Genomic DNA, 57,671 nt, shown 5'->3' with positions numbered 1-57,671 from the left:
TCGGCCACGGTGGTCGCCGACCATCCGGCGCTGCGCTAGGGCCGCGACCCGGCGGCGAACCTCAAATGTTGCTCTGAAGGCGCGGGGCGCGGGGTTCGCGGCGTCGCGCCGGGGCCATACCCCCTGCACGCGCGTCCTGCGCGGATCACGAAGCCGGGCGCCCGACGCCCGGCGGCCGGGGGGGGAAGAGGGTGGCGGGGACGATGCAGCGGCTGGGGACGGGGATCGGCTGGCGGCCGGAGATCGCGGACGCGGTGGAGCGGATGCCGGACGTCGACTGGGTCGAGGTCGTGTCCGAGAACCTGTGCCCCGGCCACCTGCCCGAGTCGCTGCTGCGGCTGCGGGCGCGCGGGGTGACCGTCGTGCCGCACGGGGTCTCGCTCGGCCTCGGCGGGGCCGAGCGGCCCGACGAGGGCCGGCTGACCGCGCTGGCCGAGCGGGCCCGAGTGCTGGGCGCGCCGCTGGTGACGGAGCACATCGCGTTCGTGCGGGCGGGCGGCGCGCTGACCGCGTCGCCGCGGCTGGAGGCCGGGCACCTGCTGCCGGTGCCGCGCACCCGGGACGCGCTGGACGTGCTGTGCGAGAACGTCCGCGTCGCGCAGGACGCGCTGCCCGTGCCGCTGGCCGTGGAGAACATCGCCGCGCTGCTGTCGTGGCCGGGCGAGGATCTGACCGAGGGGCAGTTCCTGTACGAACTGGCCGACCGTACCGGGGTGCGGCTGCTGATCGACGTGGCCAACCTGCACACCAACCACGTCAACCAGGGCGAGGACCCGGCCCGCGCGCTGGCCGAACTCCCGCTCGAAGCCCTCGCGTACGTGCATGTGGCGGGCGGTTTCGAGCGGGACGGCGTCTGGCACGACAGCCATGCCCACCCGGTCCCGGAACCGGTCCTCGACATCCTGACCGACCTCGCCTCCCGCGTGACCCCGCCCGGCGTCCTGCTGGAACGCGACGAGAACTTCCCCGAACTCGGCGAGCTGGAGCGGGAGTTGGCGGCGATCGGCAAGGCGGTGGAGCTGGGCCGTACGGTGGCGGCGGCCCACCCGCGGCGGGCGGCGGCCGACCCCGGGACGCCGCCCGCACCCGCCACTCCGGCGGCGCAGACCCCTGCGGCCGAGCCCGCCGGGTACGGGGCTGTCGGTGCGGAGTCCGCCGAGGACGGAACGGCCGGCGCCGAGCCCGCCGGGGGCGGGACGGTCCGTGCCGGTACGGCCGGTACGGCCGGTACGGAGGCGATCGGTGCCGAGTCCGCCGGTACGGAGGCGATCGGTGCCGAGTCCGTCGGTGCCGAGCTCCCCGGTACCGAGGCGGCGCGGCAGCGGCTCGGGCTCGCGCAGACCGCGCTGCTGTCGGCGCTGGTGGCGGGGACGCCCGCGCCGGAGGGGTTCGACCGGGGGCGCCTGGCGGTACAGGCGCGGGCGCTGGCCTCGAAGCGGGCGGACGTGGTGGCGAGGATCGCGCCGGAGCTGCCGGTGATCCTGGGCGCCGGCTACCGCCCCGCGTTCCTGGCCCATGCGCAGGGGCACCCGATGGGCGGCGGTTACCGGCAGGACGCGATGGAGTTCGCGGCCTCGCTGCTGCTCGCCGGGCGGCCCGAGGACGCCGAGGCCCGGCGGGCGCTGCGCGCCTGGTGGCTGGAGCGGTCCGGGCCCGCGCCCAGGTCCAGCAGACCGGCGGTCCGCGCGGCCAGGGCGGCCCGCCGCGTACTGCTGCGCCGCTGAGGGCCGGTCCGGCGGGTGCCCAGTCCGACGGGCGGCCGGTCCCACTGACGGCCGGTCCGGCGGGCGGCCGGCCCCCCTGATCGGCGGACCCCCTGACCGGCGATCCGGCTGGGGCCGGTCCGGCAAAAGACCGCCGCCTGCGAAGGCCGCCCGCAACAGCCGACGCCGGACCGCCGGACGCGGCACCTGGCGAGCGACCAGCCCGGCGGGCGGCCAATCCCGCTGACCGGCGGTCCCCCTGACCGGCAGTCCGGCTGAGGGCCGGGCCGGCAAAAGACCGCCGCCCGCGACGGCCGCCCGCGACAGCCGGCGCCGGGCGTGGCACCCGGCGGTTCGGGGCGGGCGCCGGGCCGCAGTACTATGCGAACCCTTCACTCACGCCCGTGGCGCGCTGACGTGCGGTGCCGCGACAGGAGGCGCCTCATGCGACCCCGACGCCCCGTGCCGGGCCGAGGCATCCTCAGCGGCACCGGGATCATCGTCTCGGTGCTGGCCGGCACCGTCGTGGCCCTGCTCGTCCCGCTCTGGTCGTACGCCGACCGGCCCGCCGCGCCGGCGGAGCCGCTGAGCGCGCGGACCGTGGCGACGCCGTACGGGCCGCTGTCCGGGCAGGACCGCGACTTCCTCACCCAGGTCCGGCTCGCCGGGCTGTGGGGGGCGCCCGCCGGGGAGCGGGCCGAGGAACGGGGCACCACCGACGCCGTGCGCACGGCGGGCCGCCGCCTCGTGGACGGGTACGTCTTCCTCGACCGGCGGACGCGCGACGTGGCGGCCCGGCTCGGGCTGCCGCTGCCCAACGAGCCCACCGCCCGGCAGAAGCAGTCGCTGACCACCCTGGACGGGGCCGAGGGCGAGGAGTACGACCGCCTGTTCGCCAACCTCCCGCGCCTGGCCTACGGACAACTCCTCGAACGCGTCGCCCAGGTGCGCGCGAGCACCCAGAACTCCCTGGTGCGCGACCTCGCCGACGACGCGGCGACGACGGTCCTGGGCTGCGTCAGGGCGTTGGAGGCCACCGGAGACGTCGACTTCGCCTCGATCGCCCGCGACCTGACCGCCGGCGCCGACCCGGCGGACACCGCCGCCGCCTCGACCGCCGTGCCGAGCATGGCGGCCCCCGGCGACATCGTGCCGCTCACGCCGTCCGGTGGGTCGGCGGCACCGACGTACGTCCTGCCGCCTGCCGCATCGAGGCCGCCCCCGCAGTCACCGACGGCAACTCCCTGACCTCGGGAAACAAACGGAAAGTCACATACCGGCCACAGCTGGTCCGGAATGTGAACAGGGCATGGAGTTTCCCGGGCCGCTGGCATAGAAACTTGTCATGTTCTGGGTACTCCTCCTGCTGCCCGCCTGGGCCGTCGCCGGCGTCGCGTGCACCCGGCTGTGTCTGGCCGCCGTCCGCGCCGCCGCCTGGGACACCGGCGCCGCGCCCGCGGACCGGGACCACGACCTGACCCTGTACGAGGCCGCGTTCCTGTCCGGAGGCCCGGCCCGCGTCGCCGAGGTCACCCTCGTCTCCATGGCCCGCCAACGGCGGCTGCTGCTCGCGCACACCGGCTGGGCGACCGTCGTGGACCCGCGCGGCCGGGACGAGATGGAGCGCTCCGCGATAGGGGCGATCGGCCCGGAGGGGCAGTCCCGGATCGCGCCGGTGCGCGCCGCGCTGGCCGCCGCCGACTCGGTGCGCGGCCTCGCCGACCGCCTGGTCAGCGCCGGGCTCGCCGTGCCGGAGGGGTCGGCGGCCGACGTCTCCTCCGGGGTCCGCCAGGTGCGGGCCGCCGCGCTGGCCGTCCTGGCGCTGGGCGCGGCCGCGCTGCTCCTGCCCGGCCCGACCGGGATGCCGCGCGGGCTGATCGCCCTGTGGTTCGCGCTGCCCCTCGCGCTCACCCTGAGCTGCCTGGCCATAGCCCGCGTCGAGATCCACCCCCACGCGCGCTGGGCCTCCCCGGCCGGGCAGCGGCTGCTCGGGACAGTGGCCCGGCGCGCGGACCGTGCCGGGGGCGGCGCCGGGGACGAGCGGTCGTACCTCGCCTCCGTGGCCGTCCGGGGCATCCGCGCGATCGGCGAACCGGAACTGCGGGCCGCCTTCACCCACCGCGACCAGCCCTGGCGGGAGTGACCGGCCGCCGACCGGTCACGGCCGCCGACGTGGGGGGCGCGCGGGTGCTCAAGACGGAGTGCGCGCCCACGCGGGGCGCGTCGGGCGCATTGGCGCCGACACCGGCCGTGCGGTGCTTGCCTCGCTCCACGGACGCACCAAACATCCCTTCTGTTGCCGCCGGCCCTCGAATCGCTGCCGCCGGGCAGCGAAGCCGCCGCGCGCCGAAGGGGATACGCGATGAGAGCAGCAGCCGTCTGCACGGCCGCCGGTTCCTTGATCCTGACCGCCCTCGCCGTCCCGGCCGGTGGTGTGCCCGCGAGCGCGCGGGCGGTGCCCGGCGGGGCGGCGGAGCTGCGCGGCACGATCGTGGCCGCGGCGCGCGCGGAGAAGGCCGGCATCCGCTTCCGCCCGTGCGCGGAGACCGCGAAGCTGCCGGTCGCGATGGAGTGCGGCACGGTGTCCGTGCCCCTCGATTACGCCCGCCCCGACGGCCAGCAGATCCGGCTCACCGTCAGCCGGGTCCGGGCCACCCGCAAGGACCCGCGCGACGGCAGGCGCGCGGTGCCCCGGCAGGGCGCCCTGGTATTCAACCCGGGCGGTCCCGGCGGCGACGGCATGTCCTTCCCGCTGGTCGGGCTCGCGCCCGAGTGGAAGCGGATCGCCGCCGCCTACGACCTCGTCGGCTACGCCCCGCGCGGGGTCGGCCGCTCGGCGCCGCTGTCCTGCCGGGACCCCAAGACCTTCCTCAAGGCGCCGACCTTCCCGCCGATCAAGCCCACGGCGGCGTACAAGAAGCAGCGCGTCGCCGAGGCCAGGGCGTACGCCCGCGACTGCGCCCGGCGCGCGGGTCCGGCCCTGCGCCACTACACCTCCCTCGCCAACGCCCGTGACCTGGACGTGCTGCGGGCGGCGCTGGGCGAGCGGCGGCTGACGTTCATGGGCGCCTCCTACGGCACCTACTTCGGCGCGCTGTACGCGGCGCTGTTCCCCTCGCACGTGCGCCGGATGGTGTTCGACTCGGTGGTCGACCCCGCCCCCGCGCGGATCTGGTACGGCAACAACCTGGCGCAGTCGGCCGCGTTCGAGGGCCGCTGGACGGACTTCAAGAAGTGGGTGGCGCGGCACGACTCCGCGTACCGGCTCGGGCGTACGGCGGCCGCGGTGCAGGCGTCGTACGACAAGGCGCGCGGGCGGCTGGCCGCGAAGCCGGCGGGCGGCAAGGTGGGCCCCGGGCAGTTGCAGGCCGCGTTCCTGAACGTCGGCTACTACGACGACTTCTGGCCGGGCAGCGCCGAGGCCCTGTCGGCGTATCTGAAGGGCGACGGCAAGCCGCTGGTCACGATGGCCGCGCCGGGCGCGGAGGGGGCGGCGGAGGCGGAGAACGGCGCCGCGGTCTACGCGGCCGTGGAGTGCAACGACGCGGCCTGGCCCGCCGACTTCGCGGTGTGGGACCGGGACAACACCCGGCTGGCGCGGACGGCGCCGTTCGAGACGTGGGGCAATGCGTGGATGAACCTGCCGTGCGCCTACTGGACGGGCCCCCGGCAGCGGCCCCTGGACGTGCGGACGGCGCCCGGTGAGCTGCCGCCGACGCTGCTGCTGGCTGCCGAGCGGGACGCGGCGACGCCGTACGAGGGCGCGGTCGAGCTGCGGCGGCGGCTGGCGGGTTCGGTGCTGGTGACCGAGCGGGGCGCGGGCGCGCACGGCGTCGGCTACGGGCCGAACCGGTGCGTCAACGCGTACCTGGACGCGTATCTGCTCCAGGGCCGGGTTCCGGCCCTGGACGCGGCCTGCGCCGCGCACCCGGAGCCGCAGCCGAACCGGCCCACCTTCCGGGACCTTCGCAAGAAGGAGCTGCGCGCCGCGCTGAAGGCGCGCGCCGCCGCCCGGCCCCGGAACGGGAAGTGATCCGGCCCGGCGTCCCGTGCTCCGGTGAGCGCGGGACGCCGGGCCGTGCTCGGCCGGTCAGACGTGCTCGGCCGGTCAGGCCAGGCCGGCGACCAGCTCGGCCACGTCCTTGCGGCGGCCGGTGAAGAACGGGACCTCCTCGCGGACGTGCCGGCGGGCCTCCGAGGCACGCAGGTGGCGCATGAGGTCGACGATGCGGTGCAGTTCGTCGGCCTCGAAGGCGAGGATCCACTCGTAGTCGCCGAGGGAGAAGGACGCGACGGTGTTGGCGCGCACGTCCGGGTAGCCGCGGGCCATCTTGCCGTGGTCGGCGAGCATCCGGCGGCGGTCCTCGTCGGGCAGCAGGTACCAGTCGTAGGAGCGCACGAAGGGGTAGACGCTGACGTAGTCGCGGGCCGTCTCGTCGGCGAGGAACGCCGGGATGTGCGAGCGGTTGAACTCGGCGGGGCGGTGCAGCGCCATGTTCGACCACACCGGCTCCAGCGCGCGGCCGAGCTTGGTGCGGCGGAAGAGGTTGTACGCCTCCTGGAGCTGGTCGCTGGTCTCGGCGTGCCACCAGATCATGACGTCGGCGTCGGCGCGCAGGCCGGAGACGTCGTAGGTGCCGCGGATGGTCACGTCCTTGGCGGCGAGCTGGTCGAACAGCTCCTGCACCTCGTCGGCGTAGCCCGTGCGGTCCTCGGGCAGTACGTCCTTCAGCTTGAAGACGGACCACAGCGTGTAGCGGATGACCTCGTTGAGGTCCTTTGCCAGCTTGCCCTTGTTCGGGATGCGGCCGGACTCGGTGGTGGAGGCTTCGTCACTCATGGGCTTATTCTCCCGCTCCGCCGTGCCGGCTCCGCACCGGGGCGGCGGTGAGTTCCCGCACGGCCGTCAGGTCGCCGCCGAGCTGGTCGACGGCGGCGTACGCACTGGCCACGCAGGCGGGGATGCCGACGCCGTCGTAGAGCGCGCCGCACACCGCGAGGCCGGGCAGTTCGCCGACGTGCGCGCGGATGCGGGCCACGCGCGCGTGGTGGCCGACCGGGTACTGGGGCAGTCCGTCGGTCCATCGGGTGACGCGGGTCTCCACGGGTGCGGCGGTCAGGCCGACGGCCTCGCGCAGGTCGTGCCGGGAGACGTCGACCAGGTCGGCGTCGGCGCGGCCGAGCACTTCCGTCTCGCCGTACCGTCCGACGGAGGTGCGCAGCACCGTCACGTCCGGGTCCTGGTCGGCGATCCAGCCCCATTTGCGGGAGGCGAAGGTCGACGCCTTGATGGTCCGTCCGTCGACGGGCGGCACGAGGAAGCCGCTGCCGTCGGGCAGGGCGGCGTCGGCGTCGGAGCGGCGGTAGGCGAGGGTGATCAGCGCCATGGAGGCGTACTCGACGGCCCGCAGTTCGGCGGCGGCCCCGGGCGACTCGGCGCTCAGCAGCGCGGCGGCGGCCGGCGCGGGCACGGCGACGACCACCGCGTCGGCGTCGAGCACCCGGTCCCCGGCCGTGATCCGCCAGCCCGCCGGCGTCCGTCGGCGCAGCTCGGTGACGGGGGCGCCGGTGAGGAGCTCGCCGCCGCGCGCCCGCACCGACTCGGCGACCGTGAGGGGCAGCCGCCCGACGCCGCCCTCGATGCCCGTGAAGACCGGTCCGGCCGTCCGCGCGTTCGCCGCCGCCGCGGCCTGGATGGCGCGGACGGCTTCGGTGAGCGAGTCGTGCCGCTGGGCGGCCTGGAAGAGCTGGGGGACGGCGGAGCGCATCGAGATGCGGTAGGCGTCGCCCGCGTAGACCCCGCCGAGCAGGGGCTCGACCAGGCGGTCGACGACCTCGCGGCCCAGGCGCGCCGCGACGTACTCGCCGACCGCCACGTCGTCGCCGGTCTCGGTGCGGGGCAGCCGCGCGTCGCGCTCGATACGGGCGAGGCCGTCCTCGGAGAGCACTCCGGCGAGCGCGGCGGCGGCGCCGGGGACGCCCATGACGTGGCCCTTGGGCATCGGGCGCAGGGCGCCGCGGGTCCAGATCGAGGCGGTGGCGGTGGCCGGCGGCTGGAGCGCGTCGGCGAGGCCCACCTCGCGCGCCAGGCCCACCGCCTCGGGGCGACGGGCCAGCATCGACTCGGCGCCCAGGTCGACGCGCACCCCGGCGATCTCGCCGGGCAGCAGCTTGCCGCCGACCCGGTCGGACGCCTCCAGCACGGTCACCCGCGCCCCGCGTTGCAGCAGGCGGTGCGCGGCGGCCAGGCCCGCGATCCCGGCCCCGATGACGACGACGTGCCCCGTGCTGTCCGTACCCGTTGCGCTCATGGCCCCACTCTCTCAAACACCACTGACAGTGACGGCGGGGCCCGGTGGTCCCGGCGGGGGTGCCGGTGGTCCCGGCGGGGTGCCGGTGGTTCCGTCCGGGGCCGGTGGTCCCGTCGCGCGCGGTGTCCGGCGCGGTGCTCGGGCGCGGTGTCCGGCGCGAGTCGCGACCGTGACCTCTTCGGGACCGTTTCCCGCCAACGTTCCGTGCGGTCCCGGCGTCGAAGGAGCGTCAGTGGTCACGACGACCCCGGGGGTACACCCACATGCACGCACCACGTTCGGTCCGGCCCGCCTCCGCCCTGGTCGGGCTGCTGCTCGCCGCGGCCCTCGCGCTCACCGGGTGCAGCGCGGACGGCGGCTCCTCCGACACGGGCGACAAGGCCGCCGGGGGCGACAGGGCCGCCTCCGGCGGCGCCGCCGGGAGCGGGTACCGCGGCGACGCCGCCTCCGCGCAGGACGCCGGCTCGTCCGGGAGCGGCGGCTCGGCCAAGAGCGGCGGCTCGGCTCCGGGGGCGAAGGCGAGCGCCGCGCCGAAGCTCGGCACCGACCACATCGTCCGCACCGCCTCGCTGACGGTGGAGGTCGGCGACGTCGCCAAGGCCCTGGACGCGGCCCGTACGGCCGTCGAGCACGCGGGCGGTTACGTCGGCGACGAGACCACGACCCGCGACGAGGACGGCCACGAGCGGACCGAGGTGGTGCTGCGGGTGCCCGCCGAACGGTACGACGGCGTGCTCACCGCTCTGCAGGGCGCGGGCAGGCTGGTGGAGCGCACGTCGAAGGCCGAGGACGTCACCGACCAGGTCGTCGACGTGGACAGCAGGATCAGGTCGCAGCGGGCGAGCGTCGACCGGGTCCGCGCCCTGATGGAGCGGGCCGACCGGATCGGCGACGTGGTGGCGCTGGAGGGCGAGCTGAGCCGCCGCGAGTCCGACCTGGAGTCGCTGCTCGGCCGGCAGGCGTCCCTGAAGGACCGTACGAGCCTGGCCACCATCACCCTGTCATTGTCCGGGACGGCCGCGCACCGGACCGCCGCCGCGGACGACGCACCCGGCTTCGGGGACGCGGTGGCGGGCGGCTGGCACGTGTTCGTCACCGTGGTGCGCTGGCTCGCGCTGGCGCTCGGCGCGGTGCTGCCGTTCGCCGTCGTGCTGGCGGCGCTCGTGGTGGCGTGGCGAGTGGTACGACACCGGCGGCCGCGCCGGGCCGCCACCGCGCCCGCCGCACCCGTGCCGCCCGTGATGACCGCGCTGGGACCGCTGCCCGGCGCCCCGCGGGGGTCGTCGGCGCCGCCGCCGGCGGCCACGGAGGAGAGCGGTCGGCCGGACGGCGAGTGAGCCGGGGCGGCACCCCGGGCGGCCGGCCGGGCACGCGCCCGGCGTCGGCCAGGAGGGGGAAGCCCCCCGTGAGAGTCGGAGGTTGTTCCGTGGCCCGGGGCCGGTTGATGCGTTGGCTGGGTACGGGTGAGGTGGTCTCAGCGGAGAGGGCCAGGTGGTGCTGGTGGCGGCGTACGGGCGCACGAACCGAGGTCCGCCGCCGACAGCCGCAGCAGGAAGCGGAGAACGCCGTCAGCGCCAGGCACGAGCCCGCGTGGAACACGCCCTGTCGTGACTGACCAAACCCGCTCGGTGTACCCAGACCACCGGTCATCCCACCGGAAGCAGACCCAGCCGTATCGCGCGGGTGACCGCCGCCGTGCGGTCGGAGACGCCGAGCTTGCCGAAGCTTCTGAGCAGGTGGGTCTTGACCGTGCTCTCACCGATGAACAGGCTGTGGCCGATCTCGGAGTTGGTGCATCCCTGCGAGACCAGCTTCAGCACCTCCAGCTCCCGCTGGGACAGTTGCGGCCGGTCCGGCTCGCCGCCGCGCAGCCGGGAGACGAGCGCCGCTGCCACGGTGGGCGCGAGCACCGTATCGCCGCGTGCCGCGGCCCGGATCGACTCGGCCAGGTCGGCGCTGGAAGCGTCTTTGAGGAGGTAGCCGGCCGCGCCGGCCTCCACCGCGCGCAGGATGTCGCGGTCGGTCTCGTAAGTGGTGAGAACTACGACGCGGGTGGTGCTGGAGTGTGCAGCGATGATCTTCCGGGTAGCTTCGACGCCGTCTCCCCCAGGCATCCTCAGATCCATCAATACGATGTCGGGCCTCAGCCGGGCGCACAGGGCCACGCCTTCAGGGCCGGAGGACGCGCTCCCGACGACCTCCAGGCCGGGGTGGGCGTCGAGCATGCCCCGCAGTCCCTCCCGCACCACGGGGTGGTCGTCAACGAGCAGGATTCGGATCATCGCTGGGTCTCCTGGAGCCGTTCTGGATAAGTGGAAGCGTCGTCCGGGAGGGCGGCTGCGGTAACCGTACGGTCAGCGTGGCGCCCTGCCCTGGGGCGCTGATCACCTCGGTCGTCCCGCCGATCTCGGTGACCCGGGCCCGCATGCCGGGCAGGCCGTAACCGCCGTCTGAAGCGGTGGGTGAGAAGCCGCGCCCGTCGTCGCGGACCGTCAGTTCGAGGTGGGCGGAGGTGTAGGCCAGGCAGACGTCGACGTGTGCGGCGTGCGCGTGTTTGCGGATGTTGGACAGCGCCTCCTGGGAGGCTCGGAGCGCCACCACCTCGACTGTCGGCGGAAGAGTCCGCGGCGTACCGGTGACGTGGACGTCCACGATGATGCCGAGTTCCTCGGCGAGCCGTTCACCGAGCCGCCGTACCGCCTCGTCCAGAGCGCTGTCGTCCAGCTGTGCTGGGCTGAGGGAGGCGACCAGAGAGCGGGATTCGGCAAGGTTCTCGCGGGCGGTGCGGTGCATCAAGTCGACGTACCGGCAAGCCTGTTCGGCCCGTGGGTCCAGTTCGCCCCGCAGTGCCTGGCAAAGCATCACGAGGCTGGTGAAGCCCTGCGCCAGGGTGTCGTGGATCTCGCGGGCAAGCCGTTCGCGCTCCAGCAGTGCGCCGTGGGCGGTGGAGAGCCGGGCCAACTCGTCGCGACTCGACTCCAACTGGCGCAGAAGATCTGCTCGTTCGGAGCTCTGTACAGCGATGTTCTGCACCCAGCCGCCGATGGTCAGGCAGGACCCGGCGACCGACGCGGCGATCAGCAGACTGGGCAGGAGGTGTGCCGGCTCGTCCCACCACAGCACCGTCCAGCAGAGCGGAGGCACGACGTTGCACACCAGGAGGAAGGCGATGGCCTTCGAGCGGGACAGCAACAGGTAGGACAGGGGAGCGAGGACGACCATCGCGATGGACGTCTCCTGCGCGACGACCGCCGCGGGCGTGTAGAGCACTGCCACACCGGTGCAGAAGCTGAGCGCCCTACGGGAGTTCTCCGCGTCTCGGTGGAGTGCGGGCCGGCCGACCGTCGCGTAGAGCGGGACCGACAACAGCAGCCAGGCGTCCACTGCCGTGACCCAGGGCTTCGAGCCGTGCGAGAAGGCGACGAAGAGTTCCGCCGTCACCAGTGCCATGCCGAGTTGGACGTCCCACAACCAGGGGGTGCGCTGCCACGCGTGCGCCACGTGGGTAGCCGACCGGGGAGCCGCCGAGGTGACGGTCATCCGTCGCGCCGGTTCTTCCAGCGGAATGTCGTCAGGCAAAGAACCAATCCTCCGATGCACCAAGCGCCCAGAACCAGGGCGACCCGGCCGAGCTCCCAGTCTCCCGCCTGTTCCAGCACCTTCGCCCGGTCGGGCAGGAAGACCGAACGGAGACCCTGGCACATCCACTTCAGCGGGAAGAGGGAGCCCACCTCCAACATCCAGCCGGACACACTGTCGATGGAGATGTAGACGCCGGAGACGAACTGGAGGATGAGAAAGGGCAGAGTCATGATCGGGGCTGCGCTCTTCGCGTGCCGCGGCACGCTGCTCATCGCGATGCCCAGCAACGAACAGGAGACCATGCCCAGCACCAGCACCCAGACGAGGGTGAACCATTTGCCCGGAGCAGTGGGCAATTCCAAGCCGAAGAAGGCGACTCCCGCAACGAGCAACAAGACGGTCTCGGCGACACCGGTCAGCAGGACGAGGCACAGCTTGCCGATGAAGTAGGCGCTGCGTGGCAAGGGCATGGCCCGCAGCCGGCGCAGGCAGCCCTCGTCGCGTTCCGTGGCGATGCCGATGCCAAGAGACTGGAAGCTGGTCGACATCAGGCCGGCGCCTAGCATGGCAGCGACGTAGAGCTGGGAGACGGTGACTCCCGCGTTCTGAATCCTGTTGTGGAAGATCGAGGCGAACATCGTCATCATGACGATCGGCAGCGCGAAGGTGAAGACCACGGCTTCCTTGGCCCGGAAGAACTGCTTGAGCTCCACACCGCCGCGGAGCAGCCCGAGGCGGAACGAGCCGGGCAGCTTGCCGCTTGCGCCGTTCCGATGCAGTTCGTCGGCCGGGCGGTTTCCCACGAGGGGCTGCGGCGTCATGCCGTCTTCTCCTGCTGCTCGATGAGGCTCAGGTAGACGTCCTCGAGCGTGGGTCGCTTCACCGCCAGGTCAGGGACCTCGCCGTCGAATGCCGTGGCCAGTTCCCTGATGACACGGGTGGGCGTGTCCGTGTAGCACTCCCTTGGACCGTCCGGGGCACGCCAGCGAACGGTGGCCCGGGCGCCTGCGCGGCCGCCGAGGGTGGCCGGGTCGCCTTCGGCGACCACCTTGCCCCTGACGACGACGGCCAGCCGGTCGGCGAGGGCCTCGACCTCCTCCAGATAGTGGGAGGTGAGCACGATGGTGGTGCCGCCGCGGGCCAGCGAGCGGATCAGCTCCCAGAACTGGCGCCGGGCCGCCGGGTCGAACCCTGTGGTCGGCTCGTCCAGGAAGAGGAGTTCGGGGCGGCCGATGACGCCGACGGCGACGTCCACACGGCGGCGCTGGCCGCCGGAGAGCGCGGTGACCCGAGTGCTGGCCTTCTCGTCGAGCCCGACGAGGTGGATGATCTCCTCGGGCTCGCGCGGGTTGGGGAAGTAACGGGCGTAGTGCCGTACGGTCTCGGCGACCGACAGTTCGCCTGTCACGGCCTCGTTCTGCCAGACGATCCCGATCCTGGACTTCCAGCGCCGCGAGGCGTGCCCCGGGTCTTCGCCAAGTACCTCCACCTCGCCTCCGTCGCGGCGTCGGTGCCCTTCCAGGATCTCCACGGTGGTGCTCTTGCCGGCACCGTTCGGCCCGAGGATGCCGAAGATCTCACCGCGCCGGATGTCGAGGTCGAGCCCGTCGACGGCGACGCGCCCTCCATACGTCTTGCGCAAGTGCCGCGCTCGCACCGCTGTTCCTGCCATGCCTCCAGGATTCCGTCGACGGCGGACGTCGCGGTACGACCGGAAGGACTGTCCCGTGTCCACCACCCGGTGGACACAGCGGTGAGGCCAATGAAAACCGGTGAGCCCTGACCCCTTGAGCTCTCCCGCCCGAGCGGCCGGCCGAAGGCGCCCCGATGAGGGACCGCCGGCAGGCCGAAGGCCACGGCGAGGTCGCGACGGCTGCCGGACAGCTCTTGCACTTGCGTGACGGACAACACACCACTGCGGTGAAGATACTGCGCCGATATGACTCCAGCCCAGGGCTGGGAGGTGAATCACTCGCTCAGTGAAGGAACACGCCATGCTGCCCACTTCGCCCCCCACCGGCTCGTTCCCTGTGCCGATGAGCTTCGAGACGGCCTGGGAAATGACTGAGGTACCCATGATGCTGGGCGTGGCGAACAGTCGCGGCCCGGCCTCCTGGTCGCAACGGAAGGCAACGGAACTCAAAGGGGCCCGGAATATCGAGGGGGACCCGACCGGTCTCAACCTGGTCACCGGCCCTGAGGAATTACAGACGGAAGATGCGCTGCTCCAGAGAATGCCTCGGCCTTCTCGCCATGCTCCTGATCTCGTCGATGCGCTACGCGCCCAGTTCATCATCAGCACTGTGCCGGATGACCAGTTGGTCCTGAGCTCACTGGACTTGCTCGCCAAACGGGCGCTCGTGGTTCCGCGTAGCAAGCGTTGGCAGGAAGCAGTCTCCACCGCGTTGTTGGGCGACTGGAGCGCGCCCTTGTGGTCTGACGGCCATCTGTCGCCAACCGCCATCGGCGCGCTCAAGGCTGAGGCGCGGACGATCCACCGGCAACTGGTGCCCGTGTGGCAGCGCCGTACCCGCCACGGGCGGGTGCTGTCCCTGGACGCTGTTCTGGGAGACGGGATCTCCCTGTACGACTTGATCGCCGCCGAGGCCGATCTGCTGCCGCGAATAGCTCATGGGGTGTTTGAGGACGAGCGGCTCAACGCTGTCCTGCGCGGCTTGGACCAAGTGGAGCGCGACATCGTTTTCGCTTATGCGGAGGGCGAGGGCACCACGTGGGCAGAAGCCGCTGCCTTCGTCGGCTCCCCCAACCCTGAAGCCATCGGTGAACGAGTCCGCCGCAAGACAAAACGACTCGCCGCCGAGCAGCGTCGCCGTCTGGCTCAGAGAAATTTCTACCGGGTCGTTCACAGTAGCCGACGTATGTCGCCCGAAGTGACAAGGATCGATGCTTCCGCCTGACCTTACGCGCCAGGGGCGATGAAATTCCCCATTGCAGAAATCCGTGATCCAATCAGTGAGGAAAGTCAGTTCCATGTCAAGGCTCGTCCTGCTCGTCGCCCTATTGCTGGCGTCAGTCGGCATCGTCGGCTTCGGTGGCCTCGCCTACCTCGTACACCGTCACCCATCCACTCGCGATCCCCTGGCTGTCGGCCTCACAGGCATGGCGCTGCTGGCCGCCCTCGTGATGCCCATCGTCACAAGGTGACACGACAGGCCAATGACGTGGACGCGCATCGACCAGCGCCTGGAGGGCTTGCCGAGCACGGGTGGGCGGGTGTGGCCGCCTAACGTGTTCGCATGACGGACTCAACGGAACGACTGGTCGTGATCGGCGGCGACGCCGCGGGAATGTCCGCGGCGTCACAGGCGCGCCGGCTGCGCGGGCCCGACGAGCTGGAGATCGTGGCGTTCGAACGCGGCCACTTCACCTCGTACTCGGCGTGCGGCATCCCCTACTGGGTGGCCGGCGACGTGGACGAGCGGGACGACCTGATCGCCCGCGGCCCCGAGGAGCACCGGGAGCGCGGCATCGATCTGCGGATGCGCACGGAAGTCACCGAGATCGACGTGGCCGGAGGCCGGGTGCGGGCGCGGGAGGTCGAGACCGGGGCCGAGTCCTGGACGTCGTACGACAAGCTGGTGATCGCGACCGGGGCGCGTCCGATCCGCCCCGACCTGCCAGGCGTGGACGCACCTGGCGTGCACGGGGTGCAGACCCTCGACGACGGCCAGGCGCTGCTGGACACCCTGACCCGCGCGGCCGGCCGCCGGGCGGTGGTGGTCGGCGCGGGTTACATCGGCGTCGAGATGGCCGAGGCGCTGATCCGGCGCGGCTACGAGGTGACGGTCGTCAACCGGGGCACGGAGCCGATGTCCACGCTCGACGCCGACATGGGGCGCATGGTGCGCGAGGCGATGGAGGGCCTCGGCATCGCCATGGTCGGCGAGGCGGAGGTCACCAAGGTGCTGACCGGGCAGGACGGGCGGGTGCGGGCGGTGGCCACCGAGGACGCCGAGTACCCGGCGGACGTGGTCGTGCTGGGCATCGGCGTACGCCCCGACACGGCGCTGGCGCGCGCGGCCGGGCTGCCGCTCGGCGCGCACGGCGGCCTGCTCACCGACCGGGCGATGCGGGTGCGCGGCCACGAGAACATCTGGGCCGGCGGCGACTGCGTGGAGGTGCTCGACCTGGTCTCCGGGCAGCAGCGGCACATCGCGCTCGGCACCCACGCCAACAAGCACGGTCAGGTCATCGGCACCAACGTCGGCGGCGGCTACGCCACCTTCCCCGGCGTGGTCGGGACCGCGGTGAGCAAGGTGTGCGACCTGGAGATCGCGCGCACCGGCCTGCGCGAGCGGGACGCCCGCCGGGTCGGGCTCCAGTTCGAGACCGTCACGATCGAGTCGACCAGCCGGGCGGGCTACTACCCGGGCGCCTCCCCGATGACGGTCAAGATGCTCGCCGAGCGCCGCACCGGCCGGCTGCTGGGCGTCCAGATCGTGGGCCGGGAGGGCGCGGCGAAACGGGTGGACATCGCGGCGGTCGCGCTGACGGCCGGACTGACGGTGGAGCAGATGACGTCACTCGACCTCGGCTACGCGCCACCGTTCTCACCGGTGTGGGACCCGGTCCTGGTGGCGGCGCGCAAGGCCGCGGCGAAGATCCGCGAACCGTGGGACCGCGCGGCGAGCTGACCTGGCCGGTCGGCCGACCGGTGCGGGTGGTCGGCCGGGACCGGTGGTCGGCCGGGACGGGCGGTCGGCCGGGACCCGCGGTCGGCTGGGACAGGTGGCCGACCGGGACCGGTGACCGCCCGGGACCGGTGGTCGGCCCGGGACCGGTGGTCGGCGGTCGGGCGAGACCGGCGAGCGGCGGTCGGGCGGCCGGGCCCGGCAGGTGGGCGAGGCCGGCGACCAGCGGGCGGCCGGCCGGGGCGGGCGGCCGTTCGGGCTGGGCCGGCGAGTGGCCGACCAGGACCGGCGGGCGGTTCGGCCGGTTCGGGGGGCTAGGCGGTGCCGCCCATGCGGTCCATCGGGGGGCGGGTCGGTTCGGTCGGGGGGCGGGTCGGGAGGGCGGAGACCGACGCGGCGGGCGCCGACGCCGTGCCCGCCGGCGGCGGGCCGGCGGCCGCCGTGGTGACGGCCTGCGGTTGCGCGCCGGCCGGTCTGGCGTGCGCGCCGGGCGGGGCCGAGCGCAGCCGGTGGCCGACGGCCTCGTCCAGCGTCACCGGCCGCTGCATCCGGGCCGCCAGCCGTCCGGCCTCCTGGCCCAGCCGGGCGACGTCCTCCCAGGGCAGCCGCACCACCAGGGACAGTTCGGCCTCGCCGTCGGGCAGGGCGTGCACCGCGGGTGGTCCCACTCGGTCGCTCATCGCCTGTACCTCGCCTCGTCACGTCGTCCCCGCGGGCCTGCTCGCCGCGCCACGGGCGGTCGGGGGAACATACGCACGAACGCCCGGCCGTGTTCATCCGCCGCCCCGGCCGATTCGCCGGGCGCGTCGCGGGCAGTACTTACCTGTGGTCATCCCCGTCCATGATCTGAACCCGACGCGGCGCACCCCGTGGGTGACGTACGCCCTGATCGCCGCGAACTTCGTGGTGTTCCTGCTGACGCCCGCCGTCTCCGGTTCCGCGACGGGGCAGGGCACCCTCGCGCAGCTGTGCCACCTGCACGCGTTCACGGAGCAGTGGGCGCTGGTGCCCCGCGAGCTGATCCACGGCCGGCTGCCGGCGCTGGTGCCGACCGGCGACACGGGGGTGGGCGTGCACGGGCCGGGCTGCGTGCTGGGCCCGCCGACGTACGACAAGTCGCCCGCGCTGTCCGTCCTGTCCGCGATGTTCCTGCACGGCAGCTGGCTGCACCTGCTCGGCAACATGCTGTTCCTGTTCATCTTCGGCAACAACATCGAGGACCGGATGGGGCACATCCGCTTCACCCTGTTCTACGTCGCCTGCGGGTACGCCGCCGGATACGGGTTCGCGCTGCTCAACGCGGACTCCGCCCAGCCGCTGATCGGCGCGTCGGGGGCGATCGCGGGGGTCTGCGGGGCGTATCTGGTGCTGTACCCGAGGGCCAGGGTGTGGGTCCTCGTGCCGTTCCTGATCTTCCTGCCGCTCCGGCTGCCCGCCTGGATCGTGCTGGGCTTCTGGTTCGTGCTCCAGGCGTTCTACTCGGCGGGCGACGCCGTCTCCGAGGCGGGCACCGTCGCGTACACGGCCCACGTCGTCGGCTTCGTCGTCGGCATGCTGCTCGTCCTGCCGCTGCGCCCCGGCACCCCGCCGCCGCCCGAGCCGCAGGGGCTGCTGTTCGGGCGGCGGGCGCGGCCGGGAGCGCAACGGCCGGGCTGGTAGCGGCAGGGACGGTGGCGGACAGGCCGGTGGCGGCCGGTTCTCAGCGGTCGGGGGCCGCGGCCAGGAGTGTGGTCACCTGTTCGGTGACGAGGTTCCAGGCGTCGGGGACGTCCGCCACGGGGGTCTCGCGCAGCTCGTCCAGAAGAGGGGCGGGGTCCGGGCCGCGGGTCCCCGTCGCGGTCCCAGTCCCGCTCGCGGTCGCGGTCAGCACCTCGTAGCCGTCGCGGACGGCGGCGCGCAGGCGGTGGCGTCCGTCGGCGCCGGCGTGCAGGGCGGTGGCGACGACGAGGGGCGGCGCGCCGCCCGCCTCGCCGGGCAGCTTGCGGTAGGCGCTGGCGACCGGCGTGTTCCAGCGCAGCCCGAGCAGGACCGGGCGCTTGGCCGTCACCTCGGCGAGATCGGTCTCGTAGACGCCGTGCGCGGCCAGGACGGTCGCGCGGGCCTCCAGGACCAGGGCCGCGGGCAGCAGACAGCGCAGCGCGCTGCCCGCGAGGTTGCCGCCGACCGTCGCCGCCCGGCGCACCGCGCCGGTGCCCACGGAGCCGGCCGCCGCGCGCAGCACGTACGGGACCCGGCCGTCGACGCGGCTCAGCACCACCGCGCCGCCCAGTTCCTCCGGACCGATGACGTTGGCCTGCGGCAACTCGCGCAGCGACATGGCCTGTTCGGGGAATCCGTCGCGCTGCCAGGTGGCCCAGACGAGGGTCGCGCCGCCTATCGGCACCGCTCCCTCGGCCAAGTGCTCCCGCGCGTGCGACACGGTCTTGGGCAGACGTACCAACACCTCAGCCACCCTGCCTCTCTGGGGACTCGGACGGACGGCCCTCGGTCGGCCGCCCGTCGGCACGGCGCATTTTCACCGCACGGCGGGGGGCGCGTACAGGGCTCACACGCGCGCGTTCATCCGCGCGCTCGCGGGACGACGACCGGGCAGGCGTCGCCGGGCGCGCGCAGGATGTCGGCCTCCAGGTCGTACAGCTCCTTGACGAGCGCCTCGTCCACGATCTCCTGGGGCGGGCCCTGGGCGACGACGCGGCCGTCCTTCATGGCGATCAGGGTGTCGGCGTAGCGGGCGGCGGAGGCCAGGTCGTGCAGCACCATGACCACGGTCCGCCCGGCGGCGGCCACCTGCCGTACGAGGGTGAGCACGTCGACGACGTGGCCGAGGTCGAGTGCGCTGGTGGGTTCGTCGAGCAGGACCACGGGGGTGTGCTGGGCGAGCACCATGGCGAGCCAGCAGCGCTGGCGCTGGCCGCCGGAGAGCCGGTCGAGCCGCTCGCCGGCGAGCGTGGTGGTGCCGGTGGCCTCCAGGGCGTCGCGTACGGCGCGTTCGTCCTCGCGGGACCACTGGCGCAGCAGGCCCTGGTGCGGGTGGCGGCCGTAGCGGACCAGTCCGGCGACGGTGACGGCCTCCGGCGCCCGCGGCGACTGCGGCAACAGGGCGACGAGGTGCGCTACTTGACGTTGAGTCAGTTTCCAGATGTCGGCGCCGTCGGCCAGTACGGCGCCCCGTGTGGGGCGGTGCAGGCGGGCGATGGTGCGCAACAGGGTCGACTTGCCGCAGCCGTTGGGGCCGACGACGGCGGCCACGTGTCCGGCGGGGACGCTCAGGTCGACGTCCTGGACGACGGGCCGGCCGGGGTATCCCGCGTGCAGGCCGCGCACCTGGAGGCCGGGATGGGCGTCGGTCATGGGAGTGGTCATGCCTTTCCGGTGGTGGAGTCGGTGCGGAAGAGGACCCAGAGGAGGAAGGGGCCGCCCAGGACGCTGGTGACGACGCCGACGGGGAGTTCGACGGGGGCGACGACGCGGCCGAGGGCGTCGGCGGCGGTGATCAGGGCGGCGCCGGTGAGCGCGGAGCCGGTCACCGGCACCCGGGTGGGGCCGCTCAGCCGGCCGGCGACGATCGGGGCGGCGAGCGCGACGAAGGCGATGGGGCCGCCGACGCCGACGGCCACGCCGGCCAGGGCGACGGCCAGCGCGAGCGCGGCGGCGCGCAGCCGGCGCAGGTCGACGCCGAGGCAGGCGGCCGTGTCGTCGTCGAAGCGCAGGAGCTGGAGGCGGTGGCCGGCGGCGAGGGCGAGCGGCAGGAGGAAGAGGAGCACGATCAGCAGGGGTGTGCCCACGTGCCAGTCGCGGCCGTTGAGGCTGCCGACGGCCCAGAGGAACACGCCGCCCGCGGTGTTGTCGTTCTCGCGGGACATGACGAGGTCGCCCACGGCGCCGATGACGGTGGAGACGCCGATGCCGACGACCAGGACGCGGTATCCGGCGCTGCCCGCGCCGCCCGCGCACAGCACCACCAGGACCGCGGCGGCGACGGCGCCGAGCGGGCCGAGCCACCAGTCGCCGACCATGCCGGTCGAGGAGCCGGCGGCGGTGGCCACCACGGCGGCGGTCGCGCCCTCGTTGACGCCGATGAGGTCGGGGGTGGCCAGGCGGTTGCCGGCCAGGGTCTGGGTGAGGCAGCCGGCGACGCCGAGGGCCGCGCCGACCATGACGCCGACGCACACGCGCGGCAGCCGGAAGTCCCGCACGATCATGACGGTGCCGGGATCGCCCGTGCCGAGCAGCCCGGAGAGGGTGTCGCGCGGGCTCATCCCCGTCGAACTCGCCATCACCGCGAGCGCGACCAGGACGACGAGCACCGGCACGAGCAGCGCGGCGACGAGCGCGCCGCGCCGCGGGAAGAGCCATGAGAAGGTTCCGCCGCGCAGGACGACGCTGTCCTCGGGGACGAGGGCGGCCGCCGGGACGGTGGCGTCCGCCCGGGCGGTGACGGCCTCCGGGGCGGTGACGTCCGCCCGGGCGGTGACGGCCTCCGGGGCGGTGACGGCCTCCGGCCTGGCAGGCCCGGTCGGCCTGGCGGGCCCGGTCGGCCTGGCGGGCCCGGTCGGCCTGGCGGGCCCGGCCGGCCCGGTCGGCTCGCTCTCCGCGCGCGGGGCGGCGGGCGCCGTGGCTTCGCCGCCGGGGGCCTGCGGGTCGGCGGCGGGGTGCGGGCCGCGGGCGGGCGGGGTCATGAGGCGGCTCCGGCGGTGGAGAGACGGGAGGAGCGGGCTATCCAGACGAGGAGGGGGCCGCCGACGAAGGCGAGCAGGACGCTCACCGGCGCCTCCCAGGGCCGGATGACGACCCGGGCGAGGAGGTCGGCAACGATCATCACATCGGCGGCGATCAGCGCCGACAGGACCAGCTGGCCGGACATGCTCGCGCCGACCACGGCGCGGGCGGCGTACGGGGCGAGCAGGCCGAGGAAGGCGATCGGTCCCGCGACGGCGACCGCGCAGCCGGCCAGCAGCGAGACGGCGCCGGCGACCACCAGGCGGACCCGGCCGGGGTGGTGGCCCAGCGAGCGGGCGCTGTCGTCGCCGAGGCCGAGCGCGGCCAGCGGACGGGCGCAGCCGAGCGCGACGGCGAGGCCGACGGCCACCAGCGGCAGCAGCGGCAGGAGTTCGGAGGTGCGCACGCCGGCGAGCGAGCCGATCGTCCAGTAGCGGTAGACGTCGAAGGTGGACTGGGTGCCGAGCAGGACGTACGACGTCATGCCGTGGAAGGTGGCGCCGAGCGCCGAACCGGCCAGCACCAGCCTCAGCGGCGACCCGGCGGCGCGGCCGCTCGCCGCCAGCAGCAGGACGACCGCGCTCGCGGCCATGCCGCCGGCCAGCGCCCACACCAGCAGCGCGGTCGGCGAGGAGGCGCCGAAGAAGGTGAGTCCGACGACGACGGCGAACGCGGCGCCGGAGTTGACGCCGAGCAGTCCGGTCTCGGCGAGCGGGTTGCGGGTGGCGGCCTGGAGCAGGCAGCCCGCCGTGCCCAGGCAGAGGCCGACCACGACGGCGGCCAGGGTACGCGGCAGCCGTACGTCCACGACGGCCAGGCGCAGTTGGGGATCGGCGCGGGCGGCGGCGTCGCCGGTCAGGTACGCGAAGGCGCGCGCCGGAGAGCTGCTGCCGGTGCCGATCAGCAGTGAGAGCAGGCACAGGACCAGCAGCAGCACGAGGAGGGCCGCGGTGGCGGAGACGGCGGCGCGCCCCCGGACGGGTGGGCCCGTGGGCCGACCGGATCCGGACTTCATGAGCGACGACCCCCTCGAAATGAGCATATGGTTAGCCTAACCTAAGTGCCGTCCCGTCAGGCGGCGGGAGGTCCGTGCGCCCGCATGTCCGGGGCCCGGTCGTTCCGCATGCCTGAACGGGCCCCGGCGTGCCGGATCGTGGCCTCACTCCGCGGGTCACGACAGTCGAACAACGGAGATTTCAGGCCATGATGGCGCCCCGCTTTTCCACCCCCGCCACCCGTCGCACCGCGGCCGCGGCCCTGGCCGTCGCGTGCGGCCTCGTCCTGAGCGCGTGCGGCTCCTCGGACGACGACTCCTCGGCGGGCGGTTCCGCGGGCAAGGGCACCACCACCACGGTCACCGACGCGACCGGCGCGAAGGTGACGGTGCCCACCGCTCCCCGACGCGTCCTCGCGCTCAGCGAGATGGACCTGGACTCCGCGCTCGCCCTCGGCGTCAAGCCGGTCGGCCTGACCGCCGGACGCGGGCAGAAGGGCGCCCCCGAGTACCTGAGCAAGCAGGCCGAGGGCATACCCGTGGTCGGCGCGGTGACCGGCCCGGACATCGAGAAGGTCGTCCAGGCCAAGCCCGACGTCATCCTCGCCGGCCAGCTCGCCGACGAACAGGTGCTGGCGCAGCTGAAGAAGATCGCCCCCGTGGTCGTCACCATCGACGGCAGCAAGAGCTGGAAGAAGTCCCTGGAGCTGACCGGGCAGGCGCTCGGCAGGAGCAACGAGGCGAAGAAGTTCCTCGCCGGCTACGACACCCAGGCCGCCGCGCTGAAGAAGGACCTCGGGGCGAAGGCCGGCGCGACCGTGTCCGTCGCCCGCTACTCCGCCAAGGGCACCGCCGTGATGCAGCAGGGCGTGTTCATCAGCGACGTGCTGAACGACCTCGGCTTCAAGCGTCCGGGCATCCAGAACCAGAAGGGCGAGGGCCACTCGACGCCGATCAGCGACGAGAACCTGAAGGAGATCGACGGCGACTGGCTGTTCATCGGCACGCTGTCGTCCGCCGGTCCGGACGCGGGCCTGCTCGACCAGCTCGCCAAGAAGCCCGCGTACCAGCAGCTGAAGGCCGTCCGCGAGCACCACGCCACCGTGATCGACGGCTCGAAGTGGACGAGCCTGGGCGGCGCGCAGGCCGCGGTCTCGGTGCTGGACGACATCCGCAAGGCCATGGTCAAGTGAGCGCCGCGCAGCCGGTGGAAGCCGCACGACCCGTGGAAGCCGTACAGCCCGTGCAAGCCGCGCAGCCGGTGGAAGCCGTACAGCCGGTGGAAGCCGCACGGCCGGTGGAGCAGGACCTCGCCGGCCGGCTCGCCCTGGTGACCGGGGCGGGCCGGGGCATCGGCGCGGCCGTCGTCGAGGCGCTCGCCGGGCGCGGCGCGCGCGTGCTGGCCACCGACCTCGCGCTGCCCGAACCCGCGCGCGTGGCCGGGCGGTTCGGCGATCAGGTCACCGCCCGCGCGCTGGACGTCACCGACGCCGAGGCGGTGGAGGCGGTGGTCGCCGAGGCCGAGGACACGCTCGGCCCGCTCGACATCGCCGTCAACGTCGCCGGGATCCTGCGCGGCGCGCCCGTGGTGGACCTGACCGACGCCGACTGGGCGGCCGTGTTCGCCGTCAACACCGACGGCGTCTTCCACGTCTCGCGGGCCGCCGCCCGCCGGATGACCGCCCGGGGCCGCGGCAGCATCGTCACCGTCGCCTCCAACGCGGCCGGCGTCCCGCGCAGCGGCATGGCCGCCTACGCCGCCTCCAAGGCCGCCGCGGTGATGTTCACCAAGTGCCTGGGGCTCGAAGTGGCGCCGCACGGCGTGCGCTGCAACACCGTCTCCCCCGGCTCCACCCTCACCGAGATGCAGCGCGCGATGTGGGAGAACTCCCCCGGTGGCGCCGAGAGCGGCCGCCGCGCCGTCATCGAGGGCGACCCGGCCGCGTACCGCACCGGCATCCCGCTCGGCCGCATCGCCGAGCCGTCCGACGTCGCCGAGGCCGTCGCCTTCCTCGTCTCCGACCGCGCCCGCCACATCACCCTGCACGACCTGTACGTGGACGGCGGCGCGACCCTGCGGGCCTGACCGCCCGCCGCCCCGCGCCCAGTTACGGCTTCCCCCACCCTGGAGTCCCGATGACCGCCCCCGTGAGCGACCCCGGCCTCGCCGCCGGGCCCACCGCGCCCACCGCCCTGACCCCCGGCGCCGCCGTCGCGCTGCTGGACGACTACCGGGCCGGCGCCGACCGCTTCCTCGCCACCCCCCGGCGCACCCTGCTCACCCACGGCACGGCCGCCGAAGTCCCGCACGACGAACGGCCCTTGACGCGGCGGGTGAGCGAGCTGCTGACCGGTCTGCGCCGCCCGGACCGGCCCGCGCCGCTGGTGCTCGGCGCCGTGCCCTTCCTCCCCGACGCCCCGGCCGCCCTGGCCGTCCCGGCCACCGTGCGCAGCGCGCCCGCGCTGGCCGAGGACCCGCTGATCGCGCTGCCCGCCCAGGACCCGGCGGACGGCGCCGGCTGGCAGGTGCGCGAGTGGCCCGCGCCCGAGGTGTACGGGGCCGCGGTGGCCGCGGCGGTGGCCCGGATGCGGGCCGGGGAGTTCGACAAGGTGGTCCTCGCCCGCACCCTGGAGCTGACCGCCCCCGACGACCCCGACCTGCCGGCCATGCTGAACCGGCTGGCCCGGCGCGACCCGTCCGGCTACACCTTCGCGGTGCCCAGCGCCCCCGGCCGCACCCTGATCGGCGCCAGCCCCGAACTCCTCGTCGCCCGGCGGGGCGACCGGCTCACCGCCAACCCGCTGGCCGGCTCCGCGCCGCGCAGCGCCGACCTGGCCGAGGACGTGCGCCGCGCGGTGGCGCTGCTGGAGTCGCCCAAGGATCTGCACGAGCACGCGGTCGTGGTGGACGCCGTACGGCGTGCGCTGGCCCCGCTGTGCGGGCGCCTGGAGGTGCCCGAGCGGCCCACCCTGGTGCGCACCGCCACCATGTGGCACCTGTCGACGACGGTCACCGGCGAGGTCGCCGGACCCGAGGTCACCGCCCTCGACCTGGCCTCGGCGCTGCACCCGACCCCGGCGGTGTGCGGCACGCCCACCGACGTGGCGCGCTCCGTGATCGCCGCCTCCGAGCCCTTCGACCGGGGCGCGTACACCGGCATGGTCGGCTGGCAGGACGCCGACGGCGACGGCGAGTGGGTGGTGACCATCCGGTGCGCCGAGGCGGAGGGCCGCACGCTCCGGCTGTTCGCGGGCGCGGGCGTGGTCGCGCAGTCCTCGCCGGAGGCCGAGACCGCCGAGACGGCCGCCAAGTTCCGCACCTTCCTGGACGCCGTGGGAGCCGCGCTGTGACCGCCGACGCCCTTGTCTCGGGCGCAGACGCCCCCGACGCGGACGCCCTCACCCCCGGTGTGGACGCGCCCACCTGGCCGGACGACTTCGCCGAGCGCTACCGCGCGGCCGGTCACTGGCGCGGCGAGACGTTCGGCGGGATGCTGCGCGAGCGCGCCGCCGCCCACCCCGACCGGATCGCGCTCGTCGACCCGGCTCCCGAGCGCCGCACCTGGACCTACCGGGAGCTGGACGAGGCCGCCGACCGGCTGGCCGCCGGGTTCGCGGCGCGCGGCATCGGCCGCGGCGACCGGGTGGTCGTCCAGCTGCCGAACGTCGGCGCGTTCGTGGAGGTCGTCTTCGCGCTGTTCCGGATCGGCGCGCTGCCGGTGTACGCGCTGCCCGCCCACCGGGACACCGAGATCGGCCACTTCTGCGCCTTCTCCGAGGCCGTCGCGTACGTCGTCCCGGACGTGCACGCCGGCTACGACCACCGGGAGCTGGCGGCCCGCGTCCAGGCCGGCACGCCGAGCCTGAAACACGTGTTCGTGGCCGGCGACCCCGGCGCGCACACCGCGCTGTCCGAGGTGCCGTGCGAACCGACCGGCCCGTTCGCCGGACCGGCCCCGCACGAGCTGGCGTTCCTCCAGCTGTCGGGCGGGACGACCGGGGTGTCCAAGCTGATCCCGCGCACCCACGACGACTACCTCTACTCGCTGCGCGGCTCCAACGAGATCTGCGGTGTGGACGCGGACACCCGCTTCCTCGTCGTGCTCCCGGCCGCGCACAACTTCCCGATGAGCTCGCCCGGTTGGCTCGGCGTGCTGTACGCGGGCGGTACGGCGGTGTTGTGCCCCAAGCCCGATCCGGCGACCGCGTTCGAGCTGATCGAGCGGGAGCGGATCACCATGACCGGGCTGGTGCCGCCGCTGGCCCTGGTGTGGACGGACGCCGCCGCGGCCACCGCGCACGACCTGTCCAGCCTGGAACTGATCCTGGTGGGCGGCGCGAAGTACAGCGAGCAGGCGGCGCGCCGGCTGGAGCCGGCCCTCGACTGCCGGCTCATGCAGGTGTTCGGGATGGCCGAGGGACTGGTCAACTACACGCGGCTGGACGACGATCCGGAGACGGTCGTCACCACGCAGGGCCGGCCCATCTCGCCCGACGACGAGATACGCATCGTGGACGACGCCGACCAGGACGTGCCCGAGGGCGCGTTCGGGCATCTGCTCACCCGCGGCCCGTACACCATCCGCGGCTACTGGCGCGCGCCCGAGCACAACCGGAGCGCGTTCACCGAGGACGGCTTCTACCGCACCGGCGACATCGTGCGCCGCACCCCGAGCGGTCACCTCGTCGTGGAGGGGCGGGCCAAGGACCAGATCAACCGGGGCGGCGAGAAGGTCGCCGCCGAGGAGATCGAGAACATCATCCTGGCCCACCCGGCCGTGCACGACGTGTCGCTGGTCGCGGTGCCCGACGAGTACCTGGGCGAACGCACCCTCGCCTACGTGATCCTGCGCGAGGGCGCCGAACCGCTCAGGTCCGTCGCCGTCAAGCGGTTCGTCCGCGAGCGCGGCGTCGCCGCCTACAAGGTTCCCGACCTGGTCGAGTTCGTCGACGCCTTCCCGCAGACCGGCATCGGCAAGGTCAGCAAGAAGCAGCTGCGTTCGACCGCCGAGCGGCGCTGAAAGGCCCCCCACACCATGGCACTTCCCAAGATCTCCGCCTATCCCCTGCCCGTCCCGGCCGAGTTGCCCGCCAACCGGGTGTCCTGGACCGTGGACCCGGCGCGCGCCGTCCTGCTGGTGCACGACCTCCAGCAGCACTTCCTGTCCGCCTTCCCGGCCGGGCAGGAACCGCTGACCGGCATGCTCGCCCACACCGCCCGGCTGCTGAAGGAGGCCCGCCGGCTCGGCGTCCCGGTGGTCTACTCGGCCCAGCGCGGCGGGCAGACGCCCGAGCAGCGCGGTCTCCAGCTGGACTTCTGGGGGCCGGGCGTCGCCGACGACCCCGAGGTGCTCGCCGTGCCCGAGGCCGTCGCGCCCGAGCCGGGCGACCACACGCTCACCAAGTGGAAGTACAGCGCCTTCGCCCGCACGGACCTGGAGGACCGGATGCGCGCGTGGGGCCGCGACCAGCTCGCGATCGTCGGCGTGTACGCGCACATCGGCGTCATGATGACGGCCGCCGACGCCTGGTCGCGGGACATCCGGGCGTTCGTGGTCGCCGACGCCGTCGCCGACTTCTCCCGCGAGGAGCACGACATGGCCCTGCGCTGGGCCGCCGGCCGCTGCGCGGTCGTGACCACCGCCGACGCGCTCTTCGAGGAGGTGTGAGCGGCATGGCCCTCACTCTGGAACAGATCCGTGCCGACGTCGCCGACTGTCTCGGCGAGGACCCGGCCGACATACCCGACGACGAGAACCTGGTCGACTACGGCCTGGACTCGGTGCGCGTCATGACGCTGCTGGAGCGCTGGCGCCGCGAGCACACCGTCGCCGCCGACTTCGCCGACCTGGCCGAACAGCCCACCGTCGAGGCGTGGGCGGCCCTGCTGGGGGTCTCGTGACCACCCTGCTCGCCGACGGCCCCGGCCCGGCCTCCACCGCCCCCGTGAGCGTCGAACTGCCGCTCACCGCCGCCCAGTCGGGCATGTGGTACGCCCAGGCGCTCGACCCGCTCAGCCCCGCCCAGAACACCGCGGAGTGCCTGGAGATCGACGGCCCGCTGGACCCGGCCGTGTTCGCCGAGGCGCTGCGGCAGGTCGTCGCGGAGAGCGACGCGCTGCGCGTCCGCGTCCAGGACGGCCCCGACGGACCCCGCCAGCACGTCCGCGCGCACGTCGAACTGCCGCTGCTGGTCGAGGACCTGCGCGCGGAACGCGATCCGGAGCGGCGGGCGCTCGCCTGGATGCGGGCCGACCTGGCCGAACCGTTCGACCTGGCGGCCGGGCCGCTGTTCCAGCACGCCCTGTTCCGCGTCGGCGACGAGCGCTGGCTGTGGTACCAGCGCATCCACCACCTCGTCATGGACGGCTACGGCTACTCGCTGCTGGTGCGCCGCACCGCCGAGGTGCACACCGCCCTGGCCCGCGGCGAACAGCCGCCGGCCTGCCGGTTCGGCCGCCTGGCCGACCTGGTCGAGGACGACGCGGCGTACCGCGCGTCCGAGGCGCACGCGGCCGACCGCGCGCACTGGGCGGCGGCGTTCGCCGACCGCCCGGAGGCGCCGCGCCTGGCGGGCCGCGGCGCGCTGCCCTCGCGCACCTTCCGCCGCCGCGGCGCCCGGCTGTCGCCCGAGGCCACCGAACGGCTGCGGGAACTGGCCGCGGGGCTGCGCGCCACCTGGCCGGACGTGCTGATCGCGGCGCAGGCGCTGTACGTCTCGCGGGCCGCGGGCCGGGCGGACGTGGTGCTCGGCCTGCCGATGATGGGCCGGATGGGCGGCGTCGCGCTGCGCGTGCCCGGCATGGTGATGAACGTGCTGCCGCTGCGGCTCGCCGTCACCCCCGAGGCGACCTTCGCCGAGCTGGTGCGGCAGGTGGTGCTCGGCGTCCGCGAGGTCCGCCGCCACCAGCGCCACCGCTACGAGGACATCCGCCGCGACCTCGGCCTGCTCGGCGAACAGCGCGCCCTGGTCGGCCCGTTGGTCAACATCATGCCGTTCGACTACGGCGTCGACTTCGCCGGCTCGCCAGCCCGCGCCCGCAACCTGTCCGCCGGGCCGGTGGAGGACCTGACGGTCAACGTCTACGACCGCGCCGACGGCCACGGCCTGGCCATCGACCACGACGGCAACCCGGCGCTCTACGACGACGCCGCGCTCGCCGCGCACCAGGAGCGGTTCCTGCACCTGCTCGACCGGATCTCCGGCAGCGACCCGCACCGGCCCACGGCCGGTCTCGACATCGCGACGCCGCGGGAACTCGAGCTGGTGCTGGAGGAGTTCAACCACACCGAGCAGCCGGTGCCGCCCACCACGCTGATCGGCCCGATCGAGGCGCAGGCGGCCCGCACCCCCGGGGCGACCGCGCTGGTCCACGGCGACACCCGCCTCACCTACCGCGAACTCGACGAGCGCGCCAACCGGCTGGCCCACCACCTCCAGTCGCTCGGCGCGCGGCCGGGCGCGGTGGTGGCGGTCTCCGTGCCGCGCTCGGCGGAACTGGTCGTGGCGCTGCTCGCGGTGCTCAAGGCGGGCGCCGCCTATCTGCCGCTGGACCCGGACTACCCGGCGCAGCGGCTGGCGTACATGCTCCAGGACGCGGCGCCGGTCTGCGCGATCACCGACCGCGCCGGACGGCTGCCCGAGGACACCGGGGTGCCGCTGGTGGACCTCGGGACGCTGGACGTCTCGGGGCGGCCGTGGGTGAACCCGGCCCGGGCGCTGACCCCCGCCCACCCGGCGTACGTCATCTACACCTCCGGCTCCACCGGCCGCCCCAAGGGCGTCGTCGTCCCGCACTCGGCGATCGACAACCGGCTGCGCTGGATGCAGCACGCCTACGGGCTGACCGGCCAGGACCGGGTGCTCCAGAAGACGCCGTCGTCGTTCGACGTGTCCGTGTGGGAGTTCTTCTGGCCGCTGCGCGAGGGCGCCACCCTGGTCGTCGCCGAGCCGGGCGCGCACAAGGACCCGGCGCGGCTGGCCCGGCTGATCCGCGAACAGGCCGTCACCACCTGCCACTTCGTGCCGTCCATGCTCCAGGTGTTCCTCACCGAGCCGGCGGCCGCCGACTGCGCCGAGCCGCTGCGCCGGGTGTTCTGCAGCGGCGAGGCGCTCCCCCGCGAGAGCGCGCACGTCTTCGCGCGCACCCTGCCGGGCGTCGCCCTGCACAACCTGTACGGCCCGACCGAGGCGGCCGTCGACGTCACGTACCACGCCTGCGACCCGGACGGGTCCGGCCCGGTGCCCATCGGCCGGCCGGTGTGGAACACCCGCCTGTACGTCCTGGACGCCGCGCGGCGGCCCTGCCCGCCCGGCGTGCCCGGCGAACTGTATCTGGCCGGGCGGCAGTTGGCCGACGGCTATCTGGGGCGGCCGGAACTGACGGCGGAGCGGTTCGTCACCGACCCGTTCGGCGCGCCGGGCAGCCGCATGTACCGCACCGGCGATGTGGCCCGGTGGACGGAGCACGGCGAGGTCGAGTACCTCGGCCGCACCGACCACCAGGTCAAACTGCGCGGCCAGCGCATCGAACTGGGCGAGATCGAGGCGGCGCTCGCCGCGCAGGACGGCGTGGACGGCGCGTGCGCGCTGGTGCGCGAGGACCGCCCCGGCGAGCAGCTGCTCGTCGGCTACGTCACCGGCGGCGCCGACCCGGCCGCCGTACGGGCCGGGGTGGCGCGCGAACTGCCCGAGCACATGGTGCCGTCGGCGGTCGTCGCGCTGGCGGCGTTCCCGCTCGGCCCGAGCGGCAAGCTGGAGCGGCGCGAGCTGCCGCCGCCCGTGTTCGCCGGGTCCGGGCGGGGCCGGGAACCGGCCGACGCCCGCGAGGCCGCGCTGACCCGGATCTTCGCCGCCGTGCTCGGCCTCGAACAGGTCGGCCCCGACGACACGTTCTTCGACCTGGGCGGCACCTCGCTGCTCGCGGTGCGGCTGGTGGCACGGGCGCGGGAGGAGTTCGGCGCCGAGCTGACCATCGGCTCGCTGTTCGAGGCCCCCACCCCGGCCGCGCTCGCCGCCCGCCTGGCCACCGCCGCGCCGGCCGCCGGGGACGCCCTCGGCGTGGTGCTGGCGCTGCGCAGCGGCGGCGAGCGCACCCCGCTGTTCGCCGTCCACCCGGCCGGCGGCCTCGCCTGGTGCTACGCCGGGCTGTCCGCCCGGCTCGGCCCCGACCAGCCGCTGTACGGCATCCAGGCCCGCGGTCTGGACGACGACGAGCCGCTGCCGCGCACCCTCCAGGAGGAGGCGGAGGACTACGCGGCGCGCATCCGGGAGATCCAGCCGCACGGCCCGTACCGGCTGGTGGGCTGGTCGGTGGGCGGCATCCTCGCGCACACGGTGGCCGTGCTGCTGCGGGAGGCCGGTGAGCGGGTCGACCTGCTGGCGCTGCTGGACGCCTTCCCGGCCGAGCAGTGGCGCGAGCGGCCCGCGCCCGAGGAGGGCGACGCGCTGACCGCGGTGCTGCGGATGGCCGGTTTCGAGCGGGCGGGCGAACGCACCCGCGAGGACGTGCTTGCCACCCTGCGCCGGGCGGGCAGTCCGCTGGCCGGGCTCGGCGACCGGACGCTGGCGCGGATCGTCGACATCGTGCCGAACCACGCGCGGATGATGCGCGAGCACCGGCACCGGCGCTTCGACGGCGACGTGCTGTTCTTCACGGCCGCCGCCCCGCGCGCGGAGGACTGGCTGACCCGGGAGGCCTGGCGTCCGCACGTCGCCGGGGCGATCGACAACCACGACCTGGACTGCACTCACCCCCAGCTCCTGCGGGACGCCCACCTGGACACGATCGCCTCGGTGCTGTCGGCCCGGCTGGAGGAACTGGACGGGTGAGGACGTCCGCCGGGGCCGCCCCCGGCGGACGTACCGGTGCGGTGACGGACCCGCCGCGGCCCCGGAGTCGGCCGGGGACGCCGGCGGGCCCGCTGCCCGAGTCGGCCGACGGGTCACACGTGTGCCTGGTGCACCTGTCCGGACCGGGCGCCGTGCCGATGGCACCTGTCGCGGCGCGCGGTGGGGGCGAGGGCCTGCCCGGTGGCGGGGCGCGTGGCGGCGCGCGCCGCTGGGCGCCTGCCTCGGCGTCCCGGCCGGGCGGGCGCCGCCGGTGAGGCTGCCGCGCCCCGGCTGCGGGCAGCCGATCAGAGCCGGCCGCCACACCCACTGCGGCACGTCGCTGCTGGACGCGCACGGAGGCGCTGGTCAAGGCAACCGGCGAGGGCCTGTCCGGACCGCCGCTCGGGACGGTCCGGCTGGGCGCGGGCCCACGGCCCGCACCGGTCACCGGCCGGCCGCTCCTCGACGTCGCGGCCCCGCCCGAGCGGGGTGTGTCCGGGCTCAGTCGCCCAGCAACCCCACCAGTCCCTCGGTGAGTTCGGTGCGCCAGCACAGGTAGTCGTGGCCGCCGTTGAACTCGCGGTACACGGCGTCGTCGTAGCCCGCGGCGGCCAGCGTGTCGCGCAGTCGGCGGGCGGCGGGCAGGGCCACCCACTCCTGTTCGCCGAAGGAGAGCCAGAAGCGCACCGGAAGCCGCTTCGCGGCGGCCAGTTCACCGGTCAGCCACTCCGGCTCGGGCCCGTCGGGCCACCAGAACGAGCCGGACTGGACGAGCGCGTTGCCGAAGCGGTACGGGCTGTGCGCGGCGGCGTAGGCGGCGGTGAGTCCGCCGAGGCTCTGCCCGGCCACCACCGTGCGCGCCGGGTCCTCGGTCAGCGGCAGTCTGCTCGCCGCCCAGGGCAGCAACTCCCGCTCCAGGAAGGCCACGAACTCCGGCCGGCAGGTCAGCTGCGTCCAGCGGGTGCCCGCGTCCACGGACTCCGGCAGCACGGCCGCGACGGGCGGGATCCGGCCGTCGGCGACGAGGTTGTCCAGCAGGTGCGCGAGGCCGAGCCGGGGCTGCCAGTGCTCACCGTCCAGCAGGACCAGGACGGGCAGGCCGTCGACGGCGCGCCGCGCGTGCTCGGCGGCGGGCTCGTAGAGCCAGACGCGCCTGCTGTCGCCGAGGAGTTCGCTCGTCACCACGTGCTCGGTCACCGTGCCACGCGGCACGTCCGGGCGCGGCTCCCAGTCCACCGCGTCGGGAGCGTCCGGGAGTTCGGCGTAGCCGACCGGCTGTCCGCTCCAGCGCCGTGGCAGGCTGCGCGAGTTGAACGGGTCGGCGCGGACCTGGCCGCGCAGCCAGGGCCAGTAGCCCGGCTCCCCGGGCGCGGGCCCGTCGCCCTCGTCCACGAAGACGTCGTAGGTGCCGCGCCAGTCCGTACGCAACCGAACCGTCCAGTGCCACACGTCGGTTCCGGCCGCGTGCCGCATGAGGTTGCCCTCGGGGGCGCGCGGGTCGCCGAGCTTGTTGGGCAGCACCTGCACCGCGCGGGTCGCGGGCGTGCCGCGCCACAGGAAGGTGACGGCCCGGTGGTCGGCACTGCCCAACGGGTCGGCGGAGACCAGCGGGGTGCCCCGGCGGCGCACGTCCGCCCAGAAGCCTGACAGACCGTCAGGTCCGGGCAGCGCGAAGGGCGGTGCGACGAGCAGCGGCAGCGCGTCGGGGCGCGCCAGGCGGGGCGGATGCTGCGGGGCGCCCTCGGGCGGCGCGGTCAGGGTCATACGGGGCGACTCCGGTACGCGGGACACGGCGTTGATGGACACGGCGTTGATCGACTTAGGTGTACCTTACCTCGGTGCGCCGCACCGGGTCGGACATCAAGGGGTGAGGTTCCGGGCGGGGGTCGACGTGAGGGCAGTCACCGTGACCGAAAATTGAGGTTAGGCTAACCTAAGTCAGCTCGCGGGTCCGGCCTCTCCGGCGCCCCCGCGCGCCCTACGCACGTTCCGCGCATCGCGCCCCCGCCTCACTTCTGCCCGCCAGGAGCAACGAACATGACCTCCGGTAGACCCACCCGCACCCCGTCGTCCGCCTCCCGGGGCAGCCGCCGCGCCGCCCGCACCGCGGCCCTGACGGCCGGCGCGGCCCTCGGACTCGGCGCGCTCGCCGCGCCGTTCGCCACCGCGCCCGCGGGCTCGCCGGCCACCCCCGGCACCGTGGCCCTCGCCGCGGACGCCACCGCGCCCACCGTCTCCCTCGGGGCGCGCTCGGTGGCGCCGGGCGGTCAGGTGTCCTTCACCGTCTCGGGCTTCCCGGCCGGCGCCACGCTCAGCGTGAAGCTGGACGACAAGACGCTGCTCAAGCAGTTCCCGATCGGCGACGACGGCAGCGCGGCCGGTTCCGTGACGATCCCGGCCGAGGCCGCGCCCGGCGCCGGGCACTGGCTGCGCTTCCTCGCCCCGCAGACCAGCGTGCGCAGCGACGACCTGACCGTCACGGACCCCTCGACCCCCACCCCGACCCCGACGCCCACCCCGACCCCGACCCCGACGCCCACTCCCACGCCCACCCCGACGCCCAAGCCGACGCCGGCCGCCGAGCCGAAGGTGCGGCTGACCGGCGGCGACCGCGTCGCGGCGGGCGGCAAGGTCTCCTTCGCGCTCAGCGGCTTCGCCAAGGGCCAGACGGTCACCGTCAAGCTGGACGACAACACCATCCTCGGCCAGTGGCAGAAGGCGGTCGGTGCCGACGGCGCGTTCTCCGGGTCGGTCACCGTCCCCAAGGGCACCTCGGGCGGCGGCCACTGGCTGCGCTTCCTCGCCCCGAACCCGCCCACCAGCCTGCGCGCCGACATCACGGTGACCTCGTCCGGCGGAGGCGGCACGGGCGGCACGGGTGACGGCGGCTCCACGGGCGGCGGCTCCACAGGCGGCGGTTCGACCGGCGGAGGCGGATCCACCGGCGGGAGCGGCGGAGGCGGCTCCACCGGCGGTTCCGGCACCGGCGGCACGAACACCGGCGGCGGCTCCGGCGACAGCGGCGGCGGTGGCGGCAACACCAGCGGCGCCTCCGCCACCATCACCGCCGGATCGAGCGTGGCCGCGGGCGGCAAGGTGAGCTTCCGGGTCACCGGCTTCCCGGCCGGCCAGCAGCTGACCGTGAAACTGGACGACAGCGAGATCATCGGCCAGTGGTCCGGCGGCATCGGCGCGGACGGCTCCCTCTCCGCGAGCGTGACCGTCCCGCAGGGCACCGCCAAGGGCGCGCACTGGCTGCGTTTCCTCGCCCCCAACCCGCCCACCAGCCTGCGCGCCGACTTCACCGTCACCTCCGGCGCGGACCCGGCGTCCGGCTCCGGCACGGGCGGCGCGGGCACGGGCGGTTCCGGCACGGGCGGTTCCGGCACGGGCGGTTCCGGCACGGCCGGCGGTCAGGCGGGCGGCGGCACGGCGCCCGTCCCGGCCGCGACCGGAGCCCCGGCCGCCGCCTCCAACTCCCGCGGCGCGAAGGCGCGGATCACCGCCAGCGAGGTCCAGCCGGGCGGCACCCTGCACTTCACGGTGGAGAAGTTCCCGGCGGGCCAAACCGTCACCGTCAAACTGGACGACGACGCCATCCTCGGCCAGTGGAAGGCCGACGCCACCGGCGCGTACGAGGGCGACGTGGCCATACCGGCCGACACCCCGGCCGGGGCGCACTGGCTGCGCTTCCTCGCCCCGAACCCGCCCACCACGCTGAAGGTGGACTTCAAGGTGACCCGGCCGGGCGTCGCGGCGGCCGGCGCTGCCACCACGGCCGCGAACGGCGCCGAAGTCGCCCCGGTCACCGCCCCGGTGGCCTCGGTGCGCTCCGAGGTCTCCTACGCGACCGTCGCGTGGTCCGCCGCGGCCGCCGCGCTGGGCGGGGCCGCCGGCGCCGCGGCCACCACCGTGTTCGTCGTGCGCCGCCGCCCGGCCCGGCCGGCCGAAGGCGCCTGACCCGACCCGCTCCACCCGGAGGGGTGCCCCGCTCGTCACAGAGGAGCGGGGCACCCCTCCGAGCCATGCCCTGGACTGATACGCCGTCAGGAGACCGACCTCGTACGGCAGTTGTGACCAGCGCCACAGCCGTCCCGAGCAAAAAGTTAGGTAAGCCTAAGCTAAGTTGATCGTGTCCACCTCCCCCCGCCGGGAGGCCCTGTCCACCAAGGAGACCGACGCAGCATGTCCGCAGCCACCCGCCAGGTCCACCGAGTCCGCCGTATCAGCGCCATCGCCGTGGCCCTCGCCTCGGGCAGCGTGCTCGCGCTCACCGGCACCGCCTCCGCGCACACCGGCCACCCGCAGCAGCCCGCGCACACCTCGACCCTCACCTCGGCCCCGCTCGCCAAGGGCCTGTACCAGTCGGCGTACTCCGAGCGGAACCACGTGCTGTGGGCGACCACCGCGGTGGGCCGGCCGCCGGTCGCCTCCTCGGCGCTGCTCAAGGTCGACCCGAAGACCCTGGCGGTGAAGGCCACGTACACCCCGCCGGTCACCGACGCGGCCACCGGCGCCGTCGAGGCCGTCTACGGCGTCGCCGTGGACGACGAGCACAACACCGTCTGGACGACCAACACCCGCAACAACTCCGTCGCGGTCTACGACCAGCGCACCGGCAAGCACCTGGCGACCCTGCCGAACGTCGCCCACGCCCGCGAGGTGGTCGTGGACGAGCGCCACAACCTGGCCTGGGCCAGCGGCTTCGGCGACGGCAGCGTGGTCGCCTTCGACACCCGCACCTTCCAGGAGAAGAAGCGCGTCACCGTCGAGGGCGCCGGCCCGGCCGGTCTCGCCGTCAACGAGCGCACCGGCACGGTGTACGCGGCCGACCTGAACGGCGACCGCCTGATCGTGGTCTCGCCGTTCGCCAAGGACCCGCGGTTCGTCCCGGCCGGCGACGGCCCGATCTCGGTGGCCCTGTCCGCCGACGGCCGCACCGCCTACGCCGCCGACCAGACCGCGGGCGCCCTCTCGGTGGTCGACCTGCGCAAGGGCGCCGTCGCCAAGACCGTCCCGACGGGCGCGGGCGCGCTGTCCGTGGCCGCCGACGCGCGCACCGGCCGCGTCCTGGTGGTCAACCGCACGGACGCCGACGTCTCGGTGATCGACCCCCGCAAGGGCGCGGTCGTGGAGACCCTGGCCACCGGCGCCAACCCGAACCACGTCACCGTCGACGAGGGCACCGCCTACGTGGTGGACAAGTCCGGCGCCGGCCCGGAGGGCCTGGACCAGGTGCACCGCATCCGCATCGCGCGCTGAGCCGCACGGATCCGACACCGCACAGAGCGATTCCGCAGCCCGGCTTCTCCCTCCCGGAGGAGCCGGGCTGCGGCGCGTCACCGGACGCAACACCCCCCGCCCGACCGCCGGTTCCAGCCATTCGGTGGTCTCGACCAATCGGCTCAGCGAAGCCGTTGACGCATTGGTCCAGACCTTCTACGTTGTGGGCGCTCGGACAGGCACCGCGCACGCACGGTTCACCTCACCCCTGTACCACCCCACGACGACAGGGAGAGCCATGTTCCACCGGCGCAGACCACCGCACGCACCCGCCCGCAGAACCTCGCTCAGGACGCTGCTCACCGCCCTGGGCGCCGCCCTGCTCCTGCCGCTCGCGATGCTCACCGCGCTCGCCGCGCCCGCGCACGCGGCCGGGACGCTGACGGCGACCTTCACCACCCAGGACAACGGCTCCTGGTGGAAGGGCACCTACGTCGTCCACAACAGCGGTCCGGCCGCCGTCAGCGGCTGGAGCCTGGAGTTCGACCTGCCGGCCGGGGTCTCCGTGACCGGCCACTACAACGGCGACGCGACCGTCTCCGGACGGCACGTGAGCGTGAAGAACGCCTTCTACAACGCCACCGTGCCGGCCGGCGGCAGCACCGAGCCGTACAGCTACTGGTTCATCGCCAACGGGCCGATCGGCGCCCCGACCGGCTGCACCGTCAACGGCGACAAGTGCGACGGCTCCCCCGACGTCCCGCCGACCGCGCCCGGCGCGCCGCGCGCCACCGCGGTCACGGCGCACTCGGTCGCGCTGAGCTGGGCCGCCGCGCAGGGCGGCGACCACGCCGTGGCCTCCTACGAGGTGCTCAGCGGCTCGGCCACCGTGGCCACCGCGACCACCACCTCGGCCACCGTCACCGGGCTCACCCCGGCGACGGGCTACACGTTCACCGTGCGCGCCAAGGACACCCGCGGCAACGCCGGACCGGCGAGCGCCCCGCTCACCGTGCGCACCGTAGACCCGGCGAGCGACCCGACGCCGCCGACTACGCCCGGCAGCCTGCGCGCCACCGGCACGACGTCCTCCAGCGTCGGCCTGGCCTGGGACAAATCCTCCGACAACGTGGCCGTGGCCGCCTACGACGTCTACCGCGGCGGCGCCCTGGTCAGGACGGTCGGCGCGGACACCACGACGGCCACCGTCGACGGCCTCTCCCCGGCCACCGCCTACACCTTCACCGTCAAGGCCCGCGACACCGCCGACAACGCCTCGCCGGCCTCGAACGCGGTGACCGCCACCACCGACGACGTGGCCGGGGCGGGCAAGCAGCTCAAGGTGGGCTACTTCGCGCAGTGGGGCATCTACGGCCGCCAGTACTTCGTGAAGAACCTCGACACCTCGGGCGCGGCGGCCAAGCTCGACGTGGTCAACTACGCCTTCGAGAACCTCGATCCGGCCAACCTCACCTGCCAGGCCGGGGTCACCAAGGGCGTCTCCGCCAACCCGCAGGACCCCGACGAGGGCACCGGCGCGGGCGACGCGGACGCCGACTACGCCCGCCCCATGTCCGCCGACCAGTCGGTGGACGGCGTCGCCGACGACGGCTGGGGCAAACTCCGGGGCAATCTCAACCAGTTGAAGAAGCTCAAGGCCAAGTACCCCAAGCTGAAGGTCGTGGTGTCACTCGGTGGCTGGACGTACTCGAAGTTCTTCTCGGACGCCGCCGCCACCGCTGCCTCGCGGGAGAAGTTCGTCAAGTCCTGCGTCGACGTGTGGATCAAGGGCGATCTGCCCGTCTACAACGGCGCGGGCGGCCCCGGCACGGCCGCCGGCATCTTCGACGGCATCGACATCGACTGGGAGTGGCCCGGCTCCGAAGGCCACCCGGGCAACCACTACGGCGCCCAGGACAAGGCCAACCTCACCGCGCTGCTCGCCGAGTTCCGCAAGCAGCTCGACGCGCTCGGCGGCGCGCACCGGCTGCTGACCGCGTTCACCCCGGCCGACCCGGCGAAGATCTCCGCCGGCTGGGACCTGAGCCGGATCTTCGACTCGCTCGACTACGCCAACGTGCAGGGCTACGACTTCCACGGCGCCGGCAGCGACAACTCCTGGGAGCCCAAGCGCACCGGCGACGGCTCCAACCTGTACGCCGACGCGCAGGACCCGTACCCCTTCCACTTCAGTGTCGAGGACGCGGTCAAGGTGTATCTCGACGCCGGGGCCAACCCCCGCAAGCTGACGGTGGGTTTCCCGTTCTACGGGCGCGGCTGGCAGGGGGTGACCGACGGCGGGGCGGCCGGTGAGTGGCAGGACGCGAACGGCGCGGCGCCCGGCCAGTTCGACACCGAGGCCGGGGTACGCGGCTACAACAACCTGATCACCAGCTTCCCGGCCATGACCGTGCGCCATGACGAGCAGTCCGTCTCGACGTACGGCTACACCGGCCCGGGCGGCCAGTGGTGGACGTTCGACGACGCCTGGTCGATCGGGAAGAAGACGGCCTGGATCAAGTCCAAGGGGCTGCTGGGCGGCTTCGTCTGGGAGATGTCGGGCGACACCCCGGACGGCCGGCTGATGACCGCGCTGAACGACGGCCTGAAATAGCCGGAGCGGGCTCCCGGGCGGGCGGTCGGCGGACCGCCCGCCCGGGTCGCGGGTGCGGGACCCGGCTCGCGCCTCAGCGGGCGGTGCGCTCGTGCACGTACGCCACGAGGCGGGTGAGCGCGTCCGGGTCGGTGGCCGGCATGACGCCGTGGCCGAGGTTGAAGACGTGGCCCTCCAGACCGGCGGCGGCGTCCAGCACCTCGCGGGTCTTGGCCTCGACGGCCTCGCGGGAGGCGAACAGCACGGTCGGGTCGAGGTTGCCCTGGAGCGCCTTGCCGGGCCCGACGCGGCGGGCCGCCTCGTCCAGCGGGACCCGCCAGTCGACGCCGACGACGTCCGCGCCGGCCTCGCCCAGCAGGCCGAGCAGCTCGCCGGTGCCGACGCCGAAGTGGATGCGGGGCACGCCGTAGCCGGCGACGGCCTCGAAGACCTTCGCGGAGGCCGGCAGCACCGAGCGGCGGTAGTCGGCGGGGGCGAGGGCGCCGGCCCAGGAGTCGAAGAGCTGCACGGCGCTCGCGCCGGCCTCGATCTGCACCTTCAGGAAGGCGGACGTGATCGCGGCGAGCCGGTCCAGCAGGTCGGCCCACAGCTCGGGGTCGCCGTACATCATCGCCTTGGCGTTCTCGTACGTCCGCGACGGGCCGCCCTCCACGAGGTAGCTCGCGAGGGTGAAGGGGGCGCCGGCGAAGCCGATGAGCGGGGTCGCCCCCAGCTCGCGGGTGAGCAGGCCGATCGCCTCGGTGACGTAGGAGACGTCCTCGGGGGTGAGGTCGCGCAGCCGGGCCAGGTCCTCGCGGGTGCGGAACGGGCGCTCGACCACGGGGCCGAGGCCGGGCTTGATGTCCAGCTCGACGCCGATGGCCTTCAGCGGCACGACGATGTCGCTGAAGTAGATCGCCGCGTCCACGTCGTGCCGGCGCACCGGCTGGAGGGTGATCTCGGCGACCAGATCGGGGCGCATGCAGGAGTCCAGCATCGCGATGCCCTCGCGCACCTTGCGGTACTCCGGCAGCGAGCGCCCGGCCTGGCGCATGAACCACACGGGGGTGTGCGGCACGGGTTCGCGCCGGCACGCCTTGAGGAAGGCGGAGTCGTAGGTGGCGGTCGGCGGCTGGTGGCCGGCATGCGTCTCGTTGGCACTCACGGTGGCAAGTCTCGCACGCCCCCGGGTGCGCGACGGCCCCGGTGTACGGGCCCCCGGACGGCGCCGGCGGCCGCGGCGGGGTGTCTTGCCCTGCACGAAGGCCCGCTTCCCCTTAATCTTCCCGGCATGGCTGCGGCTCAGGGACGACTGTCGGACGACGCTGGCGGAATGGACGACGCGAAGGAGGCGAAGGAAGGGGACGCGCATGCGAACAGGGGGGACGAGGCCCCGCTGCCCTTCCGGGCGGCCGTGGAGGCGCTGCGGGCCGCGCGGCTGCGGCCGCAGCTGGAGATCGAGCCGGTGCCGCCGCCCAAGCGGCTCGCGCCGTTCGCGTACGCGCTGGAGGCCGCCGTCGTCGACGGTGAGCAGGACCTCGCGGACGGCAGGCTGGTGCTGCTGCACGACCCGGCCGGGCACGACGCCTGGCGGGGCACGTTCCGGCTGGTCACGCTGGTGCGCGCGGAGCTGGAGCCGGAGATGGCCGCCGATCCGCTGCTGCCGGAGGTGTGCTGGTCCTGGCTGACCGGGGCGTTGCAGGCGCGCGGTCTGGCCTGCGGCGAGCCCAGCGGCACGGTCACCCGGGCCGGCTCGCATTACTTCGGCGGGCTCTCCGCGCGGCCGGCCGCCTCGCAGATCGAGATCCGCGCCTCCTGGACGCCGCGCGAGGGGCTGGGCGGGATCCCGGACTGCGGGGGGCACCTGGCCGCCTGGTCGGACCTGCTGGCCCAGGTCGCGGGTCTGCCGCCGGCCGGCCCCGGCGACGCCTCGGTGGTGACGCTGCCGCAGCGGCGCGGCCCGCAGTCGCGCTGAGCGCGGCGCCGACGACCCACTTCTCCCACGCCTCCACCCACCGGCCCGGACGGGAACCTCCCGCCCGGGCCGAGTGCTGTCCGCGGCCGATCCGAGTGCCGTCCGCGGCCGGGCCAGGCATCTCGGTCAGCACGACCGCGGGCGACTCACCCGTTCCTTGCCGTCACTTTGTCGATACGGCCACTTTCGGACATGTAGCGACCCCGAACGGCCCTGAGTGAACCGATTCGACCTTCGGATGATCGACAGTCTGTCCGAATTGCTCGCATTGTTACTCACCAGATCGTGATCATTCTCTAAAGGACAACTGCTTCGGTGCCGAAAACGACTGTGACCTTGCAAGCACGGTTCGTACCGGCTTGACCCCCGCAAGCCGGCCCCGCCCCCCACCCCCCAGGAGGCCTGGTGTCCGTTCTCCTCGAGCAGCCCGCAAGCCTGGTCGCCTACCGCCCGAACAAGCCGACCGCCATGGTCGTCGTGGCGGACCCGCGCGTCCGGTCCACCGTCACCCGTCACCTGTGGGCGCTCGGAGTCCGCGACGTCATCGAGGCGTCGTCCGTCGCGGAGGCCCGCCCCCGCATCGGCAACCCGCGCGACATCTGCGTCGCCGACGTCCACCTGCCCGACGGCTCCGGGCTCACCCTGCTGTCCGAGACCCGCGCCGCCGGCTGGCCCAACGGCCTGGCCCTGTCCGCCGCCGACGACATCGGCGCCGTGCGCAACGCCCTCGCGGGCGGTGTGAAGGGCTACGTCGTCACCGGCACCCGCACCAACGTCGGACTCCCCGCCAGACCGGGCACCGCCCCCCTCGGCGCCGCCCGGCTGCACCGCCGCCCCCCGGGTGCCCCGAGCCACCCGGGCGGCTACCGCGAGCTGTCCGGCCGTGAGGTCGAGGTGCTGCGGCTGGTCGCCGAAGGCCAGTCGAACAAGGCGATCGGCGTCTCGATGGGACTGTCGGCGCTGACCGTCAAGAGCCACCTCGCCCGGATCGCCCGCAAGCTCGGCACCGGAGACCGCGCGGGAATGGTCGCCGTCGCCCTGCGCACCGGCATCATCCACTGATCCCACCGCTCCTCCCCGCCCCCACCCGATTGCCGGTACCGGCGCCGACACGCCGTAGAGCCGCCCTCCCTCACCCGTCCGCCCGCCCTCCGTCATCCGTTCGCCACATGTCCGCCGTCCCGCCCCACCGCCCCGCCGCGCACTGTCCCCATGAGGCGCCGGCCCCGTCCCGCCCGTTCCGGCCGTGAACCGCACGGGTCACCGACCTGACCGGTTTACGACCCCCCGGCGCCCGTCGACGGAACGTTCCGTCGGCGGGCGCCGTCCATCCACGGATACCCTTGACAGGTGACCGACGCCCAAGAAACCGCAGCAGACAGCTCACTGCGAACCACCGGAGGCGCCCCTCCGGACGACGGCGGAACTTCTGACACGGGGGCGCCGACTCCGCTGCTCGAACCCCGCGAGGGCATCCCGCCCGTGATCGCCGACGCCGACGCGCTCGACCGGGCCGTCGCGGCGTTCGCCGCCGGCTCCGGCCCCGTCGCCGTGGACGCCGAGCGCGCCTCCGGCTACCGCTACGGCCAGCGCGCCTATCTGGTGCAGCTGCGCCGCGAGGGGGCCGGGACGGCGCTGATAGACCCCGTCGCCTGCCCCGACCTCTCCGCCCTCGGCGGGGCGCTGTCCGGCGCCGAGTGGGTGCTGCACGCCGCCACGCAGGACCTGCCGTGTCTGCGCGAGATAGGCATGGTGCCCACCAGCCTGTTCGACACCGAGCTGGCCGGCCGGCTCGCCGGATTCCCCCGGGTCGGACTCGGCGCGATGGTCGAGAACGTGCTCGGCTTCGTGCTGGAGAAGGGCCATTCCGCCGTCGACTGGTCCACCCGGCCGCTGCCCGAGCCCTGGCTGCGCTACGCCGCCCTCGACGTGGAACTCCTCGTCGACCTGCGCGACGCGCTGGAGAAGGAGCTGGAGCGGCAGGGCAAGCTGGAGTGGGCCCTGCAGGAGTTCCACGCCATCGCCTCCGCGCCGCCGCCCGAGCCCCGCAAGGAGCCCTGGCGGCGTACGTCCGGGATGCACAAGGTGCGCCGGCGGCGGCAGCTCGCCGTCGTGCGGGAGCTGTGGGAGACCCGGGACCGGATCGCGCAGCGGCGGGACGTGTCGCCGGGCAAGGTGCTCTCGGACGCGGCCATCGTGGAGGCCGCCCTCGCCCTTCCGGCCAATGTGCACGCGCTCGCCGCGCTGAACGGCTTCGGGCACCGCGTCGGCCGCCGCCAGCTGGAGCAGTGGCAGGCGGGGGTGGACCGGGCCCGCGCCCTGCCCGAGTCGGCGCTGCCGCAGCCGGGCCAGCCGGTGACCGGTCCCCCGCCGCCGCGGGCGTGGGCCGACAAGGACCCGGCCGCCGCGGCCCGGCTCTCCGCCGCCCGCGCCGCCGTCACCGCGCTGGCCGAGCGGCTGAACATGCCCCAGGAGAACCTCGTCTCCCCGGACACCGTCCGCCGCCTGTGCTGGGAACCCCCCAAGCCGGCCGACCACGACACGATCACCTCCACCCTGACCACTTTGGGCGCCCGCCCCTGGCAAATCGAACAGGTGACTCCGTCCCTGGTCACCGCCCTGAGAGGCGAGGGCACGATCGCCTAGCCCCCACACCGGGGGCGAAGCCTTACGGAACCCGGGGGCGAAGCGCCCCGCCGGGGTGCGGGGCGGGGCCCCGGCGGCGGGGTCCAGATCCCCGCCGAGCTGGATGGCTGGGTGGACGAGGGTCCCAGGGGTGCAGGGGGCGGAGCCCCCGCCCGGGTCCGGGGCGGAGCCCCGAGGGCGGGGTCTTGATCCCTACCGAGTCGGGCGGGTGGGCGGGCGAAGGGGGCGAAGCCCCGGGGCGGGACCTCACCTGCCGAGTCGGGTGAGCAAGAGGCCGCCACGGAGTGTGACCTTCGCCGCTCCCGGCGGAGGGACTGGGCAGGCACATTACCCACGAGTAGCATGAGCGCTGAGCGCGCGCTCAGCATCCGCGCGCCGCAGCAGTGCCACCCCGCACCCTGGAGGAGAGCCATCGTGCCTCATACCGTCAGGGACGTCGTCTTCGTCGACGGCGTCCGCACCCCGTTCGGCAAGGCGGGCCCGAAGGGCATCTACCACGAGACCCGCGCCGACGACCTCGTCGTGAAGGCGATCCGGGAGCTGCTGCGCCGCAACCCCGGTCTCGACCCGCAGAAGGTCGACGAGGTCGCCATCGCCGCCACCACCCAGATCGGCGACCAGGGCCTGACCATCGGCCGCACGGCCGGCATCCTCGCGGGCCTGCCCACCACGGTGCCCGGCTACTCCATCGACCGCATGTGCGCGGGCGCGCTGACCGCCGTCACCTCGGTCGCCGGCTCCGTCGCCTTCGGCGCGTACGACGTCGCCATCGCGGGCGGTGTCGAGCACATGGGCCGGCACCCGATGGGCGAGGGCGTCGACCCGAACCCGCGGTTCGTCAGCGAGAAGCTGGTCGACGAGTCGGCTCTGTTCATGGGCATGACCGCGGAGAACCTGCACGACCGCTACCCGCAGATCACCAAGCTGCGCGCCGACGAGTACGCCGTGCGCTCCCAGGAGAAGGCCGCCAAGGCGTACGCCAACGGCAAGATCCAGGCCGACCTGGTGCCGATCTCCGTGCGCCGCACCAGCCCGGAGGCCGGTGAGACCGGCTGGGGCCTGGTCACCGCCGACGAGCCGATGCGCCCGGGCACCACGCTGGAGAACCTGTCCGGCCTCAAGACGCCGTTCCGCGTGCACGGCCGGGTCACCGCGGGCAACGCGGCCGGTCTGAACGACGGCGCCACCGCCTCCGTCATCGCCAGCGAGGACTTCGCCCGCGAGAACGGCCTGCCGGTCAAGATGCGCCTGGTCTCCTACGCCTTCGCGGGCGTGGAGCCGGAGGTCATGGGCTACGGCCCGATCCCGGCCACCGAGAAGGCGCTCGCCAAGGCGGGCCTCGCCATCTCGGACATCGGCCTGTTCGAGATCAACGAGGCGTTCGCCGTCCAGGTCCTGGCCTTCCTGGACCACTACGGCATCGCGGACGACGACGAGCGCGTCAACCAGTACGGCGGCGCGATCGCCTTCGGCCACCCGCTGGCCTCCTCCGGCGTCCGCCTGATGACGCAGCTGGCCCGCCAGTTCGAGGAGCGGCCCGAGGTCCGCTACGGCCTGGTCACCATGTGCGTCGGCTTCGGCATGGGCGCGACGGTCATCTGGGAGAACCCGCACTTCGACGGAGGCGACAAGTGAGCACCACCGCTGAACTCCTGAAGGGCGCGGCCGAGCTGTTCCCGGACGAGGTCGTCACCCAGGCGCACGTACGCCACTTCGACCTGCCGCTGGGCGTAGGCCGCTTCGCGCTCATCACGCTGGACAACGGCTTCGACCACACCAAGCCGACCACCTTCGGCCCGCAGTCGCTGGCGAACCTGAACGCCGCCCTCGACCAGGTCGAGAAGGAGGCCGCGGACGGCGAGATCACCGGCGTCGGCGTCACCGGCAAGCCGTTCATCTTCGCGGTCGGCGCCGACCTCAAGGGCGTCGAGCTGCTGAAGCGGCACGAGGACGCGCTCGCCATCGGCAAGGGCGGCCACGAGGTCTTCAAGCGCCTGGCCCAGCTCGCCGTGCCCACCTTCGCCTACTACAACGGCGCGGCGATGGGCGGCGGCGTCGAGGTCGGCCTGCACTGCACCTACCGCACGGTCTCCGCGGCCCTCCCGGCGTTCTCCCTGCCCGAGGTCTTCCTCGGCCTGGTGCCCGGCTGGGGCGGCTGCGCGCTGCTGCCGAACCTGATCGGCGCGGACAAGGCCGTCTCGGTCATCATCGAGAACAGCCTCAACCAGAACCGTCAGCTCAAGGGCAAGCAGGTCTACGAACTGGGCATCGCCGACGCCCTGTTCGAGGGCGCGGACTTCCTGGAGCAGTCGCTGATCTGGACGGCGGCCGTCCTCAAGGGCGAGATCGCCGTCGAGCGTCCGGCGATCGACCGCGGCGAGGGCTGGGACCAGGCCGTCGCGCGCGGCCGGTTCATCGCCGACTCCAAGGTGCACGGCGCGGCCCCGGCCGCCTACCGCGCCCTGGAGATCATCGCCGCCGCCAAGGACGGTGACCTCCAGGCCGGTTTCGACGCCGAGGACCAGGCCCTGGCGGACCTGATCATGGGCGGCGAACTGCGCGCCGGCATCTACTCGTTCAACCTGGTGCAGAAGCGCGGCAAGCGCCCCGCCGGCGCGCCGGACAAGAACCTGGCCCGCCCGGTGACCAAGGTCGGCGTGGTCGGCGCGGGCCTGATGGCCTCGCAGCTGGCGCTGCTGTTCCTGCGCCGCCTGGAGGTGCCGGTCGTCCTCACGGACATCGACCAGGAGCGCGTCGACAAGGGTGTGGGCTACGTCCACGCCGAGATCGAGAAGCTGCTGGGCAAGGGCCGGATCAACCAGGACAAGGCCAACCGCCTCAAGGCGCTGGTGACCGGCGTCCTGGACAAGGCCGAGGGCTTCGCGGACGCCGACTTCATCATCGAAGCGGTCTTCGAGGAGATGGGCGTCAAGCAGAAGGTGTTCGCCGAGGTCGAGGCGGTCGCCCCGGCGCACGCGATCCTCGCCACGAACACCTCGTCGCTGTCGGTGTCGGAGATGGCGTCGAAGCTGAAGCACCCCGAGCGGGTCGTCGGCTTCCACTTCTTCAACCCGGTCGCGATCCTGCCGCTGCTGGAGATCGTGCGCGGCGAGCGGACCGACGACGCGTCGCTGGCGACCGCGTTCGCGGTGGCCCGGAAGCTGAAGAAGACCGCGGTACTGGTCAAGGACGCCCCGGCGTTCGTGGTCAACCGCATCCTGACCCGCTTCATGGGCGAGATCCAGAACGTCATCGACGAGGGCACCCCGGTGGAGGTGGCGGAGAAGGCGGTCGAGCCGCTGGGCCTGCCGATGTCCCCGCTGGTGCTGCTGGAGCTGGTGGGTCCGGCGATCGGCCTGCACGTCTCGGAGACGCTCAACACGGCGTTCCCGGACCGCTTCACGGTCTCCCCGAACCTCAAGGCGGTCGTCGAGGCCGGCAAGCGCGGCTTCTACGTCTACGACAGCGGCAAGCCGGAGCTGGACCCGGAGGTCGCCGCGCTGCTGAAGCAGGGCGACACCGTCCTGACCGAGGAGCAGGTGCGCGCCCGCGTCCTGGACGCGGTGGCGCAGGAGATCGGTCTGATGCTGGAGGAGGGCGTCGTCGCCGAGGCCCAGGACATCGACCTGTGCCTGATCACCGGCGCCGGCTGGCCCTTCCACCTGGGCGGCATCACGCCGTACCTGGACCGTGAGGGCGTCTCGGAGCGGGTGAACGGCAAGCGGTTCCTGGAGCCGGGCGTCGCGTCCGTCCCGGCGTAACACTCCCCCGCCTCGTGAGAGGGCCCCCGCTTCGGCGGGGGCCCTCTTCGCCCTTGCCGGGCGCCGGGCTCCAGCAGCAGTCCATGCCGGCCCTGCTGAGCGAGATCAAGAAGCAGGACCTGCACGATCGCCGACCAGCTCACCTCGGCCCTCACCACCGACCCCGACCTCGCCTCGCTCACCAAGCCGACGGAGTTCGGGCGCAGCCTCGACGGCATCGACCCCGCCACCATGGAGACGGTCATGCCGCCGGTGGCGTACGACAAGGGCCCGGCGGGCGACACCCCACGGACGGGAAGCCCCCGGCCCGGAGGGCCACGCTCACGGACAGGAGGCCCCGCCCGGGCGGGCGCCGTGGCTCACACCTCTCGCCAGGCCTCCAGCGCCAGGCCCGGCTCGTTCTTGCGGCGGGCGAGCAGGAGCCGGCCGGTGGAGGGGGACAGCGTGGCCGCGGTGACCCGGCCGTCGGCGTCCGTGACGAGCCCCGCCTCGGCGTCCGCGGCGAGCAGCGGCCCCGACTCGGTCCACCAAGCCCCCGCCGACTCCTCCTGCGTGGGGTAGGCGGCGAACGCCACCCGGCCGCCCTCGGTGCGCTGGGCCAGCAACGTGCAGTCGTGGCCGTCCAGTTCGCAGCGCAGCGCGGCGACCGGGCCGGGGCCCGCCGCCGGCAGCACCGTGACCGGCTTGCCGCCGGGCCGCCAGGCGCACAGGTCGCCCGACTCGTCGGTGTAGAACAGCGTGGTCTCCTCGGCGGAGGTGGCCAGGGCGTGCAGGGTGCCCGGACGCACCGAGGTCTCCAGGCGTTCGGCCAGGACCGGCTGCTCCCCGGCCTCCTCCTGACGCCAGTGCAGCAGCGTGCCGGGCGCCGCGGCGTACAGCTCCACGCGGCCGGACTCGCCGGTGACCGCCGCCATGCCGTCCTGGACGCTCCGGCCCTTCAGGTCGCACCAGGCGCCCCAGCCGCCCGTCTCCTTCTGGGCCAGCATGCTCACCCCGCCGCCCCGGTTGAGGACGAACACATGGGCGCGGCCCCGGGCGTCGACCGCCACGGCGGGGGTCGCGGTGCGGGCGCCCTTCTTGTTGGGGTGCCCGATCGGCTGCCAGTCCAGGGGCGCGAGCCGGGGCCGGTAGTGGGTGGAGTGCACGAGGTCGGCCTCTCCGGCCCCGGTCTGCCGCCAGGCGACCAGATGGGCGTAGCGGTCGGCGCCCTGGCCGACGGCCGCCCCCGCGAGGAGTTTCCCGTCGCCGCCCACCGTGCGGGCCGTCTCCCAGGAGCCGCCGGGCAGACGCTCGGCCCGGCACAGGAGGGCGTCCCCGGCGGGCAGGTAGACACTGAGCAGGCCGTCACGCCCGCGTATGAGCCAGTCGCCGTTCACCGGAACACCTTAAGCCGCGCCCGCGCCGGGCCCGTCCCCAGCCCCCCTGCCGTGGCTCGCGGCGGGCGCGGCGGGCGCTCCGCCCGGGCGGGGCCGGGGCGGCCGGGCGGCCTACCCTGAGCCCATGGACGCCAGCGCCGAGGACCCCGCCCTGCTCGTGATCGTGGACGGTGCGAACACCGTCGGCTCGGTGCCCGACGGCTGGTGGCGCGACCGCCGCGGGGCCGCGGAGCGGCTGCGGGACCGGCTGGCGGCGGACGGGGTGCCGCGGCTGGCCGAACGGGCGGAGATCGTGCTGGTGGTGGAGGGCGCGGCGCGCGGGGTGGAGCCGGTCGCGGGGGTGCGGGTGGAGGCGGCGGACGGCAGCGGGGACGATCTGATCGTCCGTCTGGTCGAACGGTCCGGCGGCCGGGCCGTCGTGGTGGTGACGGCCGACCGCGAGCTGCGGCGCCGGGTCACGGAGCTGGGCGCCGACGTCACCGGCCCCCGGGCGGTACGCGGCTGAGGCCCGCCGCTACGCCCGTCCCCCGCCGCCCGTGCCGGTCGTGCCCGGTCCCGTCGCGCCCGGCGGTCCCGGGGTCTTCCCCGCCGCCCGTTCGCGTTCCGCGAGGCGGCTGTGGGTGCGGCCGTAGACGAAGTAGACGACGAAGCCGATCGCCATCCAGATGGCGAAGCGGATCCAGGTCTCGGCCGGCAGGTTCAGCATCAGCCACAGCGAGGCGCACACCGAGAGGATCGGGACGACCGGGACCCAGGGGGTGCGGAAGGAGCGGGGCAGGTCGGGGCGGGTGTTGCGCAGGATGATCACGCTGATGGCGACCACGACGAACGCGAACAGGGTGCCGATGTTCACCAGCTCGGCCAGCACGCTGAGGCTGGTGAAGCCCGCGACGATCGCGATGACGACGCCGAGGAGGATCGTCGGGCGGTAGGGGGTGCGGAAGCGCGGGTGGGTGTGCGAGAAGAACCGGGGCAGCAGGCCGTCGCGGCTCATCGCGAAGAAGACCCGGGCCTGGCCGAGCAGCAGGATCATGCACACCGTGGTCAGGCCGACGGCGGCGCCGAAGCTGATCAGGCCGGCGAACCAGGGGTGCCCGGTGGACTTGAAGGCGTCGGCGAGCGGGGCGTCCACCGAGAGCTTGCTGTACTTCTGCATGCCCGTCACGACGATCGACACGGCGACGTAGAGCGTGGTGCAGATGACCAGGGAGCCGAGGATGCCGCGCGGGACGTCGCGCTGCGGGTTGCGGGTCTCCTCGGCGGCGGTGGCGACGACGTCGAAGCCGATGAAGGCGAAGAAGACGACGGAGGCGGCCGTGAAGACGCCCATGACGCCGAAGTTGGAGGGCGCCCAGCCGAACATCAGCTGGATGAGCGGGGCCTTGAGGTTGCCGCCCGCCGGGACCGGTTCCGACTGGGGGACGAACGGGTGGTAGTTGCCGCCCTTGACGAAGAACGCGCCCGCGATGATCACGACGAGCACGACGGCCACCTTGATCGCGACGACGACCGTGGTGACGCGTGCGGACAGCTTCATGCCGACGACGAGGATGGCGGTGAGGACGAGGACGAGGGCGGCGGCGAGGATGTCGAAGCCGAACCCGTGGGCGCCGTCGCGGCCGGCGAGGTAGCCGGGCAGGTGCCAGCCGGCGTTGTCGAGCAGCGAGTGGATGTAACCCGACCAGCCGACGGAGACCACCGCCGTGCCGAGCGCGAGTTCCAGCACCAGGTCCCAGCCGATGATCCAGGCGGGGAACTCGCCGAGCGAGGAGTAGGAGAAGGTGTACGCCGATCCGGCGACGGGGACGGCGGAGGCGAACTCGGCGTAGCACAGCGCGGCGAGCGCGCAGACGACACCGGCGACGACGAAGGACAGGGCCACCGCGGGGCCGGCGGTGTTCTTGGCGGCCGTGCCGGTGAGGACGAAGATGCCGGTGCCGATGATGACGCCGACGCCGAAGACGGTCAGGTCGAGGGCGGAGAGGGACTTCTTGAGCGCGTGCTCGGGTTCCTCGGTGTCCTGGATCGACTGTTCGACGTCCTTCGTCCGGAACAGCGAATTGCTCACGGGCCTACCTCCCACGCGCGTCGTCCTCGACCTGGCTCGACATGATCGAGAGGGCTGGGGATGCGTATGCCCCCGCACTGGCAGGTTCACGCAGCCGCGCCGGTTCCGCCACCCGTGGCAACCGACGGATTCGGCCGGGCCGGCCGGCGGCCCGCCGCGGCGGTCGGGGTGCGGCCGCCACGCGCAACGGCCGCCCCACCGGAAAGGGTGAGACGGCCGTGGGCGGTCCGGCGCGGGGTCAGTCGTGCGCGGGCTGCGGGGTCTCCGCCGCGGTGGAGGGGCGTTCGAAGCGGCCGTCGAGCTTGGCGACCAGACCCGTGACCTGGCGGGCGATGTCCGGCGCGGTGAGGCCGATCTCCGCCATCACCTCCGCGCGGGAGGCGTGGTCGAGGAAGCGCGGCGGGATGCCGAAGTCGCGCAGCGGCACGTCGACGCCCGCGTCGCGCAGCGCCTGCGCGATCGTCGAGCCGACTCCGCCGACCCGGGAGTTGTCCTCGACGGTGACGACCACACGGTGCCGTTCGGCCAGCGGGGCCATGGCCTCGTCCACGGGCTTGACCCAGCGCGGGTCGACGACGGTGGTCGAGATGCCCTGCTTGTCGAGGAGGGCGGCGATCTCCAGGCACATGGGCGCCAGCGCGCCCACGGAGACGAGCAGCACGTCCGGGGTGTCGGTGCCGGGCTCGCGCAGCACGTCCATGCCGCCGACGCGGCCCACGGCGGGCACGGCGGGGCCGACGGCGCCCTTGGAGAAGCGGACCACGGTCGGGGCGTCGTCCACCTCGACGGCCTCGCGCAGCTGGGCGCGGACCTGGTCGGCGTCGCGCGGGGCGGCCAGCCGCAGGCCGGGCACGACCTGGAGGACGGACATGTCCCACATGCCGTTGTGCGAGGCGCCGTCGGTGCCGGTGACGCCGGCCCGGTCCAGTACGAAGGTGACGCCGCACTTGTGCAGCGCCACGTCCATCAGCACCTGGTCGAAGGCGCGGTTGAGGAAGGTGGCGTAGACGGCGAAGACGGGGTGGACGCCGCCGTGGGCGAGGCCGGCCGCGGAGACCGCGCCGTGCTGCTCGGCGATGCCGACGTCGTAGACCCGGTCGGGGAAGGCCTTGGCGAACTTGTCGAGACCGACCGGCTGGAGCATGGCCGCGGTGATGGCGACGACGTCCTTGCGCTCCTTGCCGAGCTTGACCATCTCCTCGCCGAAGACGCTGGTCCAGTCGGCGCCGGAGGTGGCGATGGGCAGGCCGGTGTCGGGGTGGATCCTGCCGACGGCGTGGAAGCGGTCGGCCTCGTCCTGGAGGGCGGGCTGGTAGCCGCGGCCCTTCTCGGTGAGGCAGTGCACGATGACCGGGCCGCCGAAGCGCTTGGCGCGCATCAGCGCGGACTCCAGGGCCTCGATGTCGTGGCCGTCGATCGGGCCGACGTACTTCAGGCCCAGGTCCTCGAACATGCCCTGCGGGGCGATGAAGTCCTTCAGGCCCTTCTTCGCGCCGTGCAGCGTCTCGTACAGCGGCCGGCCGACGACGGGGGTGCGGTCGAGGATGTCCTTGGTGCGGGCCAGGAAGCGCTCGTAACCGTCGGTGGTGCGCAGGGTGGCCAGGTGGTTGGCGAGGCCGCCGATGGTCGGCGCGTAGGAGCGCTCGTTGTCGTTGACGACGATGACGAGCGGGCGGTCCTTGGCCTCGGCGATGTTGTTGAGCGCCTCCCAGGCCATGCCGCCGGTCAGGGCGCCGTCGCCGATGACGGCCACGACGTGCGCGTCGCGCTCCAGGACCTCGTTGGCCTTGGCGATGCCGTCGGCCCAGCCCAGCACCGTGGAGGCGTGGCTGTTCTCGATGACGTCGTGCTCGGACTCGGCCTGCGAGGGGTAGCCGGACAGGCCGCCCTTCATCTTCAGCCTGGAGAAGTCCTGACGGCCGGTGAGGAGCTTGTGCACGTAGGACTGGTGACCGGTGTCCCACAGCACCTTGTCGACGGGCGAGTGGAAGACGCGGTGCAGGGCGATGGTCAGCTCGACGACGCCGAGGTTGGGTCCGAGGTGGCCGCCGGTCTTGGAGACGGCGTCGACCAGGAAGGTCCGGATCTCCTCCGCCAGCTGATCCAGCTCCTCCAGGCTGAGCCGGTCCAGATCGCGCGGTCCCCTGATGCGGGTCAGCAGCGGCACCCGTGCCTCCTTGCAGTAGAGCTGATCGAGCTTTCGGCGGGCTTGTCGAGTCTAATGTTCCGCCTCGGCGCCCGGTGTCCGGGCGGTGGGTCACAGGTCACGCGAACGGCTGTACCCCGCGGAGCCGGTCCCATGACCTGGGCACGCCAGAGCCGCCGCCGCGCGAACCGTGACCGGCCTCACGCCCGCACGGGCCGCGCGGCGGGCCCGGACGCGAAGGCGCCCGGCACCGTGTCGGTGCCGGGCACGCTCCTCGCGGCGGCGGTCGCTCAGGCGCGGCCGGCCGACTTCTGGGTCTTGCGGGTGACCGAGTCGATGACGACCGTGGCGAGCAGCACGCCACCGGTGATCATGTACTGGATCGGGGTGGCGATGCCCTTGAGCGCCAGGCCGTACTGGATCGAGGTGATCACCAGCACACCGAGCAGCGCGTTCCAGGTGCGGCCCCGGCCGCCGAAGAGGCTGGTGCCGCCGATGACGGCCGCGGCGATGACGTTCATCAGCAGGTCGCCGGAGCCGGCGCTCTGGTTGGCGGCCGCGATCTTGGAGGCCCAGAACAGGCCGCCGACCGAGGCGAAGAGGCCCGCGATGGCGAAGACCGAGACCCGCACCAGGGTGACGTTGATGCCGGCCCGGCGGGAGGCCTCGACGCTGCCGCCGAGCGCGAACACCTTGCGGCCGTACGCGGTGCGGCGCAGCAGGAAGTCGGTGCCGACCAGGACGATCGCGAACAGCAGCACCGCGAGCGGCAGGCCCTTGTACTGGTTGAAGATGACCGCCACGCCGAACGCGGCGATCGCCAGCAGCACCGTGCGCAGCACGATGTCGCTCAGCGGGCGCGACGGGATGCCGGCGGCCTCGCGGCGGCGGTTGCCGAGGAAGGCCGACAGGAAGTACCCGGCGACCGCGACGACGGCCAGCAGGTAAGCGGCGGCCACGTCCGAGAAGTAGTACGTGGTGAGCTTGCCGATGACGCCGTCGCCGTCGATGTTGATCGTGCCGTTGGAGCCGAGGATCTGGAGCATGAAGCCGTTCCAGAACAGCAGGCCGGCCAGGGTCACGGCGAAGGCGGGCGCGCCGATCCGGGCGAAGAAGAAGCCGTGCAGGGCGCCGATGACCGCGCCGGCCGCGAGGGCGGTGACGACGGCGAGCCACTCGTTGACGCCGTGCGTCACGCTCATCACGGCCATGATCGCCGAGGAGACGCCGGAGACGGAGCCCACCGACAGGTCGATCTCGCCGAGCAGCAGCACGAAGATGATGCCGACCGACATCATGCCGGTGGCCACCATGGCGACGAAGATGTTGTTGAGGTTCTCCGCGCCCAGGAAGGCCGAGTCGAGGCTCTGGAAGATCGCGCAGATGACGATGAGGCCGACGACGACCGGCAGCGCGCCGAGGTCGCCGGCGCGCATCTTGCGCTTGAACTCGCCGATGTAGCCGGCGAAGCCCTGCTCGCGCACGAGGAGGCGGGGGTCGACGGCGGGGGCCGCGTCGGCCGCGGCGGCGGGCGCGTCCACGGCGGTGCCGGCCGTGGTCCGGGTCTTGTCGATGCTCACTTCTGAGCCTCCGCTGTGGTGCGCGCCGCACGACGGGTCACGGCGTTGTCCGTGGCGCCGGTGATGGCGGAGATGATCTCTTCCTGCGAGGTGGTCTTGACCTCGAACACGCCGTTGTTGCGGCCGAGCCGCAGGACGGCGACCTTGTCGGCGACGGCCTTCACATCGGCCATGTTGTGGCTGATGAGGATGACCGCGAGACCGCGTTCGCGCAGCCGCTCGACGAGGTCGAGGACCTGGGCGGTCTGCTCGACGCCGAGCGCGGCGGTGGGCTCGTCGAGGATGACCAGCTTGGGCTCGCCGAGCATGGAGCGGGCGATGGCCACGACCTGGCGCTGACCGCCGGAGAGCGAGGCGATCGGGATGCGCACGCTGGGGATGCGGATGGACAGGGTTTCGAGCAGCTCGCGCGAGCGGCGCTCCATCTCGACCTCGTCCAGGACTCCGCGGCGCTTGATCTCCCGGCCGAGGAACAGGTTGCCGACGACGTCGATGTTGTCGCACAGGGCGAGGTCCTGGTACACCGTCGCGATGCCCAGGTTCTGGGAGTCGTGCGGCCGGTTGACCGAGACCGGCTTGCCCTCCCACTCGATGACACCGTCATCGATGGGGTGCACGCCGGCGATCGTCTTGACAAGGGTGGACTTACCGGCGCCGTTGTCGCCGACGAGGGCGACCACCTCTCCGGCGTGGACCTCAAGCTCTACGTCGGTGAGCGCCTGGACGGCACCGAATCGCTTGGAGACCCCGCGCAACGCCAGCACGGGCGTAGCGGACACGTGAACCATCTCCTTCGCCGCCTGAGCCTGACCCCGGCGGGAGGTTGAACAAGAAGAGTGAGGGGGGTGCGTTCCGTCCGGCGCCCCGCCGTTGTGCTTGCGGGGCTGTCGGCGGCGGGGCGCCGGACGTGCTGACACGGACGCGTGCTCGGTGGCCGCGCTCTTCCGTGCAGGTCAGCGGGGCCGCCGCGGGGGCGGCCCGAAGGTGTTACTACAGGCCGGCCTTGTCACAGGCGGCCTTGTACTTGGCCGTGCAGATCTCGGCCTTGGTGTAGTAACCCTCCTTGATGACCGTGTCGTTGATGTTGTCCTTCGTCAGCGAGACGACGGGGACGATGACGGCCGGAACGCCCTTCTCGGTGCCGCTGTCGACGGTGGTCGTCTTCAGCGAGCCGTCGACCTTGCCGGTCTTGGCGATCGAGACGGCCATCTTGGCGACGGTCTGGGCCTCCTGCGGGTACGACTTGAAGACGCTCATGTACTGCTCGCCCGCCACGATGCGCTGCACGCCGGCGAGTTCGGCGTCCTGGCCGGTGACCGGGGGAAGGGTCTTCAGGCCCGCGCCCTTGAGCGCGGTGATGATGCCGCCCGCCATGCCGTCGTTGGCGGAGTAGACGCCGACGATCTTGTCCTTGCCGAGGGCGGAGATGGCGCCCTCCATGTTGGTGTTGGCGTTCTCCGGCTTCCACTCCTTGGTGTCGTACTCCTTGCCGACGTTCACCTTGCCGTCGAGGACGTCGTGCGCGCCCTTCTTGAACTGGGCGGCGTTCGGGTCGGTCACGGAGCCGTTCATCATGACGATCTTGCCGGACTTGGCCTTGTCGCCCAGGGCCTTCAGCAGGGCCTCGCCCTGCGTCTTGCCGACCTCTTCGTTGTCGAAGGAGGTGTAGGCGGAGATCGGGCCCTCGGCGAGGCGGTCGTAGGCCACGACCGGGATGCCGGCCTCCTTGGCCTTCTTCACGCCCTGGGCGACGGCCTTGTAGTCGACCGCGTCCAGGATCAGCACGTCGACCTTCTTGGTGATCATCGTGTCGATCTGCTGCGACTGGAGGGTCGCGTCCTGCTTGGCGTTGAGGTACTCGACCTTGCCCTTGCCGTTGGTCAGCTCCGAGATCTGCTTCTCGATGATCGGCTTGTCGAACTTCTCGTAACGAGCCGTCTGGTTCTCCGGCAGCAGCAGACCGACGGTGATGTCGTCGCCCTTGGCGGCGGCGGTCTTGGTGTCGTCGGCCTTGTCGCCGGACTCCTTGGCGCTGCCACAGGCGGCGAGCGAGACGGCCATGGCACCAGCAGCAACGGCGAAGGCCGCACGACGCATACGCGTGTTCACTTCTTCAAACCTCCCTGACGAGGCCGCGTCGTTGCGGCCGAGGTGGCAGGAAGTCAACTCGGCCACACGTGCGACGTCAAGAAGTAAATCCTTAACGAGATGGCAACGGTGCCATCCGTTCTCTAAGTGAAGGCGGGGGCGGCGACGGTCAGCGCACCGTCCAAAAGGGTCGAATCACCCATTTCGCTCAGCGCCAGGGCGAGCGCGCCCAGCACCTCGGCGCGACCGCCAAGTGCCCCCGGAAGCACCGACAGTTGCCGTGCCGCGCTGGGGATGGCATAGCGGCTCACGGACTCCCTGATGGGCCCCAGAACCAGCTCACCGGCCTCGGCGAGGTCGCCGCCGAGGACGACCCGGCTCGGGTTGAGCAGGTTGCAGAGATTGGCCACCCCGCTGCCGACG

At 73.6% G+C, this 57,671-nt stretch carries 46 protein-coding genes and 1 pseudogene (2 of these 47 running past the window's edge); 27 read left to right on the top strand and 20 right to left on the bottom strand.

What is annotated here, in order from left to right:
• From ABEB07_RS04300 to ABEB07_RS04280, 5 genes are all read left to right on the top strand, one after another.
• Window positions 1-39 carry the end of a peptidyl-tRNA hydrolase gene (locus tag ABEB07_RS04300; RefSeq protein ID WP_345667073.1) on the top strand. 699 nt of this gene lie to the left of the window's left edge, so the window shows 39 of its 738 coding nt (coding positions 700-738); its start codon lies beyond the left edge, outside the window; its stop codon occupies window positions 37-39.
• A 164-nt stretch (window positions 40-203) separates the two neighbouring features.
• The gene (locus tag ABEB07_RS04295) at window positions 204-1,724 is read left to right on the top strand and encodes an MbnB/TglH/ChrH family RiPP precursor modification enzyme (protein ID WP_345667072.1); all 1,521 of its coding nucleotides are present in this window, start codon (window positions 204-206) and stop codon (window positions 1,722-1,724) included.
• 423 nt (window positions 1,725-2,147) lie between these two features.
• The gene (locus ABEB07_RS04290; RefSeq protein ID WP_345667071.1) at window positions 2,148-2,951 is read left to right on the top strand and encodes a DUF4142 domain-containing protein; all 804 of its coding nucleotides are present in this window, start codon (window positions 2,148-2,150) and stop codon (window positions 2,949-2,951) included.
• Between the two features lie 97 nt (window positions 2,952-3,048).
• Window positions 3,049-3,846 carry a TIGR04222 domain-containing membrane protein gene (locus ABEB07_RS04285; RefSeq protein WP_345667070.1) on the top strand — a complete coding sequence of 266 codons (798 nt, stop codon included), beginning with the start codon at window positions 3,049-3,051 and terminating at the stop codon, window positions 3,844-3,846.
• A gap of 219 nt (window positions 3,847-4,065) precedes the next feature.
• Complete coding sequence (locus ABEB07_RS04280; protein WP_345667069.1) at window positions 4,066-5,736, top strand: alpha/beta hydrolase; 1,671 nt, start codon at window positions 4,066-4,068, stop codon at window positions 5,734-5,736.
• A gap of 75 nt (window positions 5,737-5,811) precedes the next feature.
• On the opposite strand, the gene hemQ is transcribed toward ABEB07_RS04280, so the two are convergent.
• Window positions 5,812-6,543 (bottom strand): hydrogen peroxide-dependent heme synthase, encoded by a 732-nt coding sequence (hemQ, locus tag ABEB07_RS04275; RefSeq protein WP_164585854.1) that lies wholly within the window; start codon window positions 6,541-6,543, stop codon window positions 5,812-5,814.
• A gap of 4 nt (window positions 6,544-6,547) precedes the next feature.
• The gene (hemG, locus tag ABEB07_RS04270) at window positions 6,548-8,014 is read right to left on the bottom strand and encodes a protoporphyrinogen oxidase (protein WP_345667068.1); all 1,467 of its coding nucleotides are present in this window, start codon (window positions 8,012-8,014) and stop codon (window positions 6,548-6,550) included.
• Between the two features lie 263 nt (window positions 8,015-8,277).
• Here hemG and ABEB07_RS04265 point away from each other — a divergent pair, with 263 nt between their 5' ends.
• The gene (locus ABEB07_RS04265) at window positions 8,278-9,351 is read left to right on the top strand and encodes a DUF4349 domain-containing protein (protein ID WP_345667067.1); all 1,074 of its coding nucleotides are present in this window, start codon (window positions 8,278-8,280) and stop codon (window positions 9,349-9,351) included.
• Between the two features lie 309 nt (window positions 9,352-9,660).
• On the opposite strand, the gene ABEB07_RS04260 is transcribed toward ABEB07_RS04265, so the two are convergent.
• The 4 genes from ABEB07_RS04260 to ABEB07_RS04245 are packed head-to-tail and all read right to left on the bottom strand — an operon-like array spanning window position 9,661 to window position 13,268.
• Window positions 9,661-10,296: a response regulator transcription factor gene (locus tag ABEB07_RS04260; RefSeq protein WP_345667066.1), complete on the bottom strand. Its 636-nt coding sequence runs from the start codon at window positions 10,294-10,296 to the stop codon at window positions 9,661-9,663.
• Window positions 10,274-11,593 (bottom strand): sensor histidine kinase, encoded by a 1,320-nt coding sequence (locus tag ABEB07_RS04255; RefSeq protein WP_345667064.1) that lies wholly within the window; start codon window positions 11,591-11,593, stop codon window positions 10,274-10,276. Before ABEB07_RS04255 ends, ABEB07_RS04260 begins: the two co-directional genes overlap by 23 nt.
• On the bottom strand, window positions 11,551-12,417 hold the full coding sequence (locus tag ABEB07_RS04250) for an ABC transporter permease (RefSeq protein WP_345667062.1): 867 nt from the start codon (window positions 12,415-12,417) through the stop codon (window positions 11,551-11,553). Before ABEB07_RS04250 ends, ABEB07_RS04255 begins: the two co-directional genes overlap by 43 nt.
• Window positions 12,414-13,268 (bottom strand): ABC transporter ATP-binding protein, encoded by an 855-nt coding sequence (locus ABEB07_RS04245; protein ID WP_345667061.1) that lies wholly within the window; start codon window positions 13,266-13,268, stop codon window positions 12,414-12,416. The genes ABEB07_RS04250 and ABEB07_RS04245 overlap by 4 nt, the downstream gene beginning before the upstream one ends.
• A 322-nt stretch (window positions 13,269-13,590) precedes the next feature.
• Between ABEB07_RS04245 and ABEB07_RS04240 the strand changes: the two genes are divergently transcribed.
• The 3 genes from ABEB07_RS04240 to ABEB07_RS04230 all read left to right on the top strand — a co-directional run bounded on the left by ABEB07_RS04240 (window position 13,591) and on the right by ABEB07_RS04230 (window position 16,251).
• The gene (locus ABEB07_RS04240; RefSeq protein WP_345667060.1) at window positions 13,591-14,514 is read left to right on the top strand and encodes a hypothetical protein; all 924 of its coding nucleotides are present in this window, start codon (window positions 13,591-13,593) and stop codon (window positions 14,512-14,514) included.
• Window positions 14,515-14,587: 73 nt separating this feature from the next.
• Window positions 14,588-14,761 carry a hypothetical protein gene (locus ABEB07_RS04235; RefSeq protein ID WP_345667059.1) on the top strand — a complete coding sequence of 58 codons (174 nt, stop codon included), beginning with the start codon at window positions 14,588-14,590 and terminating at the stop codon, window positions 14,759-14,761.
• Window positions 14,762-14,853: 92 nt separating this feature from the next.
• Window positions 14,854-16,251 carry an FAD-dependent oxidoreductase gene (locus ABEB07_RS04230; RefSeq protein ID WP_176150929.1) on the top strand — a complete coding sequence of 466 codons (1,398 nt, stop codon included), beginning with the start codon at window positions 14,854-14,856 and terminating at the stop codon, window positions 16,249-16,251.
• A 311-nt stretch (window positions 16,252-16,562) separates the two neighbouring features.
• Here ABEB07_RS04230 and ABEB07_RS04225 read toward each other — a convergent pair whose 3' ends face one another.
• Entirely contained in the window at window positions 16,563-16,928 is a 366-nt protein-coding gene (locus tag ABEB07_RS04225) for a hypothetical protein (RefSeq protein WP_345667058.1), read from the bottom strand.
• Window positions 16,929-17,073: 145 nt separating this feature from the next.
• Between ABEB07_RS04225 and ABEB07_RS04220 the strand changes: the two genes are divergently transcribed.
• On the top strand, window positions 17,074-17,907 hold the full coding sequence (locus tag ABEB07_RS04220; protein ID WP_345667057.1) for a rhomboid family intramembrane serine protease: 834 nt from the start codon (window positions 17,074-17,076) through the stop codon (window positions 17,905-17,907).
• 40 nt (window positions 17,908-17,947) lie between these two features.
• Here the strand turns inward: ABEB07_RS04220 and ABEB07_RS04215 are convergent, their stop codons facing one another.
• The 4 genes from ABEB07_RS04215 to ABEB07_RS04200 all read right to left on the bottom strand — a co-directional run bounded on the left by ABEB07_RS04215 (window position 17,948) and on the right by ABEB07_RS04200 (window position 21,982).
• On the bottom strand, window positions 17,948-18,691 hold the full coding sequence (locus ABEB07_RS04215) for an FAD binding domain-containing protein (protein ID WP_345667056.1): 744 nt from the start codon (window positions 18,689-18,691) through the stop codon (window positions 17,948-17,950).
• A gap of 116 nt (window positions 18,692-18,807) precedes the next feature.
• The gene (locus ABEB07_RS04210) at window positions 18,808-19,611 is read right to left on the bottom strand and encodes an ABC transporter ATP-binding protein (RefSeq protein WP_345667055.1); all 804 of its coding nucleotides are present in this window, start codon (window positions 19,609-19,611) and stop codon (window positions 18,808-18,810) included.
• The gene (locus tag ABEB07_RS04205; protein WP_345667054.1) at window positions 19,608-20,927 is read right to left on the bottom strand and encodes a FecCD family ABC transporter permease; all 1,320 of its coding nucleotides are present in this window, start codon (window positions 20,925-20,927) and stop codon (window positions 19,608-19,610) included. The genes ABEB07_RS04210 and ABEB07_RS04205 overlap by 4 nt, the downstream gene beginning before the upstream one ends.
• Window positions 20,924-21,982, bottom strand: coding sequence for a FecCD family ABC transporter permease (locus tag ABEB07_RS04200; RefSeq protein ID WP_345667053.1), 1,059 nt, complete (start codon window positions 21,980-21,982; stop codon window positions 20,924-20,926). The genes ABEB07_RS04205 and ABEB07_RS04200 overlap by 4 nt, the downstream gene beginning before the upstream one ends.
• Window positions 21,983-22,170: 188 nt before the next feature.
• Here ABEB07_RS04200 and ABEB07_RS04195 point away from each other — a divergent pair, with 188 nt between their 5' ends.
• The 7 genes from ABEB07_RS04195 (at window position 22,171) to ABEB07_RS04165 (ending at window position 31,792) form a co-directional block, all read left to right on the top strand.
• Window positions 22,171-23,154 carry an ABC transporter substrate-binding protein gene (locus tag ABEB07_RS04195; RefSeq protein ID WP_176150924.1) on the top strand — a complete coding sequence of 328 codons (984 nt, stop codon included), beginning with the start codon at window positions 22,171-22,173 and terminating at the stop codon, window positions 23,152-23,154.
• Between the two features lie 86 nt (window positions 23,155-23,240).
• A complete protein-coding gene (locus ABEB07_RS04190) occupies window positions 23,241-24,047 on the top strand; it encodes a 2,3-dihydro-2,3-dihydroxybenzoate dehydrogenase (RefSeq protein WP_345667159.1) in 807 nt (268 codons plus the stop codon).
• Between the two features lie 50 nt (window positions 24,048-24,097).
• On the top strand, window positions 24,098-25,312 hold the full coding sequence (locus tag ABEB07_RS04185) for an isochorismate synthase (RefSeq protein WP_345667052.1): 1,215 nt from the start codon (window positions 24,098-24,100) through the stop codon (window positions 25,310-25,312).
• Entirely contained in the window at window positions 25,309-26,982 is a 1,674-nt protein-coding gene (locus tag ABEB07_RS04180; protein ID WP_425588946.1) for a (2,3-dihydroxybenzoyl)adenylate synthase, read from the top strand. The genes ABEB07_RS04185 and ABEB07_RS04180 overlap by 4 nt, the downstream gene beginning before the upstream one ends.
• Before the next feature lie 15 nt (window positions 26,983-26,997).
• Entirely contained in the window at window positions 26,998-27,630 is a 633-nt protein-coding gene (locus tag ABEB07_RS04175) for an isochorismatase family protein (protein WP_176150922.1), read from the top strand.
• 5 nt (window positions 27,631-27,635) lie between these two features.
• Window positions 27,636-27,863: a phosphopantetheine-binding protein gene (locus ABEB07_RS04170; RefSeq protein WP_164588228.1), complete on the top strand. Its 228-nt coding sequence runs from the start codon at window positions 27,636-27,638 to the stop codon at window positions 27,861-27,863.
• Window positions 27,860-31,792: an amino acid adenylation domain-containing protein gene (locus ABEB07_RS04165; RefSeq protein ID WP_345667051.1), complete on the top strand. Its 3,933-nt coding sequence runs from the start codon at window positions 27,860-27,862 to the stop codon at window positions 31,790-31,792. The genes ABEB07_RS04170 and ABEB07_RS04165 overlap by 4 nt, the downstream gene beginning before the upstream one ends.
• Before the next feature lie 501 nt (window positions 31,793-32,293).
• Here the strand turns inward: ABEB07_RS04165 and fes are convergent.
• Entirely contained in the window at window positions 32,294-33,556 is a 1,263-nt protein-coding gene (fes, locus tag ABEB07_RS04160; protein WP_345667157.1) for an enterochelin esterase, read from the bottom strand.
• Between the two features lie 273 nt (window positions 33,557-33,829).
• On the opposite strand from fes, the gene ABEB07_RS04155 reads away from it, so the two are divergent.
• From ABEB07_RS04155 to ABEB07_RS04145, 3 genes are all read left to right on the top strand, one after another.
• Window positions 33,830-35,752, top strand: coding sequence for a hypothetical protein (locus tag ABEB07_RS04155; RefSeq protein ID WP_345667050.1), 1,923 nt, complete (start codon window positions 33,830-33,832; stop codon window positions 35,750-35,752).
• 225 nt (window positions 35,753-35,977) lie between these two features.
• Window positions 35,978-37,054, top strand: coding sequence for a YncE family protein (locus ABEB07_RS04150; RefSeq protein WP_345667049.1), 1,077 nt, complete (start codon window positions 35,978-35,980; stop codon window positions 37,052-37,054).
• A 259-nt stretch (window positions 37,055-37,313) separates the two neighbouring features.
• The gene (locus ABEB07_RS04145; protein WP_345667047.1) at window positions 37,314-39,629 is read left to right on the top strand and encodes a glycosyl hydrolase family 18 protein; all 2,316 of its coding nucleotides are present in this window, start codon (window positions 37,314-37,316) and stop codon (window positions 39,627-39,629) included.
• Window positions 39,630-39,702: 73 nt separating this feature from the next.
• Here the strand turns inward: ABEB07_RS04145 and hemE are convergent, their stop codons facing one another.
• Entirely contained in the window at window positions 39,703-40,773 is a 1,071-nt protein-coding gene (gene hemE, locus ABEB07_RS04140; RefSeq protein WP_345667046.1) for a uroporphyrinogen decarboxylase, read from the bottom strand.
• Window positions 40,774-40,899: 126 nt separating this feature from the next.
• Between hemE and ABEB07_RS04135 the strand changes: the two genes are divergently transcribed.
• The 6 genes and pseudogenes from ABEB07_RS04135 to ABEB07_RS04110 all read left to right on the top strand — a co-directional run.
• Window positions 40,900-41,583 carry a DUF3000 domain-containing protein gene (locus ABEB07_RS04135; RefSeq protein ID WP_164588794.1) on the top strand — a complete coding sequence of 228 codons (684 nt, stop codon included), beginning with the start codon at window positions 40,900-40,902 and terminating at the stop codon, window positions 41,581-41,583.
• Between the two features lie 405 nt (window positions 41,584-41,988).
• Entirely contained in the window at window positions 41,989-42,645 is a 657-nt protein-coding gene (locus ABEB07_RS04130) for a response regulator transcription factor (RefSeq protein ID WP_164588795.1), read from the top strand.
• 288 nt (window positions 42,646-42,933) lie between these two features.
• Entirely contained in the window at window positions 42,934-44,229 is a 1,296-nt protein-coding gene (locus ABEB07_RS04125; protein WP_345667045.1) for a ribonuclease D, read from the top strand.
• A gap of 414 nt (window positions 44,230-44,643) precedes the next feature.
• Window positions 44,644-45,864 carry a thiolase family protein gene (locus ABEB07_RS04120; RefSeq protein WP_345667155.1) on the top strand — a complete coding sequence of 407 codons (1,221 nt, stop codon included), beginning with the start codon at window positions 44,644-44,646 and terminating at the stop codon, window positions 45,862-45,864.
• Window positions 45,861-47,990, top strand: a complete 2,130-nt coding sequence (locus ABEB07_RS04115; RefSeq protein WP_176150915.1) for a 3-hydroxyacyl-CoA dehydrogenase NAD-binding domain-containing protein — start codon at window positions 45,861-45,863, stop codon at window positions 47,988-47,990. The genes ABEB07_RS04120 and ABEB07_RS04115 overlap by 4 nt, the downstream gene beginning before the upstream one ends.
• Window positions 47,991-48,028: 38 nt before the next feature.
• Window positions 48,029-48,257: pseudogene (locus tag ABEB07_RS04110) on the top strand (LCP family protein); the annotation flags it as partial.
• 92 nt (window positions 48,258-48,349) lie between these two features.
• Here ABEB07_RS04110 and ABEB07_RS04105 read toward each other — a convergent pair.
• Complete coding sequence (locus ABEB07_RS04105; RefSeq protein ID WP_345667044.1) at window positions 48,350-49,366, bottom strand: PLL family lectin; 1,017 nt, start codon at window positions 49,364-49,366, stop codon at window positions 48,350-48,352.
• A 124-nt stretch (window positions 49,367-49,490) separates the two neighbouring features.
• On the opposite strand from ABEB07_RS04105, the gene ABEB07_RS04100 reads away from it, so the two are divergent.
• Complete coding sequence (locus tag ABEB07_RS04100) at window positions 49,491-49,871, top strand: PIN domain-containing protein (RefSeq protein WP_176150914.1); 381 nt, start codon at window positions 49,491-49,493, stop codon at window positions 49,869-49,871.
• A gap of 9 nt (window positions 49,872-49,880) precedes the next feature.
• On the opposite strand, the gene ABEB07_RS04095 is transcribed toward ABEB07_RS04100, so the two are convergent.
• The 6 genes from ABEB07_RS04095 to ABEB07_RS04070 form a co-directional block, all read right to left on the bottom strand.
• The gene (locus ABEB07_RS04095; protein WP_345667043.1) at window positions 49,881-51,434 is read right to left on the bottom strand and encodes an amino acid permease; all 1,554 of its coding nucleotides are present in this window, start codon (window positions 51,432-51,434) and stop codon (window positions 49,881-49,883) included.
• A 238-nt stretch (window positions 51,435-51,672) separates the two neighbouring features.
• Window positions 51,673-53,601, bottom strand: coding sequence for a 1-deoxy-D-xylulose-5-phosphate synthase (gene dxs, locus ABEB07_RS04090; RefSeq protein ID WP_345667042.1), 1,929 nt, complete (start codon window positions 53,599-53,601; stop codon window positions 51,673-51,675).
• A gap of 269 nt (window positions 53,602-53,870) precedes the next feature.
• The gene (locus ABEB07_RS04085) at window positions 53,871-55,160 is read right to left on the bottom strand and encodes a sugar ABC transporter permease (protein WP_345667041.1); all 1,290 of its coding nucleotides are present in this window, start codon (window positions 55,158-55,160) and stop codon (window positions 53,871-53,873) included.
• Window positions 55,157-55,948 (bottom strand): ATP-binding cassette domain-containing protein, encoded by a 792-nt coding sequence (locus ABEB07_RS04080; protein ID WP_176150910.1) that lies wholly within the window; start codon window positions 55,946-55,948, stop codon window positions 55,157-55,159. Before ABEB07_RS04080 ends, ABEB07_RS04085 begins: the two co-directional genes overlap by 4 nt.
• Window positions 55,949-56,150: 202 nt before the next feature.
• Window positions 56,151-57,257, bottom strand: coding sequence for a sugar ABC transporter substrate-binding protein (locus ABEB07_RS04075; RefSeq protein WP_345667154.1), 1,107 nt, complete (start codon window positions 57,255-57,257; stop codon window positions 56,151-56,153).
• 134 nt (window positions 57,258-57,391) lie between these two features.
• Window positions 57,392-57,671, bottom strand: partial view of an ROK family protein gene (locus ABEB07_RS04070; protein WP_164582205.1) — the 3' portion only. Its footprint extends 920 nt past the window's final position; only the last 280 of its 1,200 coding nucleotides appear in the window; its start codon lies beyond the right edge, outside the window; it ends in the stop codon at window positions 57,392-57,394.

This window comes from Streptomyces similanensis (assembly GCF_039543625.1).
Taxonomy (GTDB): domain Bacteria; phylum Actinomycetota; class Actinomycetes; order Streptomycetales; family Streptomycetaceae; genus Streptomyces; species Streptomyces similanensis.
This window is presented reverse-complemented; position numbering and strand designations above follow the sequence as displayed.

Bases quoted from the DNA above. Each gene is read 5' to 3' on its own strand.
- ABEB07_RS04295 (WP_345667072.1), top strand. From the start codon at position 204: ATGCAGCGGCTGGGGACGGGGATCGGCTGGCGGCCGGAGATCGCGGAC.
- ABEB07_RS04290 (WP_345667071.1), top strand. From the start codon at position 2,148: ATGCGACCCCGACGCCCCGTGCCGGGCCGAGGCATCCTCAGCGGCACC.
- ABEB07_RS04285 (WP_345667070.1), top strand. From the start codon at position 3,049: ATGTTCTGGGTACTCCTCCTGCTGCCCGCCTGGGCCGTCGCCGGCGTC.
- ABEB07_RS04280 (WP_345667069.1), top strand. From the start codon at position 4,066: ATGAGAGCAGCAGCCGTCTGCACGGCCGCCGGTTCCTTGATCCTGACC.
- hemQ (WP_164585854.1), bottom strand. From the start codon at position 6,543: ATGAGTGACGAAGCCTCCACCACCGAGTCCGGCCGCATCCCGAACAAG.
- hemG (WP_345667068.1), bottom strand. From the start codon at position 8,014: ATGAGCGCAACGGGTACGGACAGCACGGGGCACGTCGTCGTCATCGGG.
- ABEB07_RS04265 (WP_345667067.1), top strand. From the start codon at position 8,278: ATGCACGCACCACGTTCGGTCCGGCCCGCCTCCGCCCTGGTCGGGCTG.
- ABEB07_RS04260 (WP_345667066.1), bottom strand. From the start codon at position 10,296: ATGATCCGAATCCTGCTCGTTGACGACCACCCCGTGGTGCGGGAGGGA.
- ABEB07_RS04250 (WP_345667062.1), bottom strand. From the start codon at position 12,417: ATGACGCCGCAGCCCCTCGTGGGAAACCGCCCGGCCGACGAACTGCAT.
- ABEB07_RS04245 (WP_345667061.1), bottom strand. From the start codon at position 13,268: ATGGCAGGAACAGCGGTGCGAGCGCGGCACTTGCGCAAGACGTATGGA.
- ABEB07_RS04240 (WP_345667060.1), top strand. From the start codon at position 13,591: ATGCTGCCCACTTCGCCCCCCACCGGCTCGTTCCCTGTGCCGATGAGC.
- ABEB07_RS04235 (WP_345667059.1), top strand. From the start codon at position 14,588: ATGTCAAGGCTCGTCCTGCTCGTCGCCCTATTGCTGGCGTCAGTCGGC.
- ABEB07_RS04230 (WP_176150929.1), top strand. From the start codon at position 14,854: ATGACGGACTCAACGGAACGACTGGTCGTGATCGGCGGCGACGCCGCG.
- ABEB07_RS04225 (WP_345667058.1), bottom strand. From the start codon at position 16,928: ATGAGCGACCGAGTGGGACCACCCGCGGTGCACGCCCTGCCCGACGGC.
- ABEB07_RS04210 (WP_345667055.1), bottom strand. From the start codon at position 19,611: ATGACCACTCCCATGACCGACGCCCATCCCGGCCTCCAGGTGCGCGGC.
- ABEB07_RS04205 (WP_345667054.1), bottom strand. From the start codon at position 20,927: ATGACCCCGCCCGCCCGCGGCCCGCACCCCGCCGCCGACCCGCAGGCC.
- ABEB07_RS04200 (WP_345667053.1), bottom strand. From the start codon at position 21,982: ATGAAGTCCGGATCCGGTCGGCCCACGGGCCCACCCGTCCGGGGGCGC.
- ABEB07_RS04195 (WP_176150924.1), top strand. From the start codon at position 22,171: ATGATGGCGCCCCGCTTTTCCACCCCCGCCACCCGTCGCACCGCGGCC.
- ABEB07_RS04185 (WP_345667052.1), top strand. From the start codon at position 24,098: ATGACCGCCCCCGTGAGCGACCCCGGCCTCGCCGCCGGGCCCACCGCG.
- ABEB07_RS04175 (WP_176150922.1), top strand. From the start codon at position 26,998: ATGGCACTTCCCAAGATCTCCGCCTATCCCCTGCCCGTCCCGGCCGAG.
- ABEB07_RS04170 (WP_164588228.1), top strand. From the start codon at position 27,636: ATGGCCCTCACTCTGGAACAGATCCGTGCCGACGTCGCCGACTGTCTC.
- fes (WP_345667157.1), bottom strand. From the start codon at position 33,556: ATGACCCTGACCGCGCCGCCCGAGGGCGCCCCGCAGCATCCGCCCCGC.
- ABEB07_RS04155 (WP_345667050.1), top strand. From the start codon at position 33,830: ATGACCTCCGGTAGACCCACCCGCACCCCGTCGTCCGCCTCCCGGGGC.
- ABEB07_RS04150 (WP_345667049.1), top strand. From the start codon at position 35,978: ATGTCCGCAGCCACCCGCCAGGTCCACCGAGTCCGCCGTATCAGCGCC.
- ABEB07_RS04145 (WP_345667047.1), top strand. From the start codon at position 37,314: ATGTTCCACCGGCGCAGACCACCGCACGCACCCGCCCGCAGAACCTCG.
- ABEB07_RS04135 (WP_164588794.1), top strand. From the start codon at position 40,900: ATGGCTGCGGCTCAGGGACGACTGTCGGACGACGCTGGCGGAATGGAC.
- ABEB07_RS04100 (WP_176150914.1), top strand. From the start codon at position 49,491: ATGGACGCCAGCGCCGAGGACCCCGCCCTGCTCGTGATCGTGGACGGT.
- ABEB07_RS04080 (WP_176150910.1), bottom strand. From the start codon at position 55,948: ATGGTTCACGTGTCCGCTACGCCCGTGCTGGCGTTGCGCGGGGTCTCC.
- ABEB07_RS04075 (WP_345667154.1), bottom strand. From the start codon at position 57,257: ATGCGTCGTGCGGCCTTCGCCGTTGCTGCTGGTGCCATGGCCGTCTCG.